Source organism: Mangrovicoccus sp. HB161399 (assembly GCF_013184745.1).
Taxonomy (GTDB): Bacteria; Pseudomonadota; Alphaproteobacteria; order Rhodobacterales; family Rhodobacteraceae; genus Mangrovicoccus.
On sequence record NZ_JAATVU010000004.1, the window covers coordinates 1 to 56550 of the forward strand.

Annotated in this window: 53 protein-coding genes (1 of these 53 only partly in view); 28 read left to right on the forward strand and 25 right to left on the reverse strand. The window is 67.7% G+C overall.

Annotated elements, in window-relative coordinates; all coding sequences use genetic code 11:
- The coding region (locus HCC78_RS03155; protein ID WP_371743772.1) for a transposase at positions 1-184 on the reverse strand (184 nt) is incomplete at its 3' end.
- Positions 185-679: 495 nt separating this feature from the next.
- On the opposite strand from HCC78_RS03155, the gene HCC78_RS03160 reads away from it, so the two are divergent.
- Entirely contained in the window at positions 680-1102 is a 423-nt protein-coding gene (locus HCC78_RS03160; protein ID WP_172327290.1) for a response regulator, read from the forward strand.
- Positions 1103-1172: 70 nt separating this feature from the next.
- Here HCC78_RS03160 and HCC78_RS03165 read toward each other — a convergent pair whose 3' ends face one another.
- Positions 1173-1631 (reverse strand): response regulator, encoded by a 459-nt coding sequence (locus HCC78_RS03165; RefSeq protein WP_172327291.1) that lies wholly within the window; start codon positions 1629-1631, stop codon positions 1173-1175.
- Between the two features lie 57 nt (positions 1632-1688).
- Between HCC78_RS03165 and HCC78_RS03170 the strand changes: the two genes are divergently transcribed.
- The 3 genes from HCC78_RS03170 to HCC78_RS03180 all read left to right on the forward strand — a co-directional run bounded on the left by HCC78_RS03170 (position 1689) and on the right by HCC78_RS03180 (position 5078).
- Positions 1689-4133: an ATP-binding protein gene (locus HCC78_RS03170; protein ID WP_172327292.1), complete on the forward strand. Its 2445-nt coding sequence runs from the start codon at positions 1689-1691 to the stop codon at positions 4131-4133.
- Complete coding sequence (locus HCC78_RS03175) at positions 4123-4584, forward strand: response regulator (protein ID WP_253949015.1); 462 nt, start codon at positions 4123-4125, stop codon at positions 4582-4584. Before HCC78_RS03170 ends, HCC78_RS03175 begins: the two co-directional genes overlap by 11 nt.
- Positions 4585-4658: 74 nt before the next feature.
- Positions 4659-5078 carry a response regulator gene (locus HCC78_RS03180; RefSeq protein WP_172327293.1) on the forward strand — a complete coding sequence of 140 codons (420 nt, stop codon included), beginning with the start codon at positions 4659-4661 and terminating at the stop codon, positions 5076-5078.
- 147 nt (positions 5079-5225) lie between these two features.
- On the opposite strand, the gene HCC78_RS03185 is transcribed toward HCC78_RS03180, so the two are convergent.
- Together HCC78_RS03185 and HCC78_RS03190 are read right to left on the reverse strand one after the other, a co-directional pair.
- Positions 5226-6350: a DUF4268 domain-containing protein gene (locus HCC78_RS03185; RefSeq protein WP_172327294.1), complete on the reverse strand. Its 1125-nt coding sequence runs from the start codon at positions 6348-6350 to the stop codon at positions 5226-5228.
- Between the two features lie 28 nt (positions 6351-6378).
- Positions 6379-6690, reverse strand: coding sequence for a helix-turn-helix domain-containing protein (locus tag HCC78_RS03190; protein WP_172327295.1), 312 nt, complete (start codon positions 6688-6690; stop codon positions 6379-6381).
- An 88-nt stretch (positions 6691-6778) separates the two neighbouring features.
- On the opposite strand from HCC78_RS03190, the gene HCC78_RS03195 reads away from it, so the two are divergent.
- Positions 6779-7150, forward strand: a complete 372-nt coding sequence (locus HCC78_RS03195) for a transposase (protein WP_172327296.1) — start codon at positions 6779-6781, stop codon at positions 7148-7150.
- A gap of 245 nt (positions 7151-7395) precedes the next feature.
- Here HCC78_RS03195 and HCC78_RS03200 read toward each other — a convergent pair whose 3' ends face one another.
- The 8 genes from HCC78_RS03200 to HCC78_RS03235 all read right to left on the reverse strand — a co-directional run bounded on the left by HCC78_RS03200 (position 7396) and on the right by HCC78_RS03235 (position 16600).
- Positions 7396-9438 carry an AAA family ATPase gene (locus HCC78_RS03200; RefSeq protein ID WP_172327297.1) on the reverse strand — a complete coding sequence of 681 codons (2043 nt, stop codon included), beginning with the start codon at positions 9436-9438 and terminating at the stop codon, positions 7396-7398.
- Positions 9435-9818, reverse strand: a complete 384-nt coding sequence (locus HCC78_RS03205) for a DUF6262 family protein (RefSeq protein ID WP_172327298.1) — start codon at positions 9816-9818, stop codon at positions 9435-9437. Before HCC78_RS03205 ends, HCC78_RS03200 begins: the two co-directional genes overlap by 4 nt.
- On the reverse strand, positions 9815-10321 hold the full coding sequence (locus HCC78_RS03210; RefSeq protein ID WP_172327299.1) for a hypothetical protein: 507 nt from the start codon (positions 10319-10321) through the stop codon (positions 9815-9817). The genes HCC78_RS03205 and HCC78_RS03210 overlap by 4 nt, the downstream gene beginning before the upstream one ends.
- Positions 10318-12432: a hypothetical protein gene (locus HCC78_RS03215; protein WP_172327300.1), complete on the reverse strand. Its 2115-nt coding sequence runs from the start codon at positions 12430-12432 to the stop codon at positions 10318-10320. Before HCC78_RS03215 ends, HCC78_RS03210 begins: the two co-directional genes overlap by 4 nt.
- Complete coding sequence (locus HCC78_RS03220; RefSeq protein WP_172327301.1) at positions 12425-13891, reverse strand: site-specific integrase; 1467 nt, start codon at positions 13889-13891, stop codon at positions 12425-12427. Before HCC78_RS03220 ends, HCC78_RS03215 begins: the two co-directional genes overlap by 8 nt.
- Positions 13892-14025: 134 nt before the next feature.
- Positions 14026-15210: a site-specific integrase gene (locus tag HCC78_RS03225; RefSeq protein ID WP_172327302.1), complete on the reverse strand. Its 1185-nt coding sequence runs from the start codon at positions 15208-15210 to the stop codon at positions 14026-14028.
- 255 nt (positions 15211-15465) lie between these two features.
- On the reverse strand, positions 15466-16224 hold the full coding sequence (locus HCC78_RS03230; protein WP_172327303.1) for a Bax inhibitor-1/YccA family protein: 759 nt from the start codon (positions 16222-16224) through the stop codon (positions 15466-15468).
- A 169-nt stretch (positions 16225-16393) separates the two neighbouring features.
- Positions 16394-16600, reverse strand: a complete 207-nt coding sequence (locus HCC78_RS03235; protein ID WP_172327304.1) for a DUF1127 domain-containing protein — start codon at positions 16598-16600, stop codon at positions 16394-16396.
- Between the two features lie 120 nt (positions 16601-16720).
- Here HCC78_RS03235 and HCC78_RS03240 point away from each other — a divergent pair, with 120 nt between their 5' ends.
- Positions 16721-17605 (forward strand): LysR substrate-binding domain-containing protein, encoded by an 885-nt coding sequence (locus HCC78_RS03240; protein WP_172327305.1) that lies wholly within the window; start codon positions 16721-16723, stop codon positions 17603-17605.
- A gap of 6 nt (positions 17606-17611) precedes the next feature.
- Here HCC78_RS03240 and HCC78_RS03245 read toward each other — a convergent pair whose 3' ends face one another.
- A complete protein-coding gene (locus tag HCC78_RS03245) occupies positions 17612-18571 on the reverse strand; it encodes an NADPH:quinone oxidoreductase family protein (RefSeq protein ID WP_172327306.1) in 960 nt (319 codons plus the stop codon).
- Positions 18572-18895: 324 nt separating this feature from the next.
- Here HCC78_RS03245 and HCC78_RS03250 point away from each other — a divergent pair, with 324 nt between their 5' ends.
- The 4 genes from HCC78_RS03250 (at position 18896) to HCC78_RS03265 (ending at position 21897) form a co-directional block, all read left to right on the forward strand.
- Positions 18896-19261 carry a helix-turn-helix domain-containing protein gene (locus HCC78_RS03250; RefSeq protein ID WP_172327307.1) on the forward strand — a complete coding sequence of 122 codons (366 nt, stop codon included), beginning with the start codon at positions 18896-18898 and terminating at the stop codon, positions 19259-19261.
- Positions 19262-19361: 100 nt separating this feature from the next.
- Entirely contained in the window at positions 19362-20165 is an 804-nt protein-coding gene (locus HCC78_RS03255) for an inositol monophosphatase family protein (protein WP_172327308.1), read from the forward strand.
- On the forward strand, positions 20162-21511 hold the full coding sequence (locus tag HCC78_RS03260; protein ID WP_172327309.1) for an 8-oxoguanine deaminase: 1350 nt from the start codon (positions 20162-20164) through the stop codon (positions 21509-21511). The genes HCC78_RS03255 and HCC78_RS03260 overlap by 4 nt, the downstream gene beginning before the upstream one ends.
- Positions 21508-21897 carry a CAP domain-containing protein gene (locus HCC78_RS03265; protein WP_172327310.1) on the forward strand — a complete coding sequence of 130 codons (390 nt, stop codon included), beginning with the start codon at positions 21508-21510 and terminating at the stop codon, positions 21895-21897. Before HCC78_RS03260 ends, HCC78_RS03265 begins: the two co-directional genes overlap by 4 nt.
- Here the strand turns inward: HCC78_RS03265 and HCC78_RS33125 are convergent.
- A complete protein-coding gene (locus HCC78_RS33125; protein ID WP_216671009.1) occupies positions 21864-23501 on the reverse strand; it encodes a hypothetical protein in 1638 nt (545 codons plus the stop codon). The two genes, HCC78_RS03265 and HCC78_RS33125, sit on opposite strands and share 34 nt — an antisense overlap.
- A gap of 310 nt (positions 23502-23811) precedes the next feature.
- Between HCC78_RS33125 and HCC78_RS03275 the strand changes: the two genes are divergently transcribed.
- The 11 genes from HCC78_RS03275 (at position 23812) to HCC78_RS03325 (ending at position 35758) form a co-directional block, all read left to right on the forward strand.
- On the forward strand, positions 23812-24282 hold the full coding sequence (locus HCC78_RS03275) for a (2Fe-2S)-binding protein (protein WP_172327311.1): 471 nt from the start codon (positions 23812-23814) through the stop codon (positions 24280-24282).
- A gap of 3 nt (positions 24283-24285) precedes the next feature.
- On the forward strand, positions 24286-26649 hold the full coding sequence (locus tag HCC78_RS03280) for a xanthine dehydrogenase family protein molybdopterin-binding subunit (protein WP_172327312.1): 2364 nt from the start codon (positions 24286-24288) through the stop codon (positions 26647-26649).
- 12 nt (positions 26650-26661) lie between these two features.
- Positions 26662-27453, forward strand: coding sequence for a xanthine dehydrogenase family protein subunit M (locus tag HCC78_RS03285; RefSeq protein ID WP_172327313.1), 792 nt, complete (start codon positions 26662-26664; stop codon positions 27451-27453).
- A gap of 178 nt (positions 27454-27631) precedes the next feature.
- On the forward strand, positions 27632-28381 hold the full coding sequence (locus HCC78_RS03290; RefSeq protein ID WP_172327314.1) for an alpha/beta fold hydrolase: 750 nt from the start codon (positions 27632-27634) through the stop codon (positions 28379-28381).
- Positions 28378-29361, forward strand: coding sequence for a carboxylesterase (locus HCC78_RS03295; protein WP_172327315.1), 984 nt, complete (start codon positions 28378-28380; stop codon positions 29359-29361). The genes HCC78_RS03290 and HCC78_RS03295 overlap by 4 nt, the downstream gene beginning before the upstream one ends.
- 200 nt (positions 29362-29561) lie before the next feature.
- On the forward strand, positions 29562-30065 hold the full coding sequence (locus tag HCC78_RS03300) for a YbjN domain-containing protein (protein ID WP_172327316.1): 504 nt from the start codon (positions 29562-29564) through the stop codon (positions 30063-30065).
- A 125-nt stretch (positions 30066-30190) separates the two neighbouring features.
- The gene (gene proC, locus HCC78_RS03305) at positions 30191-31006 is read left to right on the forward strand and encodes a pyrroline-5-carboxylate reductase (protein WP_172327317.1); all 816 of its coding nucleotides are present in this window, start codon (positions 30191-30193) and stop codon (positions 31004-31006) included.
- A 4-nt stretch (positions 31007-31010) separates the two neighbouring features.
- A complete protein-coding gene (locus HCC78_RS03310) occupies positions 31011-31346 on the forward strand; it encodes a tRNA-binding protein (protein WP_172327318.1) in 336 nt (111 codons plus the stop codon).
- The gene (locus HCC78_RS03315) at positions 31346-32311 is read left to right on the forward strand and encodes a D-glycerate dehydrogenase (RefSeq protein WP_172327319.1); all 966 of its coding nucleotides are present in this window, start codon (positions 31346-31348) and stop codon (positions 32309-32311) included. The genes HCC78_RS03310 and HCC78_RS03315 overlap by 1 nt, the downstream gene beginning before the upstream one ends.
- A 186-nt stretch (positions 32312-32497) precedes the next feature.
- The gene (locus HCC78_RS03320; RefSeq protein WP_172327320.1) at positions 32498-33781 is read left to right on the forward strand and encodes a DUF3422 family protein; all 1284 of its coding nucleotides are present in this window, start codon (positions 32498-32500) and stop codon (positions 33779-33781) included.
- Between the two features lie 804 nt (positions 33782-34585).
- Positions 34586-35758: a M20 aminoacylase family protein gene (locus HCC78_RS03325; protein ID WP_172327321.1), complete on the forward strand. Its 1173-nt coding sequence runs from the start codon at positions 34586-34588 to the stop codon at positions 35756-35758.
- Between the two features lie 532 nt (positions 35759-36290).
- Here HCC78_RS03325 and moaA read toward each other — a convergent pair.
- A complete protein-coding gene (gene moaA, locus HCC78_RS03330; protein ID WP_172327322.1) occupies positions 36291-37292 on the reverse strand; it encodes a GTP 3',8-cyclase MoaA in 1002 nt (333 codons plus the stop codon).
- 92 nt (positions 37293-37384) lie between these two features.
- Positions 37385-38413 carry an L-glyceraldehyde 3-phosphate reductase gene (gene mgrA, locus HCC78_RS03335; protein ID WP_172327323.1) on the reverse strand — a complete coding sequence of 343 codons (1029 nt, stop codon included), beginning with the start codon at positions 38411-38413 and terminating at the stop codon, positions 37385-37387.
- Positions 38414-38557: 144 nt separating this feature from the next.
- On the opposite strand from mgrA, the gene HCC78_RS03340 reads away from it, so the two are divergent.
- Positions 38558-39307 (forward strand): cell wall hydrolase, encoded by a 750-nt coding sequence (locus tag HCC78_RS03340; protein ID WP_216671010.1) that lies wholly within the window; start codon positions 38558-38560, stop codon positions 39305-39307.
- A gap of 27 nt (positions 39308-39334) precedes the next feature.
- On the opposite strand, the gene HCC78_RS03345 is transcribed toward HCC78_RS03340, so the two are convergent.
- Complete coding sequence (locus HCC78_RS03345; protein WP_172327325.1) at positions 39335-41191, reverse strand: hypothetical protein; 1857 nt, start codon at positions 41189-41191, stop codon at positions 39335-39337.
- A 197-nt stretch (positions 41192-41388) separates the two neighbouring features.
- Here HCC78_RS03345 and ettA point away from each other — a divergent pair, with 197 nt between their 5' ends.
- Positions 41389-43044, forward strand: coding sequence for an energy-dependent translational throttle protein EttA (ettA, locus tag HCC78_RS03350; protein ID WP_172327326.1), 1656 nt, complete (start codon positions 41389-41391; stop codon positions 43042-43044).
- A gap of 241 nt (positions 43045-43285) precedes the next feature.
- Here ettA and HCC78_RS03355 read toward each other — a convergent pair whose 3' ends face one another.
- Positions 43286-43423 carry a hypothetical protein gene (locus HCC78_RS03355; protein WP_172327327.1) on the reverse strand — a complete coding sequence of 46 codons (138 nt, stop codon included), beginning with the start codon at positions 43421-43423 and terminating at the stop codon, positions 43286-43288.
- A 708-nt stretch (positions 43424-44131) separates the two neighbouring features.
- Here HCC78_RS03355 and HCC78_RS33525 point away from each other — a divergent pair.
- Both HCC78_RS33525 and HCC78_RS03365 read left to right on the forward strand, forming a co-directional pair.
- Complete coding sequence (locus tag HCC78_RS33525) at positions 44132-44803, forward strand: hypothetical protein (protein ID WP_253949016.1); 672 nt, start codon at positions 44132-44134, stop codon at positions 44801-44803.
- Positions 44804-45403: 600 nt separating this feature from the next.
- A complete protein-coding gene (locus tag HCC78_RS03365; RefSeq protein ID WP_172327328.1) occupies positions 45404-45607 on the forward strand; it encodes a hypothetical protein in 204 nt (67 codons plus the stop codon).
- Between the two features lie 553 nt (positions 45608-46160).
- On the opposite strand, the gene HCC78_RS03370 is transcribed toward HCC78_RS03365, so the two are convergent.
- The 7 genes from HCC78_RS03370 to HCC78_RS03400 are packed head-to-tail and all read right to left on the reverse strand — an operon-like array spanning position 46161 to position 54287.
- Positions 46161-47546, reverse strand: coding sequence for an amidase (locus HCC78_RS03370; RefSeq protein WP_172327329.1), 1386 nt, complete (start codon positions 47544-47546; stop codon positions 46161-46163).
- Positions 47543-48448, reverse strand: a complete 906-nt coding sequence (locus tag HCC78_RS03375) for an NAD(P)-dependent oxidoreductase (RefSeq protein WP_172327330.1) — start codon at positions 48446-48448, stop codon at positions 47543-47545. The genes HCC78_RS03370 and HCC78_RS03375 overlap by 4 nt, the downstream gene beginning before the upstream one ends.
- Entirely contained in the window at positions 48445-50070 is a 1626-nt protein-coding gene (locus tag HCC78_RS03380; RefSeq protein WP_172327331.1) for an ABC transporter ATP-binding protein, read from the reverse strand. The genes HCC78_RS03375 and HCC78_RS03380 overlap by 4 nt, the downstream gene beginning before the upstream one ends.
- A complete protein-coding gene (locus HCC78_RS03385) occupies positions 50067-50900 on the reverse strand; it encodes an ABC transporter permease (protein WP_172327332.1) in 834 nt (277 codons plus the stop codon). Before HCC78_RS03385 ends, HCC78_RS03380 begins: the two co-directional genes overlap by 4 nt.
- Entirely contained in the window at positions 50897-51874 is a 978-nt protein-coding gene (locus tag HCC78_RS03390; protein ID WP_172327333.1) for an ABC transporter permease, read from the reverse strand. The genes HCC78_RS03385 and HCC78_RS03390 overlap by 4 nt, the downstream gene beginning before the upstream one ends.
- A 48-nt stretch (positions 51875-51922) precedes the next feature.
- Positions 51923-53470: an ABC transporter substrate-binding protein gene (locus HCC78_RS03395; RefSeq protein ID WP_172327334.1), complete on the reverse strand. Its 1548-nt coding sequence runs from the start codon at positions 53468-53470 to the stop codon at positions 51923-51925.
- Between the two features lie 49 nt (positions 53471-53519).
- The gene (locus HCC78_RS03400; RefSeq protein WP_172327335.1) at positions 53520-54287 is read right to left on the reverse strand and encodes a class II aldolase/adducin family protein; all 768 of its coding nucleotides are present in this window, start codon (positions 54285-54287) and stop codon (positions 53520-53522) included.
- A gap of 120 nt (positions 54288-54407) precedes the next feature.
- Here HCC78_RS03400 and HCC78_RS03405 point away from each other — a divergent pair, with 120 nt between their 5' ends.
- The 3 genes from HCC78_RS03405 to HCC78_RS03415 all read left to right on the forward strand — a co-directional run.
- Positions 54408-55097, forward strand: coding sequence for a GntR family transcriptional regulator (locus HCC78_RS03405; RefSeq protein ID WP_172327336.1), 690 nt, complete (start codon positions 54408-54410; stop codon positions 55095-55097).
- A gap of 5 nt (positions 55098-55102) precedes the next feature.
- Complete coding sequence (locus HCC78_RS03410) at positions 55103-56128, forward strand: histone deacetylase family protein (RefSeq protein ID WP_172327337.1); 1026 nt, start codon at positions 55103-55105, stop codon at positions 56126-56128.
- 136 nt (positions 56129-56264) lie between these two features.
- Positions 56265-56550, forward strand: the beginning of a protein-coding gene (locus HCC78_RS03415) for an aspartate aminotransferase family protein (protein ID WP_172327338.1). The gene runs 1094 nt beyond the window's last position; 286 of the gene's 1380 nt are visible here — the first part of the coding sequence; it begins with the start codon at positions 56265-56267; the stop codon falls past the right edge of the window.

Below are 56550 nucleotides of genomic sequence, written 5' to 3' on the forward strand. Positions count from 1 at the left end.
TCCAGCCTTCGACATGCGCGTCAGCCTCGGGCAGCAGCTTGCCCTTCGCCCGCGCCTCCGCGCGCCACTTGGCGAGCGTTGCCCGCGAGATCCCCTCTTCAACCGCCAGCCGGTTCAAGGGGGTGCTGTTCGGCGGCAGCATCTTCGCGAGAACCGCCGCCTTTCGTTCCTGTGAATAGGCCACTCGTCATCCTGTCCCGCCCGCCTCGCTGCATAGTTTCAGATCGAAGGACGGTGACAACAACCCTGCACGAGGGGGCACCTCGACCAATGCCGCGCCTCAGACGACCGGCTGCAAAGGGCTGCCAGGGGGGGGCGATCGAGGCGTCAGGCGCGACCGGCAGGTTCCGTCCTTCGGCCCGGCATGGTGACAGCTTGTGAACCATCGGCGCGATGGCCAAGCTGCCGCGCCGCCGCAAGGCCGTAGAGAGCCCCACTTCTGTCGGCCGGAGTCCTGCGCATCGTGCAAACGCAGCGAGGCGACGCGTGCCGCGAGTTTGGGTGAAGCCTTTCGTTCGTCTTGGGGCAGCGTCAAACCTCGACCCTGGAACCGGACGCCTGCCCCGATCTTCGGCCATTCCTAACTTTCGACCTATTTCGCCTGGTCGCCGTTGACCTCTCCGTAACCATGCAACCGCGACAGTTGCCGACAACGGAGCAGCTGCCGGAGACAACTTCAATGAACGACACGCCCTGCCAGCCCGGCACGACCGGATGCGACGATGATGCGGCGATCAGTATCCTCTATGTGGAGGACGAGGATTTCGACAATGCGGTCTTCCGCCGTCTCGCACGGGAAAGCCGCAAAGGAGTCCGGACCTGCCATGTCATGACCATTGCCGAAGCCCGCGAACGCATGAAGCGCCAGAACTTCGACTTGCTCTTCGTGGATAACGGGCTGCCGGACGGCTCCGGTGTGGAGTTCGCCGTCGAGGTGGTCGATGCCGGGCTGATGAACTGGAACAATGTCGTCGTGCTGACCGGTGGCCTGAAGGACGTGATCAAGCAGACCTACGATCTGCGGATCATGCCGAAATCCCTCGCCAAGGACGAAATGACCACCGAAACCCTGCGCAGCGTCTTCGCTGCCCGCTCGGCCTGACACTCTCAGATATCAAGGCTGGACAAGCCGCGACGCTCTGCGCGTGCGGGAAAGCAGGAGTCAGGATTGCCTATCTGGCAGCCGCCTCCGCTTCCCGCCCGCTGACAGCACCTGTGGCGGCCAGTGCTGTCGCAAGGATGCGCCCGATTTCTTCCCGCGTCAGCTTCTCCTTGTCGAGCAGAAGCGCATGGCAGGCCGGGTCCCTCAATTCCCGCGCTGCATGTTCCGGCATCACCGTGAACAGATAGGCCCGTGACCAGCGCAACAGGCCCGAGGCGTTGCATTCTGTAAGGAAATCTGCGCCGAAACCGTCCGGCAGGTGGTGGTCCACCAGGAGGATGTCATAGGCACCGGAGATCAGGCGCTCGCGCGCCGCCACGATCGTATCCACCGTGTCGATGTCCACCGGCGCTCCGCTTTCCTTCAGAAGGCGGACCATGACCTTCCGGTCCAGCGGATCGTCCTCGATGACCAGGCAACGGCTGGCCAACTGCCCCGCGATGGCGGGTTTGCGTATGAAATTCCCCATTTTTCCCCCACGGGCCACACATCCCGGTGCTACCGGCGGAAACTGAACGAAGGCTGAATGCCTGCCGGGGAAGCCGCTACAATGCCGCGCAAAACAACAAGGACCGCCGGGCACGCGCTTTCGCCCAAGGCAATGAAGTTTAACCGCAGATTCACCAATGAGGTTCAGCGTCAGGGCGCAACCTGCCGGATCGCGGAGACCACTCCCTTGAAGCAAGTCAGCTGGACATCCAGCCTCAGGACCCGGATGATCGCCGGAGCGGCGCTGCTTGTCGCCCCCGCGGTGACTGTCGTGTCGCTGGCCGGGCTCCATGTCAGCAATGTGGCCGATCATGCCCAGCATGTGGCGGTTCTGCGCAGCGATCTGAACCTGATCCGGGAGGCATTCGCCGATGCCCAGGAACGGGCCGAGGCGGATCTGAACATTCTCGCGAACACGCCGCCGATCCAAGGCCTGGCACGCACGGCGGGCAGCACGGAACCTGATCCGCTGGACGGAACCTCCACTGCCGAAGACTGGCGGAAACGGCTGAACGAAATATTCGTCAGCTTCCTCAAGATGCGGCCCGACTATGTCCAGATCCGCCTGATCGCCAATGATGCGCGCGGCAGCGAACTCGTCCGCGTCGACCGCAGCGGCGACGAGATCATGATCGTGCCGCAAGGGCAGCTTCAGGCCAAGAACGGCGAGTTCTATTTCGCTGCGGGCGCCGCGCTGCCGGAAGGCGAATCCTGGACCAGTCCGACGACGCTGAACCGCGAGAATGGCGAGATATCGGAACCCAGGACAGCGGTGGCGAGGGTACTCTACCCCGTTTTTGCCGGGGACGGCTCCCGCTTCGGCTTTCTCGTCATCAACTACGATGCCAAGCTGCGCTTCGAAACGATCCTGCGCCGCTTGGCGCCGCGGGGCATCGTGGTTGGACGACGGTCGGATGGCCGGGGGTTCTCCTTCGACCCCGAGACCGGGCAAATGCATGCGATGCGTTTGGACGGGCCGCCTGCCGATCCTGCAATCGCCAAGGTTCTGGACACGGCCCTGACGGACATGCGCCTGGATGTCGGACAGGACCGCGTGGCCGTGGCAGCCGACTTTTCTTTGCAGGCGACTTCGGCCACCTCCACGAGGCTGGGGCTGATCGTCGATCATGATATCCTGCCTGCCCATGCCGACAGTCTTGGGGGATGGTTCCTCCGGGTTGGCATCGGAGTGCTTCTGCTGTCCCTCGCGGCCGCGGCCTGCCTTGTCCATTTGTGCCTCCGGCCGCTTCTGGCGATGACGTCAGAGATCACCGAAGCCCGTCGCAACCGTCGGAAACTCGATCTTCCGGCCGCGCGCCGCGATGAAATCGGCGCATTGGCGCGAAGCTTCGGTGGTCTGGTCGCCGACCTCGCCTCCCGCGAGGCCCGGCTGGACTACCTGTTCGACGGCGTGCGGGACGGCATCTGCATCATGGACGCCTCCGGCCGGATCACCATGGCGAATGCCGCCCTCAAGGAGCTGCTGGGCTATTCCGACACCGAACTGGTTGGCCAGGACGCAGGGATGTTGATGCCGGAGGCACTGCGCCTGGATCACGCGACCCTCGTCCGGGACTTCCTGCGGACAGGCGACGCGAAGCGCGTCGGCCAGACAGTCGTGCAGGCTGCGCGCCGGAAGGACGGCTCGGATGTCGAGATCGAATTGTCGGTCAGCCAGATCACGAAGAACGGCGAGACCTATTTCGCGGCCCTGATCCGCGATGTTTCGGAAAAGATGGAAACCGAGCGGGAACGGGACGAAACGCTGAAGGCACTGGAAGCCTCCAACGAGGAACTGGACCGGTTCGCCTATGCCGTGTCCCACGACCTGAAGAGCCCGCTGCGCGCAGTGACGACTGCCACGGATTGGCTGTCGAAGGATCTGGCGGGCACGCTCGACGAGGACAGCGCCGAAACGCTGGCAATGATGAATTCCCGTGTCCGGCGCATGGGCCGGCTTTTGGACGGGCTGCTGGAACATGCCCGCATCGGCCGCCAGAAGGGCGAGACGCACAGCCCGGTCGTGACCGGCGCCGAACTGGCCCAGGAGATCGTCGACCTGACCGACACGCCGGACACGTTCAGTATACGGTTCACCGATGGCTTCGTCGGCCTGCGGGTGCGGCAGCTGCCCGTGCAGACCGTCCTGCTGAACCTCGTCAGCAACGCGGTCAAGCACCATGACCGGCGCGACGGGCGCGTGGACCTCGACGCCAGGGTCGAAGACGGCCGCATCCGCTTCTGCGTGCGTGATGACGGCCCCGGCATTCCCCCGGAATACCACGAGCGCGTCTTCGAGCTGTTCCAGACCATGCGCTCCAAGGACCGGGTCGAGGGCAGCGGCATCGGTCTGTCGCTCTGCCGCAAATACGTCGCCCTCCACGGCGGCGAACTTGTGCTCCGCTCCGGGGGCGCCGCCACCGGCACGGAGTTCGAATTCACATGGCCCCTGCCCGAAGAGGAAACCGCGAATGTCGCCTGACCACGTTTTCGAAAAACGCCCCAAAGCAATGGCGGATGCCGAGATCCTGCTGGTCGAAGATGACGATTTCGAGGCCAAGACCGTGATCCGGGCCTTCAGCGAGGCGCGCATCGCCAACCGGATAACGCGGGTCGAGGATGGCGTCGAAGCGCTGGAAACCTTGCTCGGCGACTGGGCGGCGAACCTTGGCGAGCACAAGCTGATCCTGCTGATCGATCTCAACATGCCGCGCATGAACGGCATCGAACTGCTGCGCGAGATCCGCTCCGACCCGAAGCTGCGCCGCCTCGTCTGCTTCGTGCTGACGACGTCGAGCAGCGAGCAGGACATCGCCGACGCCTATGACCTGAACGTCGCTGGCTATGTCGTGAAATCGCAGGCCGGAGAGGACTTCCGCCAGCTTGTGCAGCTGATCGACGACTATTGGACCACCGTGCGGATGCCGGAGTGACGCGCTCCGCAACCGGATCGGCTCTCTCGCAGCCAGCGGACGACGGCGAAACGCCATCGCCGGGCATGCGCGACGTGCAGTTCCTGCTGGTGGAGGACGACGACTTGCAGGGCCGCAACGTAATCCGGGCGATCCAGAAGGCACGCATCACCAACCGCATCGCCTGGGCGGAAGATGGCATGGAGGCGATCGAAATCCTCAACGGCTGCCATCCCTGGAGCCGCGTCAGCCCTCCGTTGATCGTGCTTCTCGACCTGACGTTGCCGCGCATGTCAGGCCTCGAATTCCTGCGCACCTTGCGTGCGGATCCGCGGTTCCAGAGCCTCGTCTGCTTCGTCCTGACCGGCTCTGACAAATCCGAGGACATTGCCGCTGCGTATGACCTGAACGTGGCTGGCGTGATCGAGAAATCGCGTGTCGGCGAAGATTTCCGCTCGCTGCTCAGGCTTCTGGAATCCTACTGGACCGTCGTCCGGATCCCCGGCGATCACTAGCCATCCGCAAGCTCCTGTCCGGCCCGAGGATCGGCCGACTTTCCGCAACCGCAGCACCAAAATGCTGCGCCGGTGAAGGTCTGTTCTGTGCGCGAAGGGTGAGTTCGGCAGCGAGAGCATGCTGCGGAGCGGGTCGAGCGGCTGCTTTCAGGATTTCGCGAGGAATTCTTGCTCTGCCGCCAGATGTTGCTCCGTCGCCCGGTGAAGCTTGGCCGCATGCTCGATGAGCCAGAGGGAGATGGCGGGCCAGGTTTCCCGGCGGCGCGTGTCGAAACTGCGAGGATAGGCGAGCGTCCTGACGATGCGGTTTGCCGGAGCGCCCCAGTTCAGGGTGGCGCCGAAGGAGGCTTCGATTTCTGCCTTTCGGGCACGAAGGTGCTGGAAAATCGCATCGTTGCGGGTTCGGTCCTGATGGCCAAGACGCAACTCGACCCTGGCGCAACTCCGGCCGACGGTCAGCCGGAATTCCACTCCGGCCATTTCCGTGGGCACCGCGACATGGGATTCCCTCGATGAAGCCTCCTGAGAGAAAAGCGGCACGCCCGCGGCGCGCATGCGGGGCAGGACATAGTTCCAGAAGTCCCGCCTGTGTCGTGCTGTCTCCTCGGAGACCCGCTTGCCCGGAAGTGTTTCGGGTTCCCGGGAAGGCGTGGCCATCGGCCGGTACTCCGCGTCCTCCGGGCCGGGAATGACCTGTTCGAGGTCGAGAAACAGGCCGCTGGCCGCGGTGACCGGGGTGGCGCGGATGCATTGCAGGGCCACCCCCTGGTCGCGCAGCCAGAGCACGGCGGCACCGAGTTCCTTCGGGAAGCCGCCTGCGATCAGGATGATGCGCTGGCTTCGGGGCAGGTTCAGTCTCAGCGGCTGCGCGTCGCCAAGAGCCAGGAAGTCCCGGATCCGCGCCCGGGCTTCTCCGCTGGCGCCCGTCCGGGCGAGATAGCGCTGATGGGCAGAGATGATCGCCTTGCTGTCCATCGCCGCGGCATGGGCGGCATAATGGGCCGCCTGCCAGAGGACATCCCGCCCAGGCTTGCCCCGCTTGGTCTCGATGACCACCAGTCGGCCGCACCGGTCGAGCGCGAGAAGGTCCGGGCGGGACCGCGTTCCGGGAAGCGCAAATTCCTTTCCGAGAACGAGAAGATCCTCGCCGAGAGCCTCGGGACGTCCCGCGATCCATTCCTGCAGATGCGCGCGCTCGCCGAGACCGAGTTCGGGAAAGCTGCGCCGCTGGAGGGGCTCGATGCGGTTGCCCGCCGGGTCGATCTGGAACATGGGCCTGCATCCGCGGCGCCGGATCGGTTCACCCGGCCGGATCGCCGGGTAGCACGGCCTGCGCCGGCGGGGAACCCGTCCGCAGCCGCGCCAAGCCCTCCGGGCTGAAGTCGGATCCGGCGTCGATCAGGTGGCAGGCGTCGAGATCGAGCGCGGCGGCCAGCTTGTGGATGTTGTCGAGCGAGATGTTCTGCTCCTCGCGCTCCACCGCGCTGAGATAAGTGCGGTTGAGGTTGGCCTCGGCAGCCAGGCGCTCCTGCGACCAGCCGAGGGTCGCGCGGACGCTGCGCAGGTTGCGCGCGAGGATGCGCCGGAGGGGAGAGGGAACGGTTCGCTTCACCCACAGGCTATTCGCCTCTTGCCGGTTTTAGCTCTACCGGTTTTAAGAGACATTCGTGAGACGCAACCGGAGAGGGAACGGAACCGGCATGGACGAGGCGAGACTTGTGGAACAGCTTAGACGGATGCGGCCGGACGAGGCCTACAAGCGTGAGGCGGTGCGGCTGGCGAAGGCCTCGACAAAATCCGTCCCTGCGATGGCGCGGGAGCTGGGCATCGGCAACTCGACGCTCTACCGCTGGATCGCGAAATATCCCGGCGGGGCGGAAGACACGCCGCAGGTTCCCGCAAGGCGGAAACCGGTCCCTGGCAAAATGTCTGCCCGCAAGCCTCCGGTGGTCAGGGAACCGGATGAGCTGGACCGCCTGCGCAAGGAGAACCTTTTCCTGCGCGACGAGAACGACATCCTCCGCCGCGCGGCGCTGGCCTTCGCGCGCACGACCTATCCGCTGCCGGAGTGACTGGCGCCGGTGCGCAGCCTCCCGCAAGGGGTCGCGGCACGTCCGGGGCGCAGATCGCGCTGCGATCTGTCCCGGGTCCTCCGCTGCGGATCGCGCCGCGGGTCGCGATCCGCTTGACGCTCCGTCCCCGCGCCCCGCGGAGCCTGTCGTGCCGCTTGACGGCGGCGGAACCGGCTCGGCCTGCGGCCTCTGCCGCCGTGTCTGCGACACGCCGTCCTCGCCAGCATCCGCCGGTTCCGCCGCCGTCAACCCCATGCTCCGCACTCGCGCAGCTGGTCGCGCGGAGGTGCCTTGATCGCATCGGCGAAGGCGGCGCGATCGCCGAGGACAATGACCTGCCGGCGCGCCCGGGTCACCGCAGTGTAGATGAGCGCGCGATCCGCGATGCGGCTGGCTTCGAACGGGAGGATGACCCGCTCGAACTGGCTGCCCTGCGACTTGTGGACCGTGATGGCGTAGGCGTGGTCCAGGTTCTCCATCCGGTCGGCAGAGAGGCTCGCGGCGAATGTGCCGAAATCGACATCGAGCCCGTGACCGGAAACCGCGGCAACACGGCCGAGGCTGCCGTTCATCAGGCCCAGATCGTAGTCGTTGACGGTCCAGATGACCGGCTCGCCCGCGGCAAACCGGCCGGAGCGCGGACCGCTTCCATGCACCGCGCTGAAGGCCGCGTTGATCGTGGCCGTCCCGATCGGCCCGCGGCGCAGCGGGCTCAGGATCTGGGCATCGCCGATGGCCGCGGAGAGGTCGAGCAGCCTCTGGAGGATGTCTCCGGTCCGGCAGTCGATGAAGCTCACGCCGGTCCCTTCGCCGCCGAACTGCCCCATCTCGGGGACGTCTCCGCTCCGGATGGCGGCAGAGGCCGCGGGGATCCCGGTGGCGGAGGCCTGGCGGTGGATCGTCGCGAGCATGACCTGCGGGACCTCGGCCGATCTGGCCAGGCGATGGAACACCAGGCCGAACCCGATCGGCGGCAGCTGCGCGGCGTCGCCCACGAAGAGGAACCGCGTCGTCGGCGCGCAGAGGCGCAGCAGCGTGTAGGCAAGCGGCAGGTCGAGCATCGAGGCCTCGTCGATGATGACGAGGGTGTCCTCGAGGCTCGCCCCGCCGCGGAGACGGGCGAAGAGGCTCAGGAGCGTCGACGCCGGCCGTCCCGTGGCCTCCTCCATGCGGCGCGCGGCGAGGCCCGCGACCGCGGCCTGCACGACCGGAATGGCCAGGGCATCCGCGGCGTGGAACAGGGCCCGCAGCGTCGTGGTCTTGCCGGTGCCCGCGCCGCCGGTGAGCACGCTGACCGGCGCCGAGATGGCCATGGCCACGGCTTGCCGCTGGCTCGGGGTCAGCCGCTGCGCCGAAGCAGCATCGAAGCCGTCGACGATGTCGTTGATCTCGGCGGCGGAGAGCGTCGACGCCAAGGGCATCTGGGCGCCGGGCTCCGGCGCGATCAGGCGCCGGGCCACGAACCGCTCCATGACGGCCGCCCCGGCGCCAAGAAGCAGATCGCCGCCGTCCGGGACGAGCGCGCCCTGGTCCAGGGCCTCGGCGACGGCGCCGACACCGGCGCCGCCGTGATTCAGCCGGCGCTCTGCAAGCCGTTCCAGTTCGGCCCGCCGGACGGCCGTGTGCCCCTGGTCGAGCCGCCGGTAGAGGACCTCCTCCACCGCTCCGACGAGGCGGCGGGGATCGAGGGCCGGCACGCCCACCGCCGCCGCGACACGCTCCGCGCTGTCCCAGTTGGCGAAGGCCAGGAGGCGGTACGGGTTCTCTTCCATCTTCGCGGACAGGCCGGCGCCGTAGATCGCGCTGAGGCGCTGCGCGAGCCGGACCGGCAGGCCGTTGCGGTCGCACCATTCGAAGGCCGCGGTTTCGTCCGCGTAGCAGCGCCAGGCCTCGCGCGCGACCCCGGCGAGATCCGGACCGATGCAGTCTTCGAGGCGGGGGTCCGCCGGATCGCCGAGAGCGGCGTAGAGTGCCATTCCCAGGCTGTTCCAGAGCTTTGCAGCCTTCTGCGCGCCGATCCCGGGACAGCGCGGCCCCTTCAGGAACGCGAGCAGCATCTTGCCGGTTGGATGCATCAGCACCGCCTTTTCGGCATGCACCTGCGGCCCGTGCTCCGGGTGGCGGCGGATCGTGCCGGAGATCCACCAGCACTCGCCCTCGACTGGCACTCTCGGCATGACCGCGCCCGAGGCGACGACGCGGTGGAATGTGCCTTCGGTCTCGACCCGGAAGATCGCGCCGCCACGGGGACTGGCCGCGAGGACCCTCGTGACGATGCAGGGCTTCACGGGATCACGCGGCGGCCGCCGGTCAGCAGGTCCTCCATGTGCCCGAATGCGCGGAGCCGGGCGCGGAGATCGGCGTTTTCCGCGGCCAGCGCGGCGTTGCGCGTTTCCAGCTCGCGGACGCGCGTCTCCAGCAGGCGCTCGGCCCTGCCCGCCACCGGTGGCACCTCGCGGGACCCGATGGCGGCCAGCTCCCTGGCCGCGGCGGCCTCTTCCAGCAGCGCCTTCGCCACAGGGTTGCGGTAGAGCACCAGCCTGTCGATCCCGGCCGCCTCCGCGACAGCGGTCACGGACACCTTGCCGTCCTTGGCCGGCAGGACATCGGTGCTGTCGAGATAGCGCCGCAGCGCCGCGATATTGGCGGCTCCCTTCTTCCGGCTCATGGCCGGTCATCCCGCTTCAGCCGGACCACGTTGCCGGCGGGGGCCGCCATCCCGGTGCCGTCGCCGCCGCAGAGCGGGCATGTGCCGGTATCGAGACCTTCCCGCCGCATTGGCGCCTCGACAAGCGCCGCCAGCAGCGGCGCTTCCCTGTTGAGCGTCGCGTAGACCTGGGCGACCCTCCGGCGCATGTCCATCACATCGGCAAGCGCCGCGTCGCGCTGCGCTTCCAGCCTTTCGATCCTGTCCATCAGCGCCGCGCGGGCGGCGTCGCCGTCGACGCGGCGGCGCTCCGCCTTCAGGCGGACCAGCATGTCCTCGACGAAGGCCGCGTGCTTGTAGAGCGTCGGGCGCGAGGTGGCGAGGTCGCCCGCAAGCGCGGTCATGTCGGCCTTGTACTCGCGGCCTTCCTTGCGCGCCTTCGCGGCCGTCTTGCGCATCGCGGCCTCGATCTTCGGGTGCCATCGCGCGCAGAGCTTTCCGTCGCAGCCGCAGCGGATCTTCATGGGTCAGCCTCCGGCAGGAAGGACGCGGTGGTGTCGGCGATCGTCCTGAAATGGGCAACCTGCGGGCTGTCCCCGAGCTCCGGATCATCCTCGAACATCTCGACCATCGCCCTGGCGTTGGCATTCTCCCGCCTGAGCGCCGCGATCTGGTCCGGGTCGGTCCGGTCCACCAGCAGGTGGCTGCAGGCCGCGGTCCCGCCGCCCGCCGTTCCGGCGGCGGTGGAAAAGCAGGACATGTGATGCGGGCAGGGTTCCGTCGCCAGATCCTTCAGGCAGAACCCGTGCGGCATCACGTTGACCTGCCGCAGCCGGGAATCGAGGATGTCTTCGGCCTCTTCCCTCGTGACATCGGCGCGGGTGACGACACCGGCCACGAGCCCGCCGATCACGCCCTCATGGATGCCTTCCCTGACCTTTTCGCGCCGCTCCGCATTCGTCATCTGGTTGTAGACCGAGTTTCCGGCGGTGCTGCGGCGGTTCATCAGCGCGGCGATCTGCGCGTCGGTCAGCCCGCCCTTGTGGAGATTGGTCTCCAGCCAGTGGCGGATCTGATGGCTGGTAAAGGTCGCGATCTTGCCGCTGCGCGGATCGATGATGCCGTAGCGCTCGAAGACCGAGGCGCGGCCGGTTGTTCCGCCGAGCCACTGCATGATGTGCTCGGGGGTGAGCCGCTGCCAATCGTCGGTCTTTGTGGCATGCGCGCCGATTAAGAACCGCGGCATGACGAACAGCGCATCCTCGACGTAGAGGAGGGGAGTTCCGGTCCGGTCGGAGAGGAGAACCGGCTTTTCCCGCGCGTGCCTCGCCTCGATCTCCGCGTCGAAAGGCGGCGGCGGAATGACCTCGCCGGAGAGCTGGAATTCCAGCGCTTCCGCAACGAGAGACCGGATGGCTGGTGAGTGGTGCCTATACCCTGAATGAAATCCCATCATCCTGAAAAGATTGTGCCTATCGCAGACACGGGCATCAAGCATCCAGCCCTTCACGGACTTTGGCCGAGGCGTCCAGATCCGTCCCTCGCGGGAGGCAAGTTGCTGCTTCCGCAGCGCATCGAATGTCTCCCAGTTCAAGCCCGAGGCTGCTGCAGCCCGGTTGACATTCGGGTAGCTTTCCAGTGCTCCCAGGACATCGACCCAGCCATGGTTCCGGCTCCAGGCGGCGTCGGGATTGATCAGCCGGTTGTCCGGGTCCGATCCCCAGCGATGCAGGAGCTTCCGGGCGAAATACAGGATTGCGGTGTCGTCCCGTAGCACCGTGCGCCAGTCAGGATCGGCGGCCAGCGGCCAGGCTTTCGCGATCGCGCGGCCGGGCCCGGTCAGGCGGAGGATGGTGGCAACCGCCTCCTCCACCATGGGCGCAAGGGCAGGCGCCACGAGCTTCGGGGCGATCTTGCCGCCCTTTCCCGGATAGCCGCGGACATAGAGCTGGCCTTCGTCGCGGAACAGGCAGTCCGCGGGGAGCGTGGCCAATTCGCTGACCCGCCAGCCGCAGCCAAGGTTCAGCGCGATCGCCGACAGCAGCAGCCGGTCGTCATCGGGGATATCCTCGCGCGGCAGAAGCGCGAGCAGGTCCATCAGCACTGCATCCGGGATGAGTTTCGCGGAGCGGCCTTCGTCGGTGCCCCTGGTGCCATGGCGGACGGCCGCCGTCTTCGGCGCCTTGTAGTCCACGGCAATGCCGTAAAGACGCCGAAGCTCGCCGGCCATCGTCGCGAGTGCGCTCAAGTACTTGTCAGACTTGACCAGCAGCTTCGCCTCGGCACGGTGGACATCGCCGGAGGTCAGGCCTGAAAGAGGTCGTGCGCCCAGAACGTCGCCGAGAGCCCGGGCCGCGGCAAGATAATGTCTGGCGCTAACTGGGCCGATCCCTCTTTTCCGTCTCCGTTCCAGAATGATGACCTTCGCGGCGTCCCGCATCTCCGGATGGGCGATCTTGCCGAAGGACAGCGTCTCCTTGCGGGGCCGGGCAACCGTCCCATGCCAGGAGCCCAGCTCCCATTCGTCATCGGCAAAGCCGGTACCGTCCGGCAGCAGAAGTTCGAGGGCTCCGGCGTCAGGCCGCAGGTCGGGTGCGACCGCATTCAGCGCGCGGAGAAGGACCGGATCAATCATCTTCCATCCCCGCAGCTATCCCGGCCGCCCGGAGGCCTGCATGGATGCGCGCGAAGTCGTCCTGGATGCGGGTGCGTTGGGCATTGCCTTCGGCCTGCCGCCAGCGCTCGTGCTCGCCGCGCAGGAAATCCTCCACGGCACCGACATCGGCATCGCGGAAGAAAAGGAAATGCGCGCATCCGGCGAGGCAGGCCGCGAAGGGGCTATGGGGACAGGTTCCGGTCCTCCCGCATTGCCCGATGATCGCGCGGTTCTCCAGGTCGGGCACGATGACGGGCTTGTCGATCTTCCCCGCGGGCCGGGGCACGACCTTGCCCTGGAAGCTGCTGGCCAGGTCGGAGAACACGCCGCCCAGGGCCCGGTCGGCGCGCTCGAGCGCGGGCGTCATGTCGTTGCCGACCGCGTCGATATAGGCGTCCACGGCATGATCCGAGGAGTGCTCGAGGAATTCGCGGATGTCAGCCTTCGACCAGCCCTTGCGGGCCCGCTGCGTGGCGACGGTGTGGCGCAGGCGGGTCGGCGTCACATGCAGCGGCTTTCCGGTCCGCGGACTGATGATCCCGATCCGGGAGATCCAGTCCTGGAGGAGCCTCGTGCATGACGTGGTAGCCATCGGCCCGGCCACGCGCGTCTGCTCCGTCATCGGCGTCAGAAAGAACAGCCCGAAATGCGCCTGCGCCTCCCGGATGGCCGGGCGTTCCGCGAAACGCATCAGGTCGTCGTAGAGATCGTCAGGAAGGTCGTAGGGCCGCGGCGCGCTGTTGCGCTGCGCCTTCCCGCCGGGCACGCAGATGACCGCGGGCAGTCCCGGGGCCTGCGGGCGGCGGCAAATGCCGTCGGCCGGCACGGCAAGCATCTGCGATGGCCGCCGCCCGAGGGCCGCCAGCGTGCGCAGCATCACCCTGCAGAAATGCTCCGTGTCGGTTTCCGGCCGCAGCGGCGGCAGGAGGTTGCCGCGCAGGACCTCGAGTTCAGACGTGGTCAGCGCGCCGGTCCTGGGGTCCCATGCGCGCACATCGGGCAACGAGGTCTTGCCGGAAAGCCTGTATTGCCGGAGCTGCTCCAGCTTTTCTTCGGTGCATCCGGGATGGCCAATGAGCTCAAGATCGGCGTAGAGCGACCTGAAATAACCGGCGTATTCCGCGCTGACCGGTTGGAGCGCCAGCATCACGGCTGCCAGCTCGGCCGCGGTCAAGTTGCCGAGCGCGGCGTGCCCGTCAAAGGCTGCCGGCGACGTGCGCTGCAGCGCAGCGAGCAAGGCCCCCATATTCGCCAACTCCCGTCGGCACCGGTCCCGAAGGCGCTGGATCAGCACGGCCTTCAGTTCCGGCAGGAGCCATGCGGGCAGGTCGAAGGCGTTCCAGTCGATAGAATAGACAGTTCCGTTGAACCTTGTCCGCCAGACCTCGCCGTCGATCCGCACATAGACCGGATCCGCGATGCGGTTGAGGTTCTGCACGTATTCGGCCCCGTCCGGCGAGACCCACAGGTCGCGTCCGGCGTCATGGGCAAGCGCGACTTCCGCCCCGTCCTCGCGCCGTTAGAGCCCCGTCTCCGGGTTGAACCGGAGGTCGTCGGTGATGACCCGGCGGCTCAATCGATTGCGCTCCAGATCGCCTTGCCGTCCGTCCCCTCGAGGGCGAGGGCGGCGCCGCGCGCCTTGTTCCGGCGGGCGGTCGCGGTATAGATGTCGAGACTGTCCGGAGAGGACCAGCCGCCCCAGTAGACGAGGCCTGCGCGCCTATCCTTGCGCTCGAGCGGATCCTTGATGCCATCCATCAAGACGTAGGCACGATTGAAGAACGCGTGGCGCGCCGCGTGCCAGTGGAAATCGACGACGGTTTCCGCGCGGATGAAGGCCGCGCGCCGCTGTGCGCTCTGCATCGACAGGGGCATGCCGTCGGTAGCGTTGATGACGAGATAGGGGTGTGCGAAACGGGTCTTCTGGTACCGGGCGCCGCTCTTCCGGCTGGCCCAGACCCATCGGTGGCTCGACTGGTAGAGGCTGAAGAGCTGCGGGAAGCGCGAATTCCTGAAGTAGCAGCCGAGATCGCGGCCGAGAGTCTTGACCTTCGGCGCCCTGGGTTCGCGGGGGTCGAACAGGTTGCCGCGGCCCTCGATGCGCACGATCTTCAGCCAATCCTGCGTCCGGGATGGCAGGTCTTCGAGGCGGAGCGCCAGGATCTCGCCGATGCGCAATCCGTACTCGATCGCCATCCGCCACATGAGGTAGTCGCGGGCGGCAACGCGGCTGTCCGGCCCTCCGCTGGCTGCGGCACGGGCGAGGACTGTCTCGATCTCCCGGATCTCCGCGTCTTCCAGGTCTTCGGCGAAGTCCTCCTTCGCGACGTAGAGCGGCTTGACCTGCCGCCAGATCCTGCGATGCGCATCAAGGGCACGGGTCATGGCATGGGCGTTGCCCGCATTGCCTTCGGAGAATGCCCATTGGGAAAAGCGCCGCGCGCCGCGGAGCGTGGCATTGAATGTCCCCGCGGCCGCAGGGGCAATCGCCGTCCTGCCGATGCCGGACCGCGCCTTCAGCCAGGCGGCGAAGGCCCGGCACTGCGTCAGGGTCGGCGGCTGCCCCCGGGCAAGCCGGAGGCACAGGTCCGGGGCATTGGCGGCCGCCCATGACAGCAGGAACGCCGCCGACTCCAGCTCCTTCCTTGCGGTGTTGCCCATGACGCTCATGGCCTGGAGGTGGGCCGCATAGAGGCTGAAGAGGACGTTCGACTCATGGGGGGCGCGGGCTTGCAGAAGCAACTGATGTCCGGCCATGCAGTCTGCCCCCATGGCGGGGACGATGCGACTTCCCAGATGCGCCCTCTGTTCCATGCGCAAACCTGCGCATTCTGGCACAGAGCGGCACGCATTCCGAAAATCGTTGCCACTGAAGCTTTACAGTCTCGAAGGCGAGATATTTGGTGCCGCGTTCTTGCGGCAGTGCGCGTCCACGGATCGCGAAAGCACAAAAAACCCCGCCAAACCTAAGGCTTGGCGGGGCATTCTTAGCGTGTCGCTAGAGCGACAGCTTTATTCTCTGTTCCCCATGAACTGGAGGAGGAACATGAAGAGGTTGATGAAGTCCAGGTAGAGCGACAGCGCGCCCATGATCGCGGACTTGCCCAGCCATTCCTGGTCGGCATGCTGTGCATGCGCGATGTAGTCGGTCTTGATCCGCTGGGTGTCGTAGGCGGTCAGGCCCGCGAAGACCAGCACGCCGATCACCGAGATCGCGAAGGACAGCGCCGAGGAGGCGAGAAAGATGTTGACGATCGACGCCACGAGGATGCCGATCACGCCCATCATCAGGAAGGTGCCGAAGCCTGACAGGTCCTTCTTGGTGGTGTAGCCGTAGAGGCTGAGACCGGCGAAGGCGATGGCGGTGATCAGGAAGGTCTGGGCGATCGACTCGCCGGTGAAGACCAGGAAGATCGAGCTGAGCGACAGGCCCATGACCGCCGCATAGACGTAGAACACCAGCTGCGCGGTCGCTGCGGACATGCGGTTGATGCCGGCGGAGAGGCCGAAGACGAAGGCCAGCGGGGCGAACATGATCACCCATTTCAGCGGGCTGGCGTAGATTGCCTGGCCCAGCCCGGTCAGCGCCTGCTGCCCGGTCGCGGGATCGGTGGCGACTGCCAGGCCGGAAATGGCCCAGGCCGCCAGCGCGGTCAGCAGCATGCCCACGGACATGGTGCCGTAGACCTTGTTCATGTGGGCCTTAAGGCCCGTGTCAATTGCAGCCGTGCGGACCCCGGCGGTGCCGCGCATCGTCTGGTAGTCAGCCATAGGTTGCCTCCTCGAGTGAAAAACTGTTGCGGCCCCGGGCGGGGCCGCGGCTCAGCTAATCATAAAGGCATCCGGGGCGCCGCTTTCAAGCGGATGCGGCGCCGGGAACGGAATTTTGCGACGGATTCTCAGACCGGCGGTTCGATCGCGGAAAATCGCGGCAATCTGGTCATTTCCACCAGTCCGGCGCGTCCCAGAAGGGCTTTTGCGCCTCGCGCTCGGCCTGGGCGCGGGTCAGCCCGAGATCGCGCAGCAAATGTGCGTCGAGCTGCCGCAGTTGCCGGCGCTGGCGCCGCAGCGCGAAGAAGCGGGCAGGACGGGGCAGGCGCGGGAAGCGGCCGGGGCGGGCGGCCTGGGACAGGGCTTGGTCGGTCATGGGACATCCTTTCCGATCTGTGATGAAATCTGTGGAACGCATCATGCAAGATGATGTATGCTCCTTCCCGTCCCATATTGGAAACGAATGATAGTTGCCCACTGCATCACGAGGTTTGATATGTCTCGCGTCCTGGACTTGGCCGCCCTGCGGTCGCTGATCACCATTGCGGAACTGGGCGGCGTCACGCGCGCCGCGAATGTGCTGAACCTGACCCAGTCGGCGGTCTCCATGCAGATGAAGCGGCTGGAAGAGGCGCTCGACGTGCAGCTGCTGAACCGGCAGGCGCGCAGCGTGACGCTGACCTCGGCGGGCGAGCAGCTGGTCGGCTATGCCCGGCGCATGCTTGAGCTGAACGACGAGGCGGTCACCCGGCTGACCACCCAGGATTACGAGGGGCGGCTGACGCTCGGCGTGCCCCATGACATCGTCTATCCGCACATTCCGGGGGTGATGCAGCGCTTTGCCGCTGAGTTCCCGCGGGTCAAGGTGCACCTGGTCAGTTCCTTCACCCGCGGCCTGCTCAAGCAGCTGGAGGAGGGCAGCTGCGACGTCATCCTGACCACGCAGGAGTCGCGGCCCGAAGGCGCCGAGACGCTGGCGACGCTGCCGATGGTCTGGATCGGCGCGAAGAACTCCCGGATCTGGCGCGACCGGCCGCTGCGGCTGGCCTTCGAGCCGAACTGCCTGTTCCGCGGACCGGTGCAGGCGGCGCTGGAGGCGGAGGGCATTCCCTGGGACCTGGCGGTGGAGGCGGACAGCTCGCGCACCGTAGAGGCCAGCGTCGCGGCGGATTTCGCGCTGCAGGTCATGCTGCGCGGCGCGATGCCGGAAGGCTGCGAGGAGGTGCCGGATTGCGCCGGGCTTCCCGCGCTGCCTTCGATGCATATCAACATGTACCGCAGGAACGGCACGCCGGGCCCGGCGGTGGAGCGGGTGCAGGCGCTGCTGCGGCTGGCCTATGGCGCCCCCGTCAGCGGCGCGGAGCGCACCGCTGCGGAATGAGCCGCGTCAGATCGAGATGACGATCTTGCCGGTGGATTTCCGCTCGCGCAGCAGGGCCATCGCCTCCTCGACCCGGTCGAGCGGCATGACGTGGCTGACATGCGGCTTCAACCGGCCTTCGCCGTACCAGCGCATCAGGGTCTCGAGGCTGCCGGTCAGCGCCGCCTCGTCGAACTTCAGGTAGCCGCCCCAGTAGAATCCGATCACCGAGACGTTCTTCACCAGCAGGTGGTTCGCCGGGATCTGCTGCACCTCGCCGCCGGCGAAGCCGATCAGGAGGTAGCGCGCCTCGGGCCTGCAGGCGCGGAAGCAGGGCGTGAAGAGCGGGCCGCCGATCGTGTCATAGACCACGTCGGCCCCGCCGAGGTCCTTCAGGGCCCCGCGCAGGTCGGGATGTTCGCTGTCGATCAGCTCGTCCGCCCCGGCGGCGCGGGCGGCCTCCAGCTTCTCCGGGCCGCGGGCGCAGGCGATCACCCGTGCGCCCATCAGCTTGCCGATCTCCACCGCGGTCAGCCCGACGCCGCCCGCGGCCCCGGTCACCAGCAGCGTCTCGCCCGGCTGCAGCCGGGCGCTGCGCTCCAGCGCGAGATGCGACGTGCCGTAGGCGATCTGGAAGCCGGCAGCCTCCTCCATCGGCATCGCATCGGGAATTTTCACGCAGCGCGAGGCGGGAAAGGCGCCGAATTCGGCCAGCCCGCCGGACCCTGCATAGACTGCAACGCGCTCGCCCGGAGAGAGATTCGCCACTCCCGGGCCGATTGACGCTACGGTACCGGCGAGTTCCAGCCCAAGTGTCGCAGGCAGCGGCGGAATGTCCTGATATTTCCCATTTGCCATCAGAAGATCGGCGAAATTCAGCCCGCAGGCCGCTATCTTCACCATAACCTCTCCCGCTCCGATCAAAGGTGCATCAACCTCAATCAGAGCGGGAGTGCGATCGAAGGCCGAAATCTGGTAAGCGCGCATGACAAACCCCGTTTACAGTGCTACGTGTTTACCTAGTATAAAATTCTAGGAAAGGTGGTCTTTGGCGGGACGTCCGCATCTTGCCGGTTCGAGTCGGCGCGATGCGTTGGTGTCGCTTGGGACTTCATGTGTAAAATCAACAGTTTCTGCGGAGACTCGGTGTTCGGAGCCCTTTGGGGAGGGGGGTATGACGGGGCCGGGAGGAGGATGCATGTCTTTGGAAGCGATCCGGCGTCACGGCGGGCAAGCGGGCGAACCGCACCTTGCCGCGGAAGGCGGGCAGTTTCCGGGCGGCACCGTCCGTGAGACAGCCAGGAGGTGGCAATGAAACATCCGGTAGACGTTCATGTGGGGAAACGGGTCCGGCACCGGCGTTGGATGGTCGGCATGACCCAGCAGCAGCTGGCGACGAAGGTCGGCATCAAGTTCCAGCAGATCCAGAAGTACGAAACCGGCATGAACCGGGTCAGTGCTTCCCGCCTCTGGGACATCTCCATGGCGCTCGAAGTTCCGGTTGCCTATTTCTTCGAGGGAATTGACGCTGAGGAAAGCCTCGAGGAAGTCTCCCCGGCCGGCGATCTGCTTGCCGACAAGGAGGCGCTCGATCTCGTGCGCTCCTACTACGCCATCCCCGAGAACCAGCGCCGGCAGCTGTTCGAGCTGGCCCGGGTTCTCAGCAACGCGGCCTGACGGCCGGTTGACGGCGCCGCGCCAGCCCCGCAGGGATTTCCCCGGCACAGCCCGCGCGGCCTGATTTCCCGAAAGACACCACCGAGAAGCGGATTCCGCCTTGCCACAGCCGTTGATCGACACTGCCCATGCCCTGGCTGACGCAGCCCGGAGGGAAACGCTTGCCCATTTCCGCAGGACGGGGTTGGGTGCCGACAACAAGGCGGCCTCGGGCTTCGATCCGGTCACAGAGGGCGACCGGGCCGCCGAGGCCGCGATGCGCGCCATCCTGGCCGAGCGGCGCCCCGGCGACGGCATCTTCGGCGAGGAATTCGGCCGCAGCGAGGGCACGACCGGCCTGACCTGGGTGCTCGATCCGATCGACGGCACCCGCGGCTTCCTCTCGGGCACGCCGACCTGGGGCGTGCTGATCGCCGCCTGCGAGGGCACACGCCCGGTCTACGGCATCATCGACCAGCCCTTCATCGGCGAACGCTTCGAAGGCGGGCTGGGCACCGCGCGCTACAGCGGGCCGCAGGGCAGCGCGCCCCTGGCCGCGCGCAAGGGCGTGCCGCTTTCCGAGGCGATCCTGTTCTCGACATTTCCCGAAGTGGGCAGCCCGCGCGAGGGCGAGCTGTTCCGCCGCGTGTCGTCGCAGGCGCGGCTGACCCGCTACGGCACCGACTGCTATGCCTACGGGCTCCTGGCGCTCGGCCATGTCGATCTCGTGATCGAGGCGGGGCTGCAGCGCTATGACGTGGCCGGCCCCATCGCGGTGATCGAGGCCGCTGGCGGGGTCGTCACCAACTGGACCGGCGGCAGCGCCGACGAAGGCGGAAGGCTGGTCGCGGCCGGCTCGGCCGCGCTCCATGCCGAGGTGCTGGAAATCCTGTCGCAGGTTGCCGGGGCCGAGGGCGCGGCTTGAGCGGGCTGCTGATCCGCGGCGCCGCGGCGGTTGTCACCATGGACGGCGCCCGGCGCGAGATCTCCGGCGGCGACATCCGCGTCGCCGACGGCGTGATCGCCGAGATCGGCACCGGTCTCGTCCCGGCGGGCGAGGAGATCCTCGACGCGGCCGGCTGCGTCGTCACCCCGGGCCTCGTCAACACCCATCACCACCTGTTCCAGACCCTGACCCGCGCCGTGCCCGCCGGGCAGGATGCGCTGCTCTTCGGCTGGCTGAAGGCGCTCTACCCGATCTGGACGCGCTTCACGCCCGAACACATGCGGGTCTCGGCGATGACCGGGCTTGCCGAGCTGGCGCTTTCGGGCTGCTCCTTCACCTCGGACCATCTCTATCTCTACCCGAACGGGTCGCGGCTCGACGACACGATCGAGGCGGCGGGCGAGGTCGGCATCCGGCTGCTCGCGACCCGCGGCGCCATGTCGATCGGCGAGAGCGGCGGCGGCCTGCCGCCCGACAGCCTGGTCGAGACCGAGGCCGCGATCCTGAAGGACTGCATCCGCGTCGTCGATGCCTTCCACGGAACCCGGCCCGGCGCCATGGTCCAGGTCGGCATCGCGCCCTGCTCGCCCTTCTCGGTCAGCCGGGAACTGATGCGCGACGCCGCGATCCTGGCCCGCGACAAGGGCGTGCGCCTGCACACCCACCTGGCCGAGAACGACGAGGACATCGCCTATTCGCTGGAGAAATTCGGCTGCCGTCCGGGCGAATATGCCGAGGGCCTGGGCTGGACCGGCGACGATGTGTGGCACGCGCATTGCGTCAAGCTCGACGGGGCGGAGATCGACCTGTTCGCCCGCACGCGCACCGGCATGGCGCATTGCCCCTGCTCGAACTGCCGCCTCGGTTCGGGGATCGCGCCGGTGCGCGCCATGCGCGATGCGGGCGTCCGCGTCGGGCTGGGAGTCGACGGCTCGGCCTCGAATGACGGCTCCAACCTCGTGTCCGAGGCGCGCATGGCGATGCTGCTGCAGCGGGTCTCCCGCGGGGCCGACGCGATGTCCGCCCGCGAGGCGCTGGAGATCGCGACGCGCGGCGGGGCGGAGGTGCTGGGACGGCTTCACGACCTCGGGTCGCTGGAGACCGGCAAGCGCGCCGACATCGCCGTCTGGGACGTCTCCGGGATCGAGGCGGCCGGCGCCTGGGATCCGGTCGGGGCGCTGCTGCTGGCCGGTCCGGCGCGGGTGCGCGACCTGGTGGTCGAGGGCCGCCTCGTGGTCTCCGGCGGGCAGATGGCCACGCTCGACATGCCCCGGCTGATCGAGACCCAGACCCGCCTGGCCCGCGGGCTGGCGGAAGGCGCGTGACGGTGGCGGATGCCTTCGGACCGCTGCTGAACGCCTTCCGCGCCGCCAACGGGCTTCCCGCTCTGGCCGTCCATCCGCTCTGCGAGCGTGCCGCGCAGGACCATGCCGCCGACCAGGCGCGCCGCGAGGTGCTGACCCATGGCAGCGGCTTCGAGAACCGCGACACCGCCGCCAACCGGATCGGCGCGCTCGGCTACCGCTGGGGCTTCGCCGCCGAGAACGTGGCCTTCGGCCAGCGGGACATGCAGGCGGTGCTGGACGCCTGGGCGAATTCCCCGGGGCACCGCGCCAACATGCTGGCCGGGCAGGCGGTGCATTACGGCTTCGGCGGCGCGTCGAACCGGCTGGGTCCCTACTGGGTGCTGGTGCTCGCCGCGCCGATGTGACCGGGCAGCTCCATCCAGGCCGCGACCCGGTCCGACCACCATTCCAGCAGCCCGAGATAGGCAAAGGCCAGATCCGTCACCCAGGACGGCAGCCCGGCACCGCCATTTGCCATGATCCAGACCGGCACGCCGACGGTGGCGAAGACTGCGGCGAGCCAGAGCATTGCCGTGGCCCAGACCGAAAGCGGCGCGCCGATCATGGCGAGTGGATGGTAGGAGGCAGCGGCGACCCATTTTTGCAGGGTCGGCGCGGACGTGGTTGCGGCCTGGGTGAGCGTGCCGAGGAAGGCATAGAGGAAATGCAGCCCGGTCGGCAGGATGGTCGAGAACACCATCGCCCCCACCCACCAGTAATTCCCCCAGTAGCCGAAGCGGAAGGCATGGAACATCGCGTCGAGAGGGAAGAACTCCGCTCCGGTGGTCCAGGTGAGCCCGTGGACCATCGCGATCAGCGTGCCGCCGAGCGCCAGGAACAGCAGGAGCGCGATGGCGATGTCGAGCAGCGCGGCGCCAATCTGCCAGCGGCGTCTGCGCATCCCGAGCCGCAGCAGATGCAGCGTCGCGCCGTAGGAGAGGAAGTCGAAGAGCCCGTTGACCAGCGGCAGCAGGCCGAGGAACAGGTACGGGCTTCGCCTCTCGTCGTCGATCATGCTCCAGTCCGCAAGGACCGCCGCCAGGCCAAGGCTGGCGAGCAGGAGCGCGCACCAGCACAGGTAGGCTGGGAGGGCCCAGCGGGAGCCCCGATCGGACAGTCTTTTAAGAGCGATTGTGCCTGCGCCTGCGACTGCGAATGTGCCTGCGAATGCGCCTGCGACTGCGAATGCGCCTGCGACTGCGACTGCGACTGCGCCTGCGACTGCGACTGCGAATGCGACTGTGCCTGCGCCTGGGACAGTGCCTGGGACTGTGCCTGCGAATGCGCCTGCGACTGCGACTGCGAATGCGAATGTGCCTGCGACTGCGACTGCGACTGCGACTGTGCCTGCGACTGCGAATGTGCCTGCGACTGCGACTGCGAATGCGAGCAGCCTCCAAAACCCGCTATCGCGATCTTTGGAATCGTAGACTAGCACGGCTGTCAAGGGCAGGTAGCTGGCGGGCAACAGAGCGCGGACCAGCCAGCGCGGTTCCGCCGGCATCAGTTCGAAACTGCCGATCGTCACCGCCGATCCCGACCAGACCCAGCCTGCCAGGGGCAGCAGCAGCGGATAGGCCACGGCGATCAGCAGCGCCCGGTCGAGCAGCCGCGCGGTCAGGAAGCTGGCCCCGTCCCGGTTCCCGGCAAACCGGTAGGCCCGCTCCAGCAGCCGCTCCCGCCCCAGCTTGCCCTTGCCGACCTCCTCCGCCTGGCGCAGCACCTTGGCGGCGACCGGCTTCGGTCCCAGCGAATCCGCGCAGGCGACCACGACCATCCCCCAGACCAGCACCGCCGCGGCAAGCCCCCAGCGCCAGAGCGGCGCGGTGTCGCCGGTATCCACCAGGACCGAGCCGGCGAAGGCGAGGATGCCGAAGAAGAACGCATTCGCTGCCCAGTAGGCGGCGACATCCTTCCATCCCGCCTCTGTCGCGGATCGGAAGCCGGTCCCGGGGTCGTAGGGGTTCATCGCAATCTCTCGTAAACCAATGTGATCACGCTAGCCGAAGCACCCCGTCCCGGCAAAGCCCGCGTTGCCCCGGCCCGGTCCCGCGAGCGGTAACATCTCCGACTTTAGGCGTAGTTGCAGCCTCTTGCTTCGCGCGGCGTTCCGGATAGGCTCCCCTCAGGGAGGACGATGTCCGGACGGCGAAAACACGAGGACTCGGTGCGGGATGCATGCCTGCACCGGACGGCCGGGCTGTGTCCATGACCGCGGGAAGCAACCCGCACGGACAGGACGGGCCGGGGATGAGGATCCCCGCCGGAAGGGAGGACCCATGACCGAAGTGACCTTGACGGTGAACGGCAAGGCGGTGAAGCGCGACGTGCCGGACACCATGCTGCTGGTGGAATTCCTGCGCGAGGAACTGCGCCTGACCGGCACCCATGTCGGCTGCGACACCAGCCAGTGCGGCGCCTGCGTCGTCCATCTCGACGGCAAGGCGGTGAAATCCTGCACCACGCTGGCCGCGCAGGCGAGCGGCGGGACCGTCACCACGATCGAGGGGCTCGCGAACGGGTCGCTGCACCCGATGCAGAAGGCCTTCAACGACAATCACGGCCTGCAATGCGGCTTCTGCACGCCCGGCATGATCATGTCCGGCGTCGACATGGTGGCGCGCTACAAGGCGGCGGGCAAGGAACTGACCGAGCACGCGATCCGCGAGGAGCTGGAGGGCAATATCTGCCGCTGCACCGGCTACCACAACATCGTCAAGTCCATCCAGCAAGCCGCCGGGGAGATGTGAGCCATGAGCGAGAACGGGATCGGCAAGTCCGTCAAGCGCCGCGAGGACAAGCGCTTCATCACCGGCAAGGGCAAGTACACCGATGACGTGCGGATGGAGAACCAGGCCTATGCCGCCTTCGTCCGCTCGCCCCATGCCCATGCCAAGGTGACCGGCATCGACGGCGCGGCCGCGCTGGCCGAGGAGGGCGTGATCGCCGTGCTGACCGGGCCGGAGCTGGTCGGCGACGGCATCGGCAACATCATCACCGGCTGGGCGATCACCTCGAAGGACGGCACGCCGATGAAGGTCGGCGCCTGGTCGGCGCTGGCCACCGACACGGTGCGCTATGTCGGCGACGCGGTGGCCGTGGTCATCGCCGAGACCAGGCAGGGGGCGCGGAATGCCGCCGAGCTGGTCGAGGTCTCCTATGACGAGCTGCCCGCAGTCGCGCGCGGCGACAGGGCGCTGCAGCCCGGCGCGCCCATGCTGCATGACTGCGCCCCCGACAACATGATCTTCGACTGGGAGATCGGCGACGAAGCCGCGACCGATGCGGCGCTGGCCAGCGCGGCGACGGTCGTGGAGCTGGAACTGGAGAACAACCGGCTCGCCCCGAACCCGATGGAGCCGCGCTCGGCGGTGGCGATCTATGACGAGGCGGAGGAGCACTACACGCTCTACACCACCTCGCAGAACCCGCATGTCGCGCGCCTTGTCCTGTCGGCCTTCTACCAGGTCGCGCCCGAGCACAAGCTGCGGGTGATCGCGCCCGACGTGGGCGGCGGCTTCGGCTCGAAGATCTACATCTATCCCGAGGAGATCGTCTGCCTCTGGGCCTCGATGAAGACCGGGCGCTCGGTGAAATGGACCTCGGACCGCAACGAGGCCTTCATGACCGACGCGCATGGCCGCGACCACGTGACGAAGGCGAAAATGGGATTCGATGCGGAGGGGCACATCACCGGCTTCAAGGTCGACACGATCGCGAACCTGGGCGCCTATTGCTCGCTCTTCGCGACGGCGACGCCGACCTACCTGTACGCGACGCTGCTGTCGGGGCAGTACAACATGCCCGCGATCTACGGCAACGTGAAGGCGGCCTATACCAACACCGTGCCGGTCGATGCCTATCGCGGGGCAGGGCGGCCGGAGGCGACCTATCTGGTCGAGCGGATGATGACCACCGCCGCGCGGCAGATGGGCATGGACGAGACCGAGCTCAGGCGCAGGAACTTCATCCAGTCCTTCCCGCACCAGACCCCGGTCATCATGTGCTATGACGCGGGCGATTTCGGCGGCAATCTCGACAAGGGCATGGCGGCCGCCGACGTGGCGGGCTTCCCGGCGCGCAAGGCCGAGGCCGCCAGCCGCGGCAAGCTGCGGGGCCTGGGCTATTCGTGCTATATCGAAGCCTGCGGGATCGCGCCCTCGAAGGCGGTGGGTTCGCTCGGCGCCGGGGTCGGCCTCTGGGAATCCGCCGAAGTGCGGGTGAACCCGGTCGGCACCATCGAGATCCTGACCGGCTCGCACAGCCACGGCCAGGGGCACGAGACCACCTTTGCCCAGATCGTCGCCGAGAAGTTCGACCTGCCGATCGAGAGCATCTCCATCGTCCATGGCGACACCGACAAGGTGCAGTTCGGCATGGGCACCTATGGCTCGCGCTCCGGCGCGGTCGGCATGTCGGCAATCGTCAAGGCGATGGACAAGGTCGAGGCCAAGGTGAAGAAGATCGCCGCGCACCAGCTGGAGGCCGCCGAGGACGACATCGTCATCGAGGGCGGGCAGGTGAAGGTGGCGGGCACCGACAAGGCGCTCGGCTGGCACGAGATCGGACTGGCGGCCTACACGGCGCACAACCTGCCCGACGGGATGGAGCCGGGCCTGAAGGAGACGGCGTTCTACGATCCGGCGAACTTCACCTTCCCGGCCGGCACCTATATCTGCGAGGTCGAGGTCGATCCCGAGACCGGCGTCACCGAGATCGTGCAGTTCACCGCCGCCGACGATTTCGGCACGATCATCAACCCGATGATCGTCGAGGGGCAGGTCCATGGCGGCGTGGCCCAGGGCATCGGCCAGGCGCTGCTCGAACAGGTGGTCTATGACGAGGACGGCCAGCTTCTGACCGGCTCCTACATGGACTACTGCATGCCGCGCGCCGATGACGTGCCGTTCTACACGATCGAGCACAACAAGACCGTCTGCCCCGGCAACCCGCTGGGCATGAAGGGCTGCGGCGAGGCCGGGGCGATCGGCACCCCGCCGGCGGTGATCAACGCGATCACCGACGCGATCGGCACCAACGAGCTTTCCATGCCGGCCACGCCGCTGAAGGTCTGGCAGGCGATCCAGAAGACCCGCGCGCCCATGGCGGCGGAATAAGGAGGACTGCGCATGTATCCGACCAAATACCATCGCCCCGCCTCCCTTGCCGAGGCGCTGCAGCTCCTGGCCGACAACGAGGACGCCAAGCTGCTGGCCGGCGGGCAGACGCTGCTGCCGACGATGAAGCAGCATCTCGCGGCGCCCGAGGCGGTGATCGACCTCTCGGCCTCGGGGCTGTCGGGCATCTCCAACGGCGGCACAATGGTGACGATCGGCGCCATGACCACACATGCCGAGGTCGCCACCTCGGCCGATATCGCGGCGGTGGTGCCGGTGCTCAACGGCGTGGCCGCCGGGATCGGCGATCCGGCGGTGCGCCACCGCGGGACCATCGGCGGCTCGATCTCCAACAACGATCCGTCGGCGGACTATCCGGCGGCGCTGGTCGGACTCGACGCGAAGATCGTCACCAATGCACGCGAGCTCGCTGCGGATGACTTCTTCGACGGCATGTTTGCGACCGCGCTGGAAGAGGGCGAGATCGTCACCCAGGTGCGCGTCGTCGCTCCCAAGCGCGCCGCCTACGTCAAGTTCCCGAACCCGGCCAGCCGCTACGCCATGGTCGGCGTGATGGTGGCCGAGACGGCAAATGGCGTGCGCGTCGCCATCACCGGGGCGGGCGAGGACGGCGTCTTCCGCCACGAGGGACTGGAAGAGGCGCTGTCCGCCAATTTCTCGCCCGAGTCGGTGGACGGGGTCGCGGTCGGGGCCGACGGGCTGCTGACCGACATGCACGCGACGGCCGAGTACCGCGCGCATCTGATCAAGGTCATGGCGAAGCGGGCCGTCGCCGCCTGCTGAACCGCCGTCCGTAGAACAGCCAGGGGCCCCGGTTTTCGCCGGGGCCCCCTGCATTTGCGGTGCATGTGGCAGCGCTGCCTCCCGCCCGGAATTCTGTCGCATTTCCGTGAACAACGGGCTGGCTTTCGCAACTTGGCCGTGCGACGTCCGGCAGGGTAAAGGTGCAGGAGAGATGACGATGGAGACGCCGAGCTATCTGGAAACCCCGCAGGGCCGACGCCTGGCCTATCACCGGACCGAAGGCACGGGTCCGGGCGTGGTCTTCCTCGGCGGGTTCATGTCGGACATGGCCGGCACCAAGGCGACCCATCTGGAAGCCTGGGCCAAGGCGCGGGGGCAGGCCTTCCTGCGCTTCGACTATTCCGGCCACGGCCAGTCGGACGGCGCGTTCACCGAGGGAACCATCGGCAAATGGGCCGAGGACGCCGCCGCCGTGATCAATGCCGTCACGTCGGGCCCGCAGGTGCTGGTCGGTTCGTCGATGGGCGGCTGGATCTCGCTCCTGCTGCTGCGCCGCCAATTGGTCGGCTGCTGCGGCCTGGTCACCATCGCCGCCGCCCCCGATTTCACGGAAGACGGGTTCTGGGAGAGCTTCTCGACCGCGGCGCGCGAGGAACTGATGAGCCATGGCGTGCTGCATGTGCCCTCGGATTACGGCAGCCCCTATCCGGTCACCCGCGGGCTGATCGAGGACGGCCGCCGCAACCTGGTGCTGCGCGAGCCGCTCGCCCTGCCGATGCCGGTGCGCTTCCTGCAGGGGACGGCGGACCGCGATGTCGACCAGTCCCGCGCGATCATGCTTCTGAACCACGCGCAGGGCGCCGATATCCGCCTGACCCTGGTGAAGGGCGCCGATCACAGCTTCTCAACCCCTGACTGCCTGGCGCTGATCGACCGGTCGATCGGCGAGGTTCTGGGGGATGGATGATCCGTCGCGCCGCGGTCCTGCTGGCGCTGGCGGCGGCGGTCCTCGCCTTCGCCAACCGTGAGGCGCTGCTGATGGCCTGGCAGGAACCGGTGGAGCTGGCCTGGCAGGATCCGGGCGTGCCCGCCATCGGCAAGCTGGAGCCCTGGCTGGCCGCCAAGGAAGCGGCGGTCCCGAACCTGCGCGCGGACGCCGCCAAGCAGATCGTCTGGGCCGGGGAGCCGGGACAGCGCACGCCGCTGTCGCTGGTCTATGTCCACGGCTTCTCCGCCGCCCCGCCCGAGCTGCGCCCGGTTCCCGACCTGGTGGCGGAGGCGCTCGGCGCGAACCTGTTCTTCGCCCGTCTCGCGGGCCACGGCCGCGACAGCGCCGCAATGGCGGAGCCGCAGGTCGCCGACTGGGCGCATGACCTGGCGGAGGCGATCGCCGTCGGCCGCACGCTGGGCCGGCGGGTGATCGTCATGGGCAGTTCGATGGGGGGCGCGCTGGCCACCCTGGCGGCGCTCGATCCCGATTACGGGCGGGATGTGGCCGGGCTGGTTCTGGTCGCCCCGGCCTACCGGCTGCAGGGCATCGGCGGGAAGGTCGTCACCATGCCCTTCGTCCGGTTCTGGGGGCCGCCGCTCTTCGGCGGCACGCGGCAGTCCGAGCCGCGGAGCCCGGGCCATGCCGCCGCCTGGACGCTGACCTATCCGACCGTCTCGGTGCTGCCGCTCGGCGCGCTGGTGCGCGAGATCGGCGGGGCGGACATGGGCCTGGCGGCGATTCCCGCGCTCTTCTTCTTTTCGGAGGCGGACCGGGTGGTGGACCCCGCCGCGGTGCGGCAGGCCGCCGCGGACTGGGGCGCGCCGGCCGAGCTGGCGCCGCTGCAGATGGGCCCCGGAGACGACCCTTCGGCGCATGTGATCGCCGGCGACATTCTAAGCCCTGGCCAGACTGTGTCCATGGCCGAGCGCGTGATTGCCTGGGTGCGGGGGCTCTGACGCCCGATTCCGAGGCAGTTCGGAGATCGCCCGGAAATTGCGCCGGGAAGGCCCCCGGAATGATCGTCACGGAAATATCGCTTTACAGAATCCGGATCGTGACCCACCATATGTTGTAGTGAGACGGTCTAGAACCGCCGCTATATACAGGCACCCGCCCTCGGGCCCGCCCCGTGGGGCCCAGACCTACGAGGCCGAGCATGTCCCTTAGCGAACACGATCTGCACACGTCCGAAATCGATCCTATCGATATCGTGGAATCTCTCGCGGAGCATCACGCCTGGGAATTTGACCGCATCGCCGAAGACCAGATCGCCATGGCCGTGGAGGGGCAATGGCGCACCTATGCCCTGACATTGGCCTGGTGCAATGCCGACGAGACGCTGCGTCTGATCTGTTCCTTCGATCTCGACCTGCCCGACGACAAGCGTGCAGCGCTGTTCGAGGCGCTCAATGCCGCCAACGACAAGTGCTGGTCGGGGAACTTCACCTACTGGGAGGAGCAGAAGCTTCTCGTCTACCGCTACGGTCTGATCCTCGCGGGCGAGCAGATCGCCTCGCCGGACCAGATCGGCACGATGATCGAGGCCGCGGTCTGCGCCTGCGAGCGCTTCTACCCTGCCTTCCAGCTGGCCGTCTGGGGCGACACCCCGGTCCACGAGGCGATGCATGTCGCCATCGCCGAGGCCTACGGCCGCGCCTGAACGGCGGACCGGGCGGGGGCCCTTGGCCTCCGCTCCGCGATCTGCTGCCGGGCGGGCGAGAAAGAGGTTTAAGCTCCGCCCGGAAACCGTCTAGGGTCGCCCTGCAAACGCAGGGAGACGCGTGAATGTCTATGGAAAACGTGCGGCAGCGGGGCATCGTCCTGCTCGGCTGCGGCAAGATGGGATCCGCGATGCTGGCGGGCTGGCTCGATGGCGGGCTGCCCGCAGGGTCCGTCTGGGTGATGGATCCGAAGCCGTCCGACTGGCTCCGGGGGATCGGAGGGCTGCATCTGAACGAGCCCCTGCCTGAGGACCCGGCGCTGGTGCTGGTGGCTGTGAAGCCGCAGATGATCGGCGATGCGCTGCCCTCGATCACGGCGCTCGGCGGCGGCAGCACTGTCTTCCTGTCGATCGCGGCCGGAACGACCATCGCCACTTTCGAGAAGATGCTGGGGGCGGAGACGCCCGTCATCCGCGCCATGCCGAACACGCCCGCCGCCGTGGGCCGGGGCATCACCGCGCTGATCGGCAATGCCCGCGCGACCGCGGCGCAGATGGACGAAGCCGAGCTGCTGCTCGCTGCCATCGGCCAGACGGTGCGGCTGGAGGACGAATCCCAGATGGATGCGGTCACCGCCGTCTCGGGCTCGGGTCCCGCCTATGTCTTCCACCTGATCGAGACGCTGGCCAAGGCCGGCGAGGCCGAGGGGCTGGCGCCGGAGCTGGCGATGAAGCTGGCCAAGGCGACCGTCGGCGGGGCAGGGCACCTGGCCGAGCGCGCCGCCGAGGATCCGGGGCAGCTGCGGGTCAACGTGACTTCGCCGAACGGCACCACCGCGGCGGCGCTCGCGGTTCTGATGGACGAGCAGTCGGGCTTTCCGGCGCTGCTCGGAAAGGCGGTCAAGGCGGCGGCGGACCGCTCGCGCGAGCTGGCGGGCTGAGACGATGGAAGCGACATTCGACGATTTCATGAAGATCGACATCCGCGTGGGCCAGATCGTCCGGGCGGAGGCCTTCCCCGAAGCGCGCAAGCCCGCCTACAAGCTCTGGGTCGATTTCGGACCGGAGATCGGCGAGAAGCGCAGCTCGGCCCAGATCACGGTTCATTACGCGCTGGAGGACCTGCCGGGCAAGCGGGTGATGGGCGTGGTCAATTTCCCGCCCCGCCAGATCGGCAAGGTGCGCTCGGAGGTTCTGGTGCTTGGCGTCCCGGACGAAAACGGCGACGTTGTGCTTATGGTGCCCGACAAGGAGGTGCCGCTGGGAGGGAGACTGTTCTGATGGCGAGGATCTACGTGACGCGGCCGCTGCCGGAAGCGGTGGAGGCGCGGCTGGGGGGGCTGGGGGAGTGCACCTTCCGTCCCTCGACATCGCCGCTCGACGGCGAGGAGCTGCGCATGTCGCTGCGCGACTACGATCTGGTGCTGCCGACGCTGCGCGACATGTATTCGGCGGAGGTCTTCGCCGACGTGCCGGAGCCGCGGGCCAAGCTGCTGGCGAATTTCGGCATGGGCTTCAACCATATCGACGTCGCGGCGGCATCTGCCGCAGGCGTGCAGGTGACGAACACCCCGGGCGCGGTCACCGATGCCACTGCCGATATCGGGCTGATGCTGATGCTGATGACCTGCCGCCGTGCCGCCGAGGGCGAGCGGCTGGTGCGCGCGGGCGCATGGGAAGGCTGGCATCCGGTGCAGATGCTGGGGCTGCACATGACCGGCAAGACACTGGGCGTGATCGGCATGGGCCGGATCGGCAAGGCGGTGGCGAAGCGCGCAGTGCATGGCTTCGGCATGAAGGTGGTGTTCCACAACCGCTCGACGGTGGCAGATCCGGGCGTTGAGGCGGTGCAGCTGGAGACGCTGCATGACGTGATGGCGGCCTGCGACGTGGCGATCGTCTGCGTGCCGGGCGGTCCGGCAACGCGGCACCTGATCGATGCGGCGGCGATCGCGGCCATGCAGCCGCATGCGCATCTGGTCAACATCGCCCGCGGCGACATCGTCGAGGAGGCGGCCCTGATCGCGGCGCTGGAAGCCGGGGAGATCGGCGGCGCCGGGCTCGATGTCTACGAGGAGGAACCGGCCGTGCCCGAGGCGCTGCGCCGGCTGTCCAACGTGACGCTGCTGCCGCATCTGGGCACGGCGACGCTCGAGGTGCGCGAGGCGATGGGCCACATGGCGGTGGACAACCTCGAAGCGGTGCTGAAGGGAGCGGCGCCGCCCAATCTGGTCGCCGCGGGCTGAAGGCCCCCTCACCCCGGCCCTCTCCCCCGCGGGGAGAGGGAGGCGCCCGGCCCGGCCGCATGCCCTTGCATACCGGGCCGTGGCGCGGTTTGTCGATGCGTGATTTCCGCGCAAAGCCATGAGTCTGTCTTTCCCGGCCGCGGGCTTCCGCTAGGATCGCCTTCAACCCCCGGTTGGAAGGACCCGATGACCAAGCTTGCCGACGATCCGCTGCGCGTGCCGCTTTCGAACGAACTCCATGCACGCCCCTTTCCGGTGATTTCCGCGCCCGCGCGCGCGGTGCTGCTGGCGGTGCGCCATCCCGACGGGGCGGCGCGAGACCGCGCGGCCGACCGGGCGCATCTGGAGGTGCTGCTCGACCGCTTCTCGGTGCAGAACAAGCCCGCCCCCGACGGTACCCATTTCTTCGGGCCGCTCGGCAAGCGCTGGCTGAAATGGGAGAGCCACACCGAATTCGTGACCTACATGCTGGTCTCGGAGGGCGTGTCGGACCGGCCGTTCTCGGGCGACATCCTCGACATCTTTCCCAGGGACTGGCTGGAGGCCATGCCCGGGCTGCGCATCACCTCGGCGCTGATCCGGGTCGAGACGATGCCGGAGCGGCGCGAGGAGATCACCGAAAAGCTCGAGGGCTGGTTCCTGGGCGAGAGCCTGGCGGTGTCCGCCGTGCTCGACGGCGATGCGGTGGTGGCCAGCGACTTCCGCCTGGACGACAGCGACCATACCCGCATCGCGGTCTTCATCGGGCCGGAATGCGGGCCGCGCCGCACCGGCCGGGTGGTGCAGCGCATGGCCGAGATCGAGACCTATGCGAAGATGTCGCTGATGGGGCTGATGACGGCGCGCGAGGCCGGCCACGAGCTGAACCAGATCGAGACCGACATGACCCGGCTGACGGCGGCCATGGCGGGGGACGCGTCCTCGGCGGAGGAGACGCTGCAGCAGCTGCTGTCGCTGTCGGCGGCGCTGGAGGCGCTTTCGACCAAGACCTCGTTCCGCTTCGGCGCGACCGGCGCCTATGCCGAAATCGTCAAGCAGCGCATCGCGGTGCTGCGCGAGGAGCGCTTCATGGGCCGCCAGCTGATGGGCGAGTTCATGACCCGGCGCTGGGAGCCGGCCATGCGCACGGTGGAAAGCGCGGAGCGGCGGCTGCAGCAGATGACCGACCGCGGCGGACGGGCCTCCAACCTGCTGCGGACCCGGGTCGATGTCGAGCGCTCGGCCCAGAACCAGAAGCTGCTGGAGAGCATGGACCGGCGCGCCGACCTGCAGCTCCGGCTGCAGGAGACGGTGGAGGGGCTGTCGGTCGTCGCGATCAGCTATTACGCGGTCAGCCTCTGCCTCTACTTGTTCGGGCCGGTGGCCGAAGCGAAGCTGGTCAGCAAGGCCTGGCTGGCGACCATGGTCACGCCGCTGGTGGTGCTCTGCGTCTGGTACATGGTGCGCCAGATCCGGCGGAAGATGCACTGAATGCCGCCGTCTGCCCACTGCGGGGCTGTTCCTTGGGGAAATATCCGCATCGCCGGGTCGGCCTTCGCGATTTTCGGGGCGGGCAGGGTGGTCTCCTTGATGCCGCGGGACAAGAGCTCCGGCGGGTCCGCCGGGGCACGCAATTGGCAACGTCGGCGGGCAGGGTGCCAGGGGCTGTGCGGCCCATCGCTCGAAAGGTGCTGACGTGACCGCCCGGAACGCGCCGCTGTCGGCTTCAGCGGCGTTTTCTGCGGGGTCCTGCCGGGCGGCGATGCTTGGCGAGGCAGTTTTCGGCGGTGACTTGAGCCTTTGTTGGCGGAACAGGACCGTCATCCTCGGCGCGGCGTCGGGGATCGCTGCGATCCCCGGCTTGTGGAATTGCAGCAGTGATTGCGACCTGATCGCACTGGCCGGGCGGCGCGGGCGGACAGGCCATCACCTTCTTCCCGCCGGACGGGGCGGTCGCCGGTTGCAGCTTCGCCGTCGGCCGGGATGTGCGCGCCCCCATGCGGACTACCTCTTTCCGGCCAGGGAAGGCATCGATGTCGCAGATGCCGGCATTTCCCGGGCCGAGCCCTTGGCGGTGAGGGCGAGGGTCGGCACCACGGGCGGGATGTCCGTGCTCGGCGGGATCTGCGGCACGCTGCGCCATGGGATTGCCGCCCGTCGCTCCGCGGCGGGTCGGCCCTGCTGGGCGCGCCGCTCGCCTCTTCCGCGGCGGCCGAGATCCGCCGGACCGCCGCTGCGGGCATGGATTTCCGCTGGTTTCCGCCTATGATGGTGCAAACCAGTCCCGGAGCCTCCATGCCGATCAAGAACCGTTTTGCCGAGCTGATGCCGGAAATCGCCGCCTGGCGGCGCGACCTGCACGCGCATCCCGAGCTTCTCTTCGACACCCACCGCACCGCCGCGGTCGTGGCCGGAAAGCTGCGGGAATTCGGCTGTGACGAGGTGGCCGAAGGCATCGGGCGCACCGGCGTGGTCGGGATGATCCGCGGGCGCGGGGCGCGCTCGGACCGGGTGATCGGGCTGCGTGCCGACATGGATGCGCTGCCGATCCTGGAGGCGACCGGGCTCGACTATGCCTCGAAGACAGATGGCGCGATGCATGCCTGCGGGCATGACGGCCATACCGCGATGCTGCTGGGCGCGGCCCGCTACCTCGCAGAGACCCGCAATTTCGACGGCTCGGTCGCGGTGATCTTCCAGCCCGCCGAAGAGACCGGCGGCGGCGGCAAGGCGATGATCGACGACGGCCTGCTGGAGCGCTTCGGCATCGCCGAGGTCTACGGCATGCACAACTGGCCGGGAATCCCGCTGGGCCAGTTCGCCATTCGTCCGGGTCCGTTCTTCGCCGCAAGCGACCAGTTCCGCATCACGCTCCGGGGCAAGGGCGGCCATGCCGCCAAGCCGCACGAGACGGTCGACCCGACGGTCATGGGGGCGCAGCTGGTGCTGGCGCTGCAGAGCGTCGTCAGCCGCAATTGCGATCCGGTGGAGCAGATGGTCGTGTCTGTCACAAGCTTCGAGACGGCGAGCACGGCATACAACGTCATTCCGCCCTCTGTAACGATGAAGGGCACGGTGCGGACCTTGAAGGACGTGACCCGCGACCTGGCCGAAACCCGCCTGCGCGAGATCGCCGGGGGCATCGCCGCCACGTTCGGCGGCACTGCGGATATCTGGTACCACCGCGGCTATCCGGTGATGGTCAACAGCGATGCCGAGACCGAATTTGCCGCAGAGGTCGCCCGCAAGGTGGCCGGCGATTGCGCCGAGGCGCCCCTGATCATGGGCGGCGAAGATTTCGCCTATCTGCTGCAGGAGCGGCCGGGCGCCTATATCCTTGTCGGCAATGGCGACTCCGCCCCGGTGCATCACCCGGAATACGATTTCAACGACGAGGCAATTCCGGCGGGCTGTTCCTGGTGGGCGGAAATCGTCGAGGCACGGCTGGGACCGGCGCCGCAGGGCTGAGACCGGGGCGGAAAACCGGACTTGTCGAGAGTTGCCAACGCCGGGATCACGGACGGGTGATTCCGGCGGAAAATCAATCTTGATCCGGCGGTTTTCGCCCGCCGTCCCCTTGTCCGTCCCGCTTTCCGCCTGCGCCGCGCCGGGCAACGTGACCCGCCGGTTTCCCGTCGATGCCAGCTTCGCGCGCTTGGGCTTCAACCGGACCGCGGCACGCGGGTCCGGGACGGGCGGGCTGAAGATCTTTCTGGAGCCGGTCGACAATGGCGGCACCTGGACATCTGCGGCGCGCGGCAGGCCCCGGGCACGGTCGGCGTGGAGCTGACGCCCTGCATCCTGTCCTCCTCGGCCGTCCATGCGAGTGTCCGGGCGATCCTGCCCGATCTCCGCGGTTTCACGGCAAGGGGCGGATCCAGCCGGCGCTAACGCGGCCTGCCTGTCCACCGGCGTGCCGGTGCCGAAGGACAGGCTGTTCCTGAAGCTGGACAGGTCGGCCGGACCAGATTCCGCGCGGGATGGTTTGGCCGCCGGGGGCTCAGCCGCCGGTATGGCTCATGTGGCGCGACATCTGCCCGTCGGCGCGCTGGCGCGAATAGTCGAAATCGTGGCCCTTGGGCTTGCGCGAGATCGCGTCGCGGATGGCGTCCTCCAGCAGGGCGTCGCTTTCCGAGGCGCGCAGCGGACGGCGCAGGTCGGCATTGTCCTCCTGCCCGAGGCACATGAACAGCTCTCCGGTGCAGGTCAGCCGCACCCGGTTGCAGCTTTCGCAGAAATTGTGGCTGAGCGGCGTGATGAAGCCGATCTTCTGCCCGGTCTCCTCCAGCCGCACGTAGCGCGCCGGGCCGCCGGTGCGTTCGGGAATGTCGGATACGGTGTAGCGTTCGGCCAGCCGCGCGCGCAGGTCGGTCAGCGCCCAGTACTGGTCCAGCCGGTCCTCGTTGCCGAGATCGCCCATCGGCATGACCTCGATCCATGTCAGATCCATGCCGCGCGAGGCGCACCATTCGGTCATCGCGAAGAGCTCTTCCTCGTTGAAGCCCTTGAGCGCCACGGCGTTGATCTTGACCCGGAGCCCCGCTGCCTGGGCGGCGTCGATGCCCTTCAGCACCTGGGGCAGGCGGCCCCAGCGGGTCACTTCGGCGAATTTCGCCTCGTCGAGCGTGTCGAGCGAGACATTCACCCGGCGCACGCCTGCCGCGGCGAGGTCGGTGGCGAACCGGCCAAGCTGCGAGCCGTTGGTGGTCAGCGTCAGCTCCTTCAGGGCGCCGCTTTCCAGATGGCGCGACATGGCCTCGAAGAAGGTCATGATCCCGCGCCGCACCAGCGGTTCGCCGCCGGTGATGCGCAGCTTCTCGACGCCGAGGCGGATGAAGGCCGAGCAGACCCGGTCGAGTTCCTCGAGCGTCAGCAGCTCCTTCTTGGGCAGGAAGGTCATGTTCTCCGCCATGCAGTAGACGCAGCGGAAGTCGCAGCGATCCGTCACGGAGACGCGCAGATAGCTGACCGGACGGGCGAAGGGATCTATGAGCGGAGCCATGGACGGAACCTAGGCGCTTGCCGGCCCCGCGGCAAGGGTGCGCAGCGTTTCCCGCGTGCGGGCCGGCACATCCGTTGGTATCGGGCCGACGGCTAGACTCCCTCGGAAGACGAGGCCCAGAGGGTTTCGTCATGCGCGGGTTTCAGCGCGTCGATCGAGGCCAGCTCGGCCTCGGTGAAAAGGGTGTTCTCCAGCGCGCCGCAGCTGTCGGCGACCTGTTCCGGCCGCGACGCGCCGATCAGCGCCGAGGTGACGCCGTCGCGCAGCACCCAGGCGATGGCCATCTGCGCCAGGCTCTGGCCGCGGGACTTGGCGATCTCGTTCAGCCCGGCGATGCGCTCGCCCAGGTCTGGGGTGATCTTCTCGCGTGCGAGGAACCGGTCCTCGGAGGCGCGGCTGCCCGGCGGGATGCCCTTGAGGTATTTCAGCGTCAGCATGCCCTGCGCGAGCGGCGAGAAGGCGATGCATCCCAGCCCGAGTTCGGCCAGCGTGTCCTTCAGCCCGTCGCGGTCGACCCAGCGGTTGAGGATGTTGTAGGCCGGCTGGTGGATGACCAGCGGCGTGCCGAGCTCCTTCAGGATCTCGGCGGCCTGGCGGGTGCGGCGGGAATTGTAGGAGGATATCCCGACATAGAGCGCGCGGCCCGAGCGCACGATATGGTCGAGCGCGCCCATGGTTTCCTCCAGCGGCGTGTCCGGGTCGAAGCGGTGGCTGTAGAAGATGTCGACATAGTCGAGCCCGAGCCGCTTCAGCGACTGGTCGCAGGAGGCGATCAGGTATTTCCGGCTGCCCCATTCGCCGTAGGGGCCGGGCCACATGTCGTAGCCGGCCTTGGAGCTGACGACCAGCTCGTCGCGGTAGCCCCGGAAATCGCGGCGCAGGATCTCGCCGAAGGCCGATTCCGATGCGCCCGGAGGCGGACCGTAATTGTTGGCCAGGTCGAAATGGGTGATGCCATGGTCGAAGGCGGTCCGGCAGATCAGCGCCTTGCTTTCGTAGGAGCGGTCGTCGCCGAAGCTGTGCCACAGTCCCAGGCTGATCCGGGGCAGCTTCAGCCCCGAGGCGCCGCAGCGCCTGTACTCCATCCGCTCGTAGCGGTTCCCGGCGGGAACATAGGTCATGCGGGCTCCTCCCTTTCGGCCAGCCTTACGGCGAAGAAATCACCAAGCGGCAAACGCGGCCAATGTTTTTCGTCCCCGGCGCCGGACGGCATGCACCTTTGGTTAGCCATGGCTGCGCTAGGACTATGGGGCATTCCAGAACGGATGGACGGTGTCGCCATGTGCCAGTACCTGTTCCGGGGCCTGTGCGGCCTCCTGCTCCTCGGCCTGTTCTCCGGCGGCCCTGCGGACGCGCAGAGCCTGTTCCAGGGCGGCAGCGGCGCCCGGCCGTTCTCCCAGGGTAGCGGCATGCCCTTCCTCTCCGCGGCCCCGGCCCCCATCCTCGCGGCGGCCCCGGCGCCGTTCGTGGAGCGCCGGGCGCTGGCACTGACGGATTCTGCCGGGCTGGCGGCGCGGCGGCGCCAGTTCCTCGATCCCTTTCCCGGCACCGGCTACCGCGCGCCCGCGGCGCGGCAGGTGCTTGCCGAGGCCGGCTGGCTGGCAGCCAACCCGCCGCGGGACTTTTCGCAGGAGACCGAGCTGGCCTGCATCGCGGTCTCGATCTACCACGAGGCGCGCAACCAGCCGCGCGAGGGCCAGGCGGCGGTGGCCAGCGTGATCCTGACCCGTGCCGCCGATCCGCTGCGCTGGGGAAACACGCCTTGCACGGTCGTGGTGCCGGTGCAGTTCTCCTATCTCGACCGCAACCGCCGTTTCGCGCCGATCCGCGACATGCGGGCCTGGGCCGAGGCCGTCGAGATTGCCGCGCAGGTCCTGCTATCCGGGCCCGATCCGCGGCTGAAGGGCGCCGATCATTACCACGCAACCTATGTCGATCCGGCCTGGAACCGGGACATGGACATGGTGGAGCGGATCGCCGACCATATCTTCTGGCGGTCGAATCCAGCGCTGTGACCGCGGCCGTGCGGTCCCGGCGGCGCATCAGGGCAGCGGGATGCGCGGGATGTAGGCCTGGGCGGCCGTATCCTCGACGCGCCAGCGCATCTCCGGGGGATTGCGGATGAACTGCAGCTCCATCACCGGCCCGTTCAGCTGCAGCGCGCCGAACTGGACCGTCAGCCGGTCCTGCACCTCGGCGGGCGGCGCATTCTCCGCCTGGACTGCCGCTGCCTGTACGGGAGAGGTCAGGGCGGCGCGGCCGTCTTCGGCGCGTGCGGAACTGGTGACCCGGATCTCGAATGCCGGAAGCAGCATCATCGCGGCAAGCGCGCCCAGCCGGTGTTCGGAAAGGTTGAATTCGGGGCGCGTGCCGCGGAGGGCCGGGTCCAGCGCCCCGCCGATCGCCGCCTCGAGAAGCGGGGTGACGGCGGCGCGGGCGTCGGAGCCGAGCGTGTCGAGCGCGCTGCGCCAGGCCGGCGCGCCTGTCGCCAGCTGTTCCTTCATGTAGAGGAGCGGGCGGACGCCGTCATCCGAGACAAGTTCGCGGTAGAGCGAATTGGGCAGGCCGGGATCGTTCAGAAAGCTTTCGAAAGCTGCCTTCGTGAGCACCGGCAACAGCGCCGTCCCGCCATGGAGCATCCGCGTGGACGTGATGTCGTCGCCTTCGAAGATGACGGACAGCGGCACCTCCGCCGCATCCGCGCTGCCGGCCCAGGCGAATTCCTCGAAGTCGTCGCCTGCGCCATAGGTCAGCACCGGCACGTAGACAGCGCTGTGCCACGCGTCCTCCGGGCTGGGGCCGATCAGGGGCAGCAGCAGTTCATGGGCTTCGGCGCCGACGATCCTGACATCGCCGTCGCCGAAATCGGAAACGCCGAACAGCGCCATCCGCATCCGCGCCGCGCCCGAGAAGACGATGCCGACGATGTAGCCTTCCCCGGCACTGTCGATATAGGCCCAGAAATCGAACCCGACGCCGTCATGTTCCTCCAGGAATTCGGTAAAGCGCGCCTCGGACATGCCGACCAGCGCTTCGACGGCCGAGGAATCGAGCGACCGGCCCGAGAAATCGAGGATCGGCGCGAGGATCGCCGCCGGGTCGGTCGTCTTGTCCAGCACAAGCTGAATCACCCGGTGGAATTCTTCCGATGCCGGGCTCGGGATCCAGGACGGGTCGATATAGGGCTCGGATGACTCGGGGTCCTGCGGCTCGGCAGCCTGCTGGTCGAGGGCGTTCTCCAGCTCGAAGACGTAATCTCGGGAGGCGAGGTGGAGCTGCCGGATGAGGTCCTGCAATTCGCCGATCTGGCCGCCGCGGCGGGCAAGATCCTTTTCCTTCCGGGCAACCTCGGCTTCCCGCTTTTCCATGTCGGCCCGCGCCTTTTCCAGCTGGCCCCGGGATTGCACGTTGGCCTGGCGGGCCCGGTCCAGCTGGTCCTCGACATCCTCGAGGTCGGCCATGGCCTGCTCGATCTGCGCCTTGTTCTCGAAGACCTGCTGCTGCTGGACCCGCGCCTCCTCGTTGATCTCGCGGAATTTCTCGAAGGCGAGATTGAGGTTGGCAATCTGCTTCTCGCTTATCTCCGAGACTTGTCCGGTGAATTCGGAGAGCCGTCCGAAAGCATTGTCGCGCTCCTGGCGCAGCTTGGACAGCTCGTCGCGGTACTGCTGGTCGATGCGGCTGTTCTGCTGCTGCATGTAGTACCAGCCGAAGCCGATCAGCACGAGCAGCAGGATGGGTTTCGTCCACTGGCCGAGCAGCGTGAACACGCTGCCGGTGACTTCCGCGACCGCATCCGAAGGGGTGCGCCCGGTGACGGGGCCGGTTCCGCCCGGGGCACCGGATGCCGCGCGCACCGCTTCGGCGATCTCCCGCCGGGTTTCCTCGTCGAGCGCCATGGTCCTCCCGCCTCCCCGCAAGCACGGCCGGTCCGGGCAGGGGGCTGCTCACGGAACCGCGATCCAGACTGGAGCCGGGATTGCCGCAAAGTCAAGCGGAGCCTGCGCGGCGCCGGAAGGGCAGGAAATCTTGGATTGAACCGCACATTGACCTAGCCTACACCCCGCTCCGGAAGCAACGTGAAGGAACTCCGCCTATGGCTGCCTACCAATATGTCTACCACATGGATGGTGTCTCCAAGACCTATCCGGGCGGCAAGAAGTGTTTCGAGAACATCCGCCTGAGCTTCCTGCCGGGCGTGAAGATCGGCGTGGTCGGCGTCAACGGCGCCGGCAAATCCACCCTGATGAAGATCATGGCCGGCGTCGACAAGGATTTCTCCGGCGAAGCCTGGGCCGCGGAGGGCGCCAAGGTCGGCTACCTGCCGCAGGAGCCGAAGCTCGACGAGACGCTGAACGTCCGCGACAACGTCATGCTGGGCGTGGCGGCGAAGAAGGCGATCCTCGACCGCTACAACGAACTCGCCATGAACTATTCGGACGAGACCGCCGACGAGATGGCGCAGCTGCAGGACGAGATCGACGCCCAGAACCTGTGGGATCTGGACAGCCAGGTCGATGTCGCGCTGGAGGCCCTGCGCTGCCCTCCGGACGAGGCGATGCCGGAAAACCTCTCGGGCGGCGAACGCCGCCGGGTCGCGCTGTGCAAGCTGCTGCTCGAGGCGCCCGACATGCTGCTGCTCGACGAACCGACCAACCACCTCGATGCGGAAACCATCGCCTGGCTGCAGCAGCACCTGATCGACTACAAGGGCACGATCCTGATCGTCACCCACGACCGGTACTTCCTCGACGACATCACCGGCTGGATCCTGGAACTCGACCGCGGCCGCGGGATTCCCTACGAGGGCAACTACTCGGCCTGGCTCGAGCAGAAGGCCAAGCGGCTGGAGCAGGAGGCCCGCGAGGACAAGTCGCGCGCCAAGACGCTGGAGCGCGAACTGGAATGGATGCGCGCCAGCCCGAAGGCGCGCCAGGCCAAGTCGAAGGCGCGGATCAACTCGTACAACGAGCTGGCCAACCAGTCCGAGCGCGAGAAGATGGCGCGCGCCCAGATCATCATCCCGAACGGGCCGCGGCTCGGCGGCAAGGTGATCGAGATCGAGGGGCTGCAGAAGGCCTATGGCGACAAGCTGCTGATCGAGGATCTGACCTTCTCGCTGCCGCCGGGCGGCATCGTCGGCGTGATCGGTCCGAACGGCGCGGGCAAATCGACCCTGTTCCGCATGCTGACCGGCCAGGAAAAGCCGGACGAAGGCACGATCGAATACGGCGAGACCGTCGATCTGAGCTATGTCGACCAGTCGCGCGACGCGCTCGACCCGAACAAGACGGTCTGGGAAGAGATCTCGGAAGGCAACGAGGTGATCAAGCTCGGCGATGCCGAGATGAACTCGCGCGCCTATTGCTCGGCCTTCAACTTCAAGGGCGGGGACCAGCAGAAGAAGGTCGGCCTGCTCTCGGGCGGCGAGCGCAACCGGGTGCACATGGCGAAGCTGCTGCGCTCGGGCGGCAACGTGTTGCTGCTCGACGAACCGACCAACGACCTCGACGTCGAGACGCTGCGCGCGCTCGAAGACGCCCTGGTCGATTTCGCTGGCTGCGCCGTGGTGATTTCGCACGACCGTTTCTTCCTCGACCGGATCTGCACGCATATCCTGGCTTTCGAGGGCGAGGCCCATGTCGAGTGGTTCGAGGGCAATTTCGAGGATTACGAGGAGGACAAGAAGCGCCGCCTCGGCCCGGATGCCGTGGAACCCAAGCGGATCAAGTACAAGAAGTTCGCCCGCTGACAGCCGGTTCTCCCTGCGGTGCCCTTGCGGCCCGCGGGGAGGGCTTTCGGCCGTATCCAAAGCAGGATGGCGCCTCAAGTTTTGATCGGGAGCTGGCTCCATTCCGTGCGCGTTGCTGCCGCCAAGTCCCGGAGTTGGAGCCAAGCACGGCATTGATGCGCCGTTGACGGAGTGGATGGCGCCAGCTACCGGCATGGCGACGTTCCATAATGGCTGCTGTCAAAGCCGCCGCCGGGGGCCGTCATTCACGACGGAGATTGCCACGGTCAGCGCCGATCTCGCCAAGTCCGTCGTCCAGGTCTGCGGCGTCGAAGCCGAAGCTGCCGCCCAGCTGGATGGTTGGCGTTTTCCAGCGGGTTGCGCCCTGACTGGCTGGCATGGAGGACTGCGGGTGGATGCGCCATCGGTCCGGGCACCGCTGGCGACTCCCGGAGTGCATTGCTGTGTGCGAGCCCGGCAAGTTCGATGGCGTCCGAAGACGGCGTACAAGACGACCAACTGGAAAAGCTAGCGAGCCGTTGCGCGCCACCGGTCCAAGCGCAATGGCGAGCGAGGCGCTGAGGCGGCGCGGCTCGCTGAGTGTCTGGTTCGTTCCCTCGATGCAGTGGGAAGCGGTGCCGTCCGGGCGTCGCTGTACGCCTGCTGGCGGCCGCGACGGCCCGATGCTCCGGCCTGCCATTTCATCGGGGGATCGAACCATGCGGTCCGCGACCCTCGCTGCCTCAGCGCTTGATTGCAGCTGCGCCAATTGGCGGTTCTGCACGCGGTCTGCGCGGGCCCGCTCATTCAGTCCCGCTGCCGCGCTGGATTCACGACGTGAAACTCCCGCATTTGCGCGACAACGCCACGCTGGATTGCCGTTGGGAACCCGAAACAGGGCTATCCGTCCTGATCTTCCCGGTCCCGGCGATGGCAGGCGCCGCCCAAGCAGAGGACCGGAAACCCTGCGTGGGCTCCGCAACGCATCACCTGGGAAGGCGCAAACTTCGAAACACATGCCAGCAGTTCCGCAATCAATCTCAATGCAGCCCAAAATACTTCGGCAAGAGCCATCCGATTGCCATAACCCGGCCTATCGCAGCTCCGGATGAAGCTGGGTGCGCGCTTCCTTGAAGTTCCACTCCCATTGGAAACCAATGAGTTATCTTATGGGGAGAACCGGCATGGGAACGGCCTGCATGCAACTGTCGCTGCAAGAGCGCTGCAAAATCGGGAACTGGTGGCGCGCCAAGGCCCCGTCAGGGAGATGGCACGCGTCCTCAAGCGGCACAAACCGGCCATCTTCCGGGAGATCAAGCGCAACTTCCGGGCCGATGACGCGCTGCCGGAGAAACATGCCGGCGGCTTCGGGCATGCCGCACAGCTGCAGACCCGGAAGCGCCGGACGGTGCAGCGCAAGCTGATCCGGCACCCGGACCTCTGCAACAGCACTTTGGCCCGGGCTGAGCTCGGGTGGACGCCCGGGCAGATCGGCAACCGGTTGATCCATCAGGGCGCGGAGCTGCGCGTCTGCCGGGAAACGATTTATCGCTGCATCTGCTCGAAGGAAGGCATGGCGCAGGAGCTCTGGTGGCACCTGCCCGAGCGCCGCAAGTCCCGCAGGCCCTGCCGCTGCACGGGAAGCGCCGGGCGCGCAGGATCGGCAGCGATGTGGGCATCCTGTTCCGTCCGGACGACGTGGCGCAGCGGCGCCAGTTCGGCCACTGGGAATGAGGAGCCGGGCCGCCACCGTTCCCGGGGCCGGTCCCGAATGATCTGATGCTGCTGCGGCAGAAGCTTGGCCAACCGAACGTCACTTCCCTGGTCGAGAGGGTCAGCCGGTTCACCGTGCTCCCGAAGACCCCGGACAGGCGCACGGAGCCGGTCACGGGAAAGATCGTGAAGGCCGTCCGCGGCCAGCCCCGCCTGGCGCGCAAGTCGATCGCCTTCGACCGCGGAGCCGAGTTCGCAAGCTGGCCCCACCTCCAGGCCGGGACCGGCATGCAGACGTGGTTCTGCGATCTGTCCTCGCCCCTCTCGGGCCATTGCCGCGCAATGTCCGGCCGGGCAATGCCTGGCAGAAGGGAACGGTCGAGAACGCCAACCGGCGCGCGAGAAGACGGCTGCCGGGAACACGCGACATCACGGCACACAGCGATCATGATTTGAAGATGATCACTGACCGCCTGAACGCAATGCCCCGGAAATGCCTCGGCAGGAAGACACCGGCCGAGGTCTTCCGCGAAAAGATGATCGAAGAGATGGGACGGCAACCTACCCTGGACGGAAGGAGTCGCACTTCGGGTAGCGCTCACATGGGCAGCTTCCATTCCGGCTGGCGGTCTCTCCGCCATTCCGCGCGAAAACAGGAGATCGTGCGATGGCGGATGTCGAGCTCGACCTCAGGGAGCGGCGAACCGTCCGGAAGCTTTCCGGCCAGGGCGTGCGCGTGGCCGGGATCGCGCAGCAGGCCGGCTGCCACCGCTCCAAGATCTGCCGAGAACCCAAGCGGAACCGCTTCGGGGACGAGCCCGGGCCGAACGGATGCTGCCGCCCGATTGCCCATGGGTTTGCCGCCGATTGACGCCGCGCTGCACGAAGCTGCTGCGGGACCCCAAGCTGCAGGCGGCCGTCATCGACCGTCTTGCGGCCGCACCGGCGCAGCGCCGCGGAAATGCCCCGGCTGCCGGACCCCGGCCGGGGCTGTCCGCGAGGAACTCGCCAGGCCAATCCGTACCGCAACCGAGGTAGAACTCAGCCTTCCCGCAGGAGCGGTGCTGATCATGCAGGACGGGCATTTCGCGCAGCCAGTCCCGAATGAACCGCTCCGGGTCCGCAGGGGGCTGGCTTGCGGCACGTGCCATGCCATGGTTTCGGGGCCGGGTGCGGCGCTGCGTTTTCCCTGGCCTCGGCTGGCGGAAAGTTCCCGAGCGGCTTCGGACGGCGGCGGTTGCCGGCCCGGCCGACCCGCTCCAAGGTCCCGTGTCCTACAGTTTCGAAGCTGCGCCAATCCGGGACTGATCCGGGACCGCGCCCAAGCTGGAGTCCACCGGCCGGAAGACACGGGATGCCGACCGGCGCGATCCGGGATCCTCGGGCCGCCGCCGGAACGACCGGGCGGAGACCCTGAGCCGCGGCTACGACGGGGACACCGGCGAGAACGCCGCTTCCAGGACTTCGCCCGCCGCCAGCGCCACGTCCTCGCGCCAGGGGGCCGACACGATCTGGACGCCCGAGGGGATGCCGTCCTCGACGCCGCTCGACACTGCCAGCCCGGGAACGCCGAGCACCGGAAGGGCGATCTGCGGCATCTGCGCGGTCCATATCCGCTCCAGCGCCTCCGGGCCCGCAAGGTCCTCTTCCGCCTTGAAGGGCAGTTCTCCCGAGACCGGCATCAGCACTACCGGCCAGTCGTCGAGGAAGCGGCGCCAGGCGCGCACCAGCGTGGCGCGGCGGCGCAGAATCTCGCCGTAGCGCGCGGCATCCAGCGATTTCGCGCGTTCCGTGAAGCGGCCGAGCACCGTCAGCGCGCCGGGGTCGCCTTCCTTCTCGGCCGCCGCCAGCATCGCGCCATGTCCGTCGCAGAGCCACAGATCCGTCTGCAGATCCACGGCTTCCGCCAGCGGCGGCGCTTCGGGCGATTCCACCGTCCAGCCCGCCGCGCGGAAGATCGCAGCGGCGCGGTCGAGATCGGAGAGGATCCGCGGATCGACCGCCATTCCGTCGGGGCGCGCGACCAGTGCCACGCGGCGCGGCACGTCGGGCCCCTTCAGGGGCGCGGGCACGCTCCAGGGATCTTCCGGATCGTAGCCCGACATCGCTTCCAGCGCGAGCCGGAGGTCGTCGATGCGCCGCGCGATCGGGCCTGAGACCGCCATCAGCTGCGCGCCTGCCGCGCGTTCGGCGCCGGTGGCGTTGAACTGTGGCACCCGGCCCACCGTCGGACGCAGGCCGTGGACGCCGCAGGCATAGGCCGGGTATCGGATCGAGCCGGCAATGTCCGTGCCATGGCCGATATGGCCGAGCCCCGCCGCCACCGCGGCGCCCGCCCCGCCGGAAGAGCCGCCCGGGGTCAGCGCATGGTTCACCGGGTTCAGGGTCTGCCCGTGCAACAGGTTGGAGGTGAACCAGCGGTAGGAAAACGCCGGGGTGTTGGTGCGCCCGACCACCAGCGCCCCCTCGCCGCGCATGTTGCGCAGGAAGGGCGCGTCGCGGACGGCGACCAGATCGGCGGCCATCTTCAGCCCGTTGGTGGTGGCATGGCCCTTCTGGTCGGAGATCACCTTGATCGTGACCGGCACGCCCGCCAGCAGCCCGCCGCCCTGCCCGGCCGCGATCCGCGCGTCCAGCGCGGCAGCATCGCGCAGCGCCTCCTCGCTGCAATCCTGCACGATGGCATTGATCGCCGGATTGAGCGAGGCGATCCGGTCCAGCGTCGCAGCGGTGACGGCTTCGGCCTTGAGCCGGCCGCTGCCCACGGCAGCGGCAATCTCGCGGGCGGAAAGCGCGTTGGGCTCGGTCATGCTGTGTCCTTCAGGCTGCTGCCGAGCGACGCCAGGCTGCGGCTGACGCACAGGGCGACGTTCTTCGATTCCGGCGCGCTGGCCGTGTGCGGGGTCACCAGCACCCGCGGATGGTGCCAGAACGGATGGCCCGCGGGCAGCGGCTCCACCGCGAACACATCGAGCGACGCCCCCGCCAGATGGCCGCTGTCGAGCGCTGCCAGCAGGGCTGCCTCGTCCAGCTGCTCGCCGCGGCCAATCTGGACCAGCGCCGCGCCCCCGGGGAGCTTGCCCAGCAGCCCGGCATCGATGCAGCCGCGGGTCTCTTCGGTCAGTGGCAGCACGTTGATCAGGATGTCGGTGCGCGCCAGGAAGGCATCGCGGTCGAGCATGATCTCGACGCCCGGTTCGGCCTCGACGGGGCGGCGCGCCAGCACCGCGACCGGATAGCCCAGACCGGCCAGCGCCTTGGCGATCGCGCGGCCCATGTTGCCGTAGCCCATGATGCCGACGCGGCGGTTCTCCGGGCTGCGGCCATGGGCCGGGCGGTTCCAGCGCTCGGCGGCCTGGTCCTCCAGGTGCAGGTCCATCCGGCGGTGGTGCCAGAGCACGTGGAAGACGGCAAAGCCCGCCATCTGCCGCGCCTGGTCTGGGTCCTCGACCCGCAGCACGGGGACGCCCGCAGGCAGCGAGGGACAGGCGAGGATGCCGTCGACGCCGGCGGCGGAGGAGATCGCCGCCTTCAGGTTCGGATAGGGCGCGAAGCAGTCATCCGGCGGGCGGAAGGTGATCACAAACTCGACCGCGGCCGGGTCGGCGACCTCTTCGGGGCGCAGGAGCGTCAGCTCCGGCGCATGCACCGCGAAGGCGTCCCCGTGGAAATCGAGAATGTCGAAGCCCAGACTGTTTACCACACCAATCATGCAAACCCTCTTGTCCTGTTCTCTGCCGCCCAGTCGGCGCCGGGCACGGCGGCCAGCAGGTCCCGGGTATAGCCCTCGCGCGGCGCAAGGAAGATGTCATGGACGGCGCCGATCTCCACCAGCCGTCCCTTCTGCATCACCGCGATGCGGTCGCAGAGCTGTGCCGCAACGCGCAGGTCATGGGTGATGAAGAGGATCGACAGCCCCAGACGCGACCGAAGGTCGCGCAGCAGATCCAGCACCTGCGCCTGGATCGAGACGTCGAGCGCCGAGACCGCCTCGTCCGCGACGATCAGTTCGGGCTCCATGGCCAGCGCCCGTGCGATGCCGATGCGCTGGCGCTGGCCGCCGGAAAATTCGTGCGGGAAGCGGTCGGCGGTCTCCGCGCCCAGTCCGACGATCTCCAGCAGCTCGCGCGCCTTCGCCTCGGCGTCCGGCTTCGGCTTGCCCATGGCGACGGGTCCGGCGGTCAGCGCGCGCAGGATGCGGTGGCGCGGGTTCAGCGAGGCATAGGGGTCCTGGAAGACCATCTGCACCTTGTTGCGGGACCGGCGCAGCTCTTCCTCCGACAGGGCTGCCAGATCGGTGCCGCCGACCAGCACCTGCCCGGCATCGGGCGTGACCAGCCGGACGACGGTGCGCCCCAGCGTCGACTTGCCCGAGCCGCTTTCGCCCACCAGTCCCAGCACTTCGCCACGGCGGATGCTCAGGCTGACATCGTCGACCGCGCGCACCTCGCGCGCCTCGCGGAAGAGCCCGCCGCCAGTGCGGTAGACCTTGCGCAGCCCCTTGATCTCCAACACCGGCGCGGGTTCCAGCGCGCGCGCTTCGGGCAGGCGCCCGGTCGGGATCGCGTCAAGCAGGCGGCGGGTATAGGGATGCTGCGGATTTTCCAGGACCTCGGCGGCGGTGCCCTGCTCCACCGCGATGCCCTTCTCCATGACGATCACCTTGTCGGCGATCTCCGCCACCACGCCGAAGTCATGGGTGATGAACATCACGCCCATGCCGCGGCGCGTCCGCAGGTCGAGGATCAGATCGAGAATCTGCGCCTGCGTGGTCACGTCGAGCGCCGTCGTCGGCTCGTCGGCGATCAAGAGCTCCGGCTCCAAGGCCAGCGCCATGGCGATCATCGCCCGCTGTCGCTGTCCCCCCGAAAGCTGGAACGGATAGGCGCGCATGATCTTGGCCGGATCGGGCAGGCCGACCTCGGTCACCAGCGACAGCGCGCGCTTTTCGCGCTCGGTCTGGGTGTACATGCCGTGCGCGGCGAAGACCTCGGAGATCTGCTCGCCGATCCGCATCAGCGGGTTGAGCGCGGTCATCGGCTCCTGGAAGATCATCGCGATGCGCGAGCCGCGGAGCTTCTGGCGCTCCGTCTCGGGCAGGGACAGCACGTCCTGCCCGTCGAAGACCGCGCGGCCGCCGTCGACGGTGACGCCCGGCGGCAGCAGTCCCATCAGGGCGTTCGCGGTCATCGACTTGCCCGAGCCGGATTCGCCGACGACGCAGAGGATCTCGCCCTCGGCGATCTTCATGGAGATGCCTGCGACGGCATGCGGCCGGTCGGCGCCCTTCGGCAGGGCGATGGACAGCTCCTCGATCGAAAGCACGGTCCTCATGCGGTTCCCTTCCGGCTGAGATGCGGGTTCAGCGCGTCGTTCAGCCCCTCGCCGATCAGGTTCAGCGCCAATACGGTGACGAGGATTGCGACGCCCGGGAAGAACGACAGCCACCAGGCCGAACGGATCACCGTGCGCGCCGCGCCGATCATGTAGCCCCAGCTCATCGCGTTCGGATCGCCGAGGCCGAGAAAGCTCAGCGAGCTTTCCAGCAGGATCGCGGTCGCCACCATGAGCGAGGCCATGACGATGATCGGCGAGACGGTGTTGGGCAGCACCTCGCCGGTCAGGATGCGGAAATTCGACAGCCCTGCCAACCGCGCGGCGTCGACATATTCCCGGCGCTTCACGGCCATGACCTCGGCGCGCACCAGCCGCGCCACGGGCGGCCAGGAGACGATGGCGATGGCCGAGGTGATCGAGGTCAGCGTCGGCTCCAGGATCGCCACCAGCACGATGGCCAGAGCGAAATTCGGGATGGTCTGGAAGAACTCGGTGAAGCGCATGGCGCCCTCGTCCGCCCAGCCGCCGTAGAAGCCCGCAACCGCGCCGAGCGGCACTCCGATGGCCAGCGCCACGATGGTGGAAACGAGGCCCACCAGCAGCGAGACCCGCGCGCCATGGACGAGGCCGGCGGCAACGTCGCGGCCCAGCGTGTCGGTGCCCAAGGGAAAGCCGTCCATCGTGAAGGGCACGAGGAAGGGCCGCTGCACCATCGCCCAGGGGCCGCGCGGGAACAGCAGGTCCGCCGACAGCGCGAGGCCGATGACGATCAGCAGGATCAGGACACCGATCACGGCGCCCTTGTTGGAGGCGAAGCGGCGGATCATGCGCGGGCTCCGATGCGGGGATCGACCAGCCGGTAGACGAGGTCGGTCAGGATGTTGAAGACGATGACCATGGCGGCGGAGACGAGGAAGACGCCGAGAATGGTGTTGTAGTCGCGCGCGGCGAGGCTCTCGAACATCAGCCGCCCGATGCCCGGCCAGGCAAAGACCGTCTCGGTCAGCACGGCACCGCCGACCAGCTGACCGGCCTGCAGGCCGGCCAGCGTCACGACGGGAAGGATCGCGTTGCGCAGGATGTGGCGGCGGCGGATCACTGGTCCCGACAGGCCCTTGGCGCGCGCGGTCTTGACGAAATCCATCTGCGCCACTTCCAGCATCGAGGCCCGCGTCATCCGCATGTAGACCGCCATGAAGAACAGGCCCAGCGTCGAGGCGGGCAGGATCAGGTGCTTGATCACGTCCCAGATCCGCGCGAGGCCGGAATAGCCGGCGCCCACGGTTTCATAGCCGAAGCCCGGCAGCCAGCCGAGCTCCACCGAGAAGACAAGCACTGCCATCAGCGCCGCCCAGTAGAGCGGCGTCGCGTAGAACAGCAGCGCCAGCGTGGTCAGGACGCTGTCCGACGCCTTGCCCACCCGTGCCGAGGCGGCGACGCCGAGCGCGATGCCCAGCGTCAGCGAGATGACGAAGGCGGTCAGCGTCAGGATCAGCGTGGCGGGCAGGCGTTCCAGGATCAGGTCCAGGACAGGCGCGCCCTGGCGGAAGGAATAGCCGAAATCCAGCTGCACGATGTTCCAGACATAGCTGCCGAGCTGGACATGGAACGACTGGTCTAGGCCGAAGCGCTCGCGCAGCTGCGCGATCATCTGCTCGTCCGCGGCCCCGGCCTCGCCGGCCAGCACCACCGCCGGATCGCCCGGCGCGGCATGGATGAGAAAGAAATTCAGGACGGCGATGGCAAGGAGCGTGATCAGCGCCTTGGCCAGCCGCCCGAGAATGGGGGCGAGAACGGCCATGCTGGGCCTCCGGTCGGTGGCCGGTCCCCGCGGGGACCGGCGGACAGGTTACTGTTCGATCCAGGCGTTGCGGATGCCGTCGTTCAGGCCGATGCCCGTGGTCACCAGGTCATGGACGTTGCAGCGGTAGATGGTCGGGAATTCCAGCTCCAGCAGCCATGCCACCGGCACGTCGTCGACGATCTCCTTCTGGATCTCGTCATATGCGTCCTGGCGCGCCTCGGGATCGGCCATCACTGCGGCGGCGGCCCATTTGGCGTCGAGCTCGGGGTTCTCGTAGCCTTCCACGTTGTTCCACGGGCTGCCCTTCTGGATCCGGTCGGCCGTGTAGTTGCGCGACACGCCCAGAGCCGGATCGCCGTACTGGTAGAGATAGGTGAAGGCCATGTCGTAGTCCCACTGGGACGTCTTCTCGTTCCAGCCCGCCACGTCGGTGGAGTCGATCTCCACGTTGATGCCGACCTCGGAGAGGTTCTGGCGCACGGCTTCGGCCCAGCGTTGCCAGGTCTCGCCATAGGGCAGCGGCAGCAGGCGGACGGTCTCGCCGTCATAGCCCATCTCGTCGAGAAGCGCCTTGGCCTTGTCAGGGTTGTAGTCGTACTGGGTGACGCCGTCCGAGTAGAAGTTGGTCACCGACGCGACCGGGCCGGTGGGGATCTTGCCGAAGCCGTTCCACACCACGTCGCGGACGAATTCGCGGTCCATCGCGTACATGATCGCCTGGCGGAAGCGCACGTCCGAGGTCGGTCCCTCTCGGTTGTTCAGCCACATCCAGGCCAGCGGCGCAAAGAATTCCCAGCCCGAGCCGGTCGAGCAGACCCCGTCCATTTCGGTCAGCCGCGCGACGTCCCAGTTCTCCACAGAGCCGCCGGGCAGCACGTCGACCTCGCCGGTCTCGAAGGCCACCGCGCGCGAGGCCGCATCGGGGATCACCCGGTAGTAGACCTCGTCGAGATGGGGCAGCCCGTCGACATAGTAGTCCTCGTTCTTCACCAGGTGGATGAAGCTGCCCTTCTCCCACTTGTCGAACTTGAACGGGCCGGTGCCGATCGGCGTCGCGTTCATCTCGTTGGTGGCGTAGTCGGTGCCCTCGTAGATGTGCTTGGGGATCATCGGCATGGTGCCGACCTCGAAGACCGAGATGAAGGGACCGAAGGGCTCCTTCAGCTTGAACACCACCGTCAGGTCGTCCGGCGCGGTGATCGTGTCGACATAGGCCAGCGAGGCGCGCAGGCGCGCATGGGTCTCGCGCAGGAAGACATCCGCGGAGAACACCACGTCGGCGGAGGTGAAGGGCTCGCCGTCATGCCATTTCACGCCTTCGTTCAGGTGGAAGGTGTAGGTCAGCCCGTCCTCGGAGATGTCCCACGACTTGGCCAGGCCCGGCTCCGGCTCCAGGTCGGTGGTGTAGCGCAGCAGGCCCTCGTAGATGTCGCCCGCGACCAGCTGGGTGGGGCCGTTCTGCACGAGGCCCAGCATCAGCCCCGGCGGTTCCGGCTGGACCACGATGTCGAGGCGGCCGCCGGCCTCCTGTGCGAGCGCCTGGCCCGCGAAGGCCGCTGCGATGAGGAAGGTCGTTGCCTTGAGATGTTTCATGGGTTTCCCTGTTGTCTGAAGTTGCCGCCCCGGTTCGTCCGGGGTCGTGTCATCCGTCGTAGCCGGGGCAGGCCGCGTCGACCTTGCGCAGGATCGCCGTCCATTCCGGATCGGGCGCGCCTTCCAGCTCCATCTTGTCGTACATCCGCGCATATTGGCGCGCGGTATGCTCGGCCACCGCATCGGGCAGCACCACCGGCGTCAGCCCCATGGACAGCGCCGCGACCTGCGCCTTGCAGGACCGCTCCAGGTTGATCGCGTATTTCACCGCCTCGGCCACGGACCGGCCCAGCAGCAGCGTGCCGTGGTTCCTCAGCAGCATCACGTCGCGGTCGCCGAGGTCGGCGACGATGCGCTGGCGCTCGGCCAGATCCAGCGCGATGCCCTCGTAGTCGTGGAAGGCGATCCGGCCGTGGAATTGCGCCGACCACTGGTTGAGGGACAGCAGGCCCTCCTTCACCGAGCTGACCGCGACGCCCGCCACGGTATGGGTGTGCAGCACGCAGAGCGCGTCATGGCGCGCCATGTGCACGGCCGAGTGAATGGTGAAGCCCGCCGCGTTGACGCCCGCGCCATAGGGGTCCTCGATCACCGCGCCGGTCTCGTCGACCGTCACCAGGTTCCCGGCGGTCACCTCGTCGAAGCGCAGGCCGTAGGGGTTCAGCAGGAACCGCTTCTGCCCGTCGGGGCCGTCCGGCAGGCGCGCGGAGATATGGGTGTAGATCCCGTCATCCATCCCCATCAGCGCGATCAGCCGGTAGGCGGCGGCAAGATCGCGGCGCAGGGCGGCAGTCGGGTTGGCATGGCCGTCGGGCATCGGGCGTCTCCTTTGTCTCGCCCCGAAAAGAGACTCGTCCTTGATCTGTGTCAAGAAATTGTCGACAGTCGACATCAAGACAGTTAGCTTCTCGAAGACTTGCCCGGAAAGCCATCACCCATGGAAAAGCCCGATTCCCCTTCGCATTTCGCCCCGCTCGGACGTGACGGGCTGGTCGACCGCGTGGCGAACTTGCTGGGCGAGGCGATCATCCGCGGCAAGCTGAAGCCCGGATCGCGCCTGTCCGAATCGGTGATCGCCCGCGATCTGGGCGTCAGCCGCGCGCCGGTGCGTGAGGCGGCGCGGCTGCTGGAAAGCTCCGGCCTCGTGGCCTACCAGCCCAACCGCGGCTTCTTCGTGCGCAAGATTTCGGCAAAGGAGCTGGACGACCTCTACGAGCTCAGGATCGTGATCGAGACCGCCGCCGCGCTGCGTGTCGTGCGCGAGGCGCCCGAGGCGGCCATCGACGGGCTGGCGGCGCAGATCGAGCGGCTGCGCGAGGTCTCCACCCCCGAGGTCGACATGCTGACCCAGATGGAGGCGGACATGGAGTTCCACCGGCTGATGATCGCCGCCTCGGGCAATCCGCGGTTCTCGGCGATCTTCGACCAGCTGGCAAAGGAGACCGAGCTCTGCGTCATGGTGATCGGGCGGCTCTACGGGGACCCGCGCTGGATTGCCGACACCCATGTGCCGATCCTCGACAGCCTGCGCGCCCGCGACGAGGCCGCCACCCGGGGCGCCATCGAATACCATATCGGCGAGGCCCGGCGCCTCGTCACCCAGCAATTCCGACTTCTCGAAGAGTGACCGACATGAAGTGCTTCTACGCGCCCGAAACCGATGCGCATGATCCGCAATTCCGCCTGACCCACGGCAAGCTGCTGCACAATGCCGAACAGGCCGAGCGTGCCAAGCTGCTGCTTGCGGGTCTGGAAAAGCTCGGGCTTTCCACGGAAAGCCCCGCGGCGGCGCCCCGCGCCGCGCTGGAGGCCGTGCACACGCCCGAGTTCCTGGATTTCCTCGAGCACGCCTGGGAGGAATGGCAGAAGCTGCCGAATTGCGGCCCCGAGGTCGTGCCGAACGTCTTCGCGCAGAAGGCGGCGTCCACCTATCCCAAGGACAGCATCGTCGGCCGCGCGGGCTGGCACATGGGCGACACCTCGGCGCCGATCGGGGCAGAGTCCTGGACAGCGACGCGCCGGGCGGCCGATTGCGCCGTTGCCGCGGCCGATGCCGTGCTGGCGGGCGAAAAGATGGCCTATGCCCTGACCCGTCCGCCGGGGCACCATTCGACGGCAGATACCGCCGCCGGCCACTGCCTGATGAATGTCGCCGCCATCGCGGTGGAGCGGATGCGCACGCAGCACGCCAAGGTGGCCACGCTCGACATCGACGTGCATCACGGCAACGGCACGCAGGGCGTGTTCTACCACCGCGCCGATGTGCTGACCGTCTCGGTCCATGCCGATCCCGCGACCTACTATCCGTTCTTCGTCGGCTACGCGCATGAAACCGGCGAAGGCGAAGGCGCGGGCTTCAACCTCAACCTCCCCCTGCCCCGCACCACCACCGATGCCGTCTGGCTCGCGGCGATCGACCGCGGCCTGGCGCGGATCGCGGAGTTTGCCCCCGGCGCGCTGGTCGTGCCGCTCGGGCTCGACGCGCATGAGAACGACCCGCTGGCCGGCATGAAGATCACCTGGGAGGGCTTCCGCGAGGCCGGCCGCCGCATCGCCGCCGCGGGCTATCCCACCGTTCTGGTGCAGGAGGGCGGCTATCTCTCGCCCGATCTGACGACCTCGCTGGAAAGCGTGATGTCCGGCCTGCTCGGCCGCTGAGCCTTCCGGCGGGTTCTGGCCTCACAGCCGCTGCCCGCTGGCCCTATACTTGCCCCCGGCGATCTGATTGATCTGATGTCGACAGTTTCCGCCGGGCGCCGACCGCGCTCCTGCGCCGCTTTCCTTGGAGTCTCCCATGAACCAGATCCCGAACTCGCTGCACGCCTCGGACATCGCCCATTCGATCCACCCCTACACCAATGCCCGCCTGCACGAAGAGCAGGGCCCGCTGATCATCACCAAGGGCGACGGCGTCCGGGTCTATGACAGCGAGGGCAAGGAATATATCGAAGGTCTGGCCGGGCTTTGGTCCGTCGCGGTGGGCTTCTCCGAGCCGCGGCTGCGCGACGCCGCCGTCGCCCAGATGGACGCCCTGCCCTATTACCACTCCTTCGCCCACAAGGCGAACGAGCCGGCCATCC

Bases quoted from the DNA above. Each gene is read 5' to 3' on its own strand.
- HCC78_RS03285 (WP_172327313.1), top strand. From the start codon at position 26,662: ATGTATCCGACCAAATACCATCGCCCCGCCTCCCTTGCCGAGGCGCTG.
- HCC78_RS03235 (WP_172327304.1), bottom strand. From the start codon at position 16,600: ATGACCGACCAAGCCCTGTCCCAGGCCGCCCGCCCCGGCCGCTTCCCG.
- proC (WP_172327317.1), top strand. From the start codon at position 30,191: ATGTCTATGGAAAACGTGCGGCAGCGGGGCATCGTCCTGCTCGGCTGC.
- HCC78_RS03345 (WP_172327325.1), bottom strand. From the start codon at position 41,191: ATGGCGCTCGACGAGGAAACCCGGCGGGAGATCGCCGAAGCGGTGCGC.
- HCC78_RS33125 (WP_216671009.1), bottom strand. From the start codon at position 23,501: ATGAACCCCTACGACCCCGGGACCGGCTTCCGATCCGCGACAGAGGCG.
- HCC78_RS03295 (WP_172327315.1), top strand. From the start codon at position 28,378: ATGATCCGTCGCGCCGCGGTCCTGCTGGCGCTGGCGGCGGCGGTCCTC.
- HCC78_RS03240 (WP_172327305.1), top strand. From the start codon at position 16,721: ATGTCTCGCGTCCTGGACTTGGCCGCCCTGCGGTCGCTGATCACCATT.
- HCC78_RS03310 (WP_172327318.1), top strand. From the start codon at position 31,011: ATGGAAGCGACATTCGACGATTTCATGAAGATCGACATCCGCGTGGGC.
- HCC78_RS03160 (WP_172327290.1), top strand. From the start codon at position 680: ATGAACGACACGCCCTGCCAGCCCGGCACGACCGGATGCGACGATGAT.
- HCC78_RS03365 (WP_172327328.1), top strand. From the start codon at position 45,404: ATGGCGGATGTCGAGCTCGACCTCAGGGAGCGGCGAACCGTCCGGAAG.
- HCC78_RS03195 (WP_172327296.1), top strand. From the start codon at position 6,779: ATGGACGAGGCGAGACTTGTGGAACAGCTTAGACGGATGCGGCCGGAC.
- mgrA (WP_172327323.1), bottom strand. From the start codon at position 38,413: ATGACCTATGTTCCCGCCGGGAACCGCTACGAGCGGATGGAGTACAGG.
- HCC78_RS03210 (WP_172327299.1), bottom strand. From the start codon at position 10,321: ATGAAGATCCGCTGCGGCTGCGACGGAAAGCTCTGCGCGCGATGGCAC.
- HCC78_RS03325 (WP_172327321.1), top strand. From the start codon at position 34,586: ATGCCGATCAAGAACCGTTTTGCCGAGCTGATGCCGGAAATCGCCGCC.
- HCC78_RS03250 (WP_172327307.1), top strand. From the start codon at position 18,896: ATGAAACATCCGGTAGACGTTCATGTGGGGAAACGGGTCCGGCACCGG.
- HCC78_RS03230 (WP_172327303.1), bottom strand. From the start codon at position 16,224: ATGGCTGACTACCAGACGATGCGCGGCACCGCCGGGGTCCGCACGGCT.
- HCC78_RS03290 (WP_172327314.1), top strand. From the start codon at position 27,632: ATGGAGACGCCGAGCTATCTGGAAACCCCGCAGGGCCGACGCCTGGCC.
- HCC78_RS33525 (WP_253949016.1), top strand. From the start codon at position 44,132: ATGAAGCTGGGTGCGCGCTTCCTTGAAGTTCCACTCCCATTGGAAACC.
- HCC78_RS03390 (WP_172327333.1), bottom strand. From the start codon at position 51,874: ATGGCCGTTCTCGCCCCCATTCTCGGGCGGCTGGCCAAGGCGCTGATC.
- HCC78_RS03355 (WP_172327327.1), bottom strand. From the start codon at position 43,423: ATGCCAGCCAGTCAGGGCGCAACCCGCTGGAAAACGCCAACCATCCAG.
- HCC78_RS03175 (WP_253949015.1), top strand. From the start codon at position 4,123: ATGTCGCCTGACCACGTTTTCGAAAAACGCCCCAAAGCAATGGCGGAT.
- HCC78_RS03380 (WP_172327331.1), bottom strand. From the start codon at position 50,070: ATGAGGACCGTGCTTTCGATCGAGGAGCTGTCCATCGCCCTGCCGAAG.
- HCC78_RS03215 (WP_172327300.1), bottom strand. From the start codon at position 12,432: ATGATTGATCCGGTCCTTCTCCGCGCGCTGAATGCGGTCGCACCCGAC.
- HCC78_RS03245 (WP_172327306.1), bottom strand. From the start codon at position 18,571: ATGCGCGCTTACCAGATTTCGGCCTTCGATCGCACTCCCGCTCTGATT.
- HCC78_RS03280 (WP_172327312.1), top strand. From the start codon at position 24,286: ATGAGCGAGAACGGGATCGGCAAGTCCGTCAAGCGCCGCGAGGACAAG.
- HCC78_RS03410 (WP_172327337.1), top strand. From the start codon at position 55,103: ATGAAGTGCTTCTACGCGCCCGAAACCGATGCGCATGATCCGCAATTC.
- HCC78_RS03275 (WP_172327311.1), top strand. From the start codon at position 23,812: ATGACCGAAGTGACCTTGACGGTGAACGGCAAGGCGGTGAAGCGCGAC.
- HCC78_RS03320 (WP_172327320.1), top strand. From the start codon at position 32,498: ATGACCAAGCTTGCCGACGATCCGCTGCGCGTGCCGCTTTCGAACGAA.
- HCC78_RS03205 (WP_172327298.1), bottom strand. From the start codon at position 9,818: ATGAGCCGGAAGAAGGGAGCCGCCAATATCGCGGCGCTGCGGCGCTAT.
- HCC78_RS03170 (WP_172327292.1), top strand. From the start codon at position 1,689: ATGCCTGCCGGGGAAGCCGCTACAATGCCGCGCAAAACAACAAGGACC.
- HCC78_RS03400 (WP_172327335.1), bottom strand. From the start codon at position 54,287: ATGCCCGACGGCCATGCCAACCCGACTGCCGCCCTGCGCCGCGATCTT.
- HCC78_RS03315 (WP_172327319.1), top strand. From the start codon at position 31,346: ATGGCGAGGATCTACGTGACGCGGCCGCTGCCGGAAGCGGTGGAGGCG.
- HCC78_RS03165 (WP_172327291.1), bottom strand. From the start codon at position 1,631: ATGGGGAATTTCATACGCAAACCCGCCATCGCGGGGCAGTTGGCCAGC.
- HCC78_RS03340 (WP_216671010.1), top strand. From the start codon at position 38,558: ATGGACGGTGTCGCCATGTGCCAGTACCTGTTCCGGGGCCTGTGCGGC.
- HCC78_RS03300 (WP_172327316.1), top strand. From the start codon at position 29,562: ATGTCCCTTAGCGAACACGATCTGCACACGTCCGAAATCGATCCTATC.
- ettA (WP_172327326.1), top strand. From the start codon at position 41,389: ATGGCTGCCTACCAATATGTCTACCACATGGATGGTGTCTCCAAGACC.
- HCC78_RS03185 (WP_172327294.1), bottom strand. From the start codon at position 6,350: ATGTTCCAGATCGACCCGGCGGGCAACCGCATCGAGCCCCTCCAGCGG.
- HCC78_RS03370 (WP_172327329.1), bottom strand. From the start codon at position 47,546: ATGACCGAGCCCAACGCGCTTTCCGCCCGCGAGATTGCCGCTGCCGTG.
- moaA (WP_172327322.1), bottom strand. From the start codon at position 37,292: ATGGCTCCGCTCATAGATCCCTTCGCCCGTCCGGTCAGCTATCTGCGC.
- HCC78_RS03225 (WP_172327302.1), bottom strand. From the start codon at position 15,210: ATGGCCGGACATCAGTTGCTTCTGCAAGCCCGCGCCCCCCATGAGTCG.
- HCC78_RS03375 (WP_172327330.1), bottom strand. From the start codon at position 48,448: ATGATTGGTGTGGTAAACAGTCTGGGCTTCGACATTCTCGATTTCCAC.
- HCC78_RS03395 (WP_172327334.1), bottom strand. From the start codon at position 53,470: ATGAAACATCTCAAGGCAACGACCTTCCTCATCGCAGCGGCCTTCGCG.
- HCC78_RS03405 (WP_172327336.1), top strand. From the start codon at position 54,408: ATGGAAAAGCCCGATTCCCCTTCGCATTTCGCCCCGCTCGGACGTGAC.
- HCC78_RS03385 (WP_172327332.1), bottom strand. From the start codon at position 50,900: ATGATCCGCCGCTTCGCCTCCAACAAGGGCGCCGTGATCGGTGTCCTG.